Source organism: Paenibacillus tengchongensis (genome assembly GCF_008973665.1).
GTDB classification, from domain to species: domain Bacteria; phylum Bacillota; class Bacilli; order Paenibacillales; family Paenibacillaceae; genus Paenibacillus_AQ; species Paenibacillus_AQ tengchongensis.
On record NZ_WACP01000001.1, the window covers coordinates 460,319 to 517,989 of the forward strand.

Sequence of the window (57,671 nt, forward strand, 5' to 3'; positions counted from 1 at the left end):
AAGTGCACCTCTACCCCGGCCTGTCTTAAAGCGCGCACAAAAGAACGTTCCAGCTTCAGGCTCCCCAGCCCGTCGCACAGCAGCCGCACTTTGATCCCCTGGCGCGCCTTACGGATCATCACATCCTGAAACTGTTCTCCGGCCTCATCGCCGCGAAAGATATAAAACTGGATATGAATATGCTCCCGGGCGCATTCCATCGCCTCCAGCATCGCGTTATACGCCTCCTCGCCATCCCCCAGCACACGGCAAGTATTACCGCCGGTAAGCGGATACTCCGACAATCCGGTCAGCAGCCGCAGCAAATGCTCATGGCCCTCCAGCTGCGGGTTTCCGCACTCTGAGACGCCGGCGACGGCATGGATCTTCGCCCGCAGTTCGGGGCGGAGGCCGCGGCAACCGCCCGGGGAGCCGCGGCGGATTCTACGGCCGCGCCAGTAGTCTGCGCCCAGGAAATAATAGGCCGCCAGCCCGGCGGGCGGAAAGCACAGGCTCAGGGTGATCCAGGCGAGCGCCCGCTGGGGACGGCGGAATTCCAAGCATAAGATAAGAGCTACCTGCAGGATATACAGGCACAATAAAATTACGGCTACCTTCAAAACGAATCACCTCCTGAATGCCCCTTGCTTCTCTAACGAATCCGTTCTAATCAAGCGGCTTTGGCCTATCGCCAATACAGCTTTTGCCCGAACCCCCTCAGTTTATTCATACAACTGCAGTCATGTTCGCAGGCAGCCCGGAATACATAGAGTAATAGGACCATTCGGATGAGCCCGCTCCGGCGCAGGATAACCCTTTCATTCCGGCAGCCGCTGCCCCGGGCAACGTTCGTTTATTTACAGCGAGCGGCTTATGCACAGGGCCGCAGGAAGGAGAAGCTAATGAAGAATCAGCCAGATCGTAACCGGATTACGCTGCTTGTCGTCCGCGAAGCCGGACGGCCGGTCAGACAGCTGCAGCTGTCCAAACCGCTTGCCCTGGCTTTGCCTGCCGCAGCAGCCCTGTCCCTTTCCAGTCTGGTCACCTCCATGCACTTTCATGCCTCCCGCTCCATCGCCGAGCTGGAAGCCGAAGCCGCTGCGCTGCAGCTGAGCAATGTGCAGATGGAGATTCAGGCCCAGGATAAGGATAAGACGCTGCAGCTGCTGCGCAGCCAGGTGACCGAGCTGTCCGAGGAAGCGGAAAGCATTAGAGACAAGCTGAAAAATGTCAGTGAATTGGAGCAGCAGCTCCAATCCTTGATTGAGCAGGAACAGGGAACCGCCGGGCAGACGGACGGGGACCGGCAGGCTTCCGCCGCCGGCACGGAAGGCAGCTTCCGGGCGGTTACTGATGCAGGACATCCGTTCCAGGTGGCTGCCTCCGCTGCATCCGCCGTCTCTGGCGCCCTGCAATTCCGCTTGTCGGCATGGAATACAGCGGCAAGCCGGACGGTAGCGCCGCAGGTCGGCGGCGAGTATGTTGCCGTCTATGAGGAGGACTCGCTCAAGCTGGCACAGGAAGCGCGGGATGATTATGAAGAGATCCACAGCCTGCTGGATGAAATGCTGACCAGCATTAACAGCACGATCACAGCCGCCGAAGAAGCCAATCAGGCCGAAGCACAATTGGCGGCCAGACGGGCGCAGGCCGAACAGAAGCGGCTGGCCGCGCCTGTCCTCTGGCCCACCAGTTCCAAGGTCATTACCTCCAGCTTCGGCTACCGCTCCGATCCGTTCGAGGGCACCTCCGCTTATCACTCCGGTATCGATATTGCCGGCAGCATCGGCGATCCCATTTACGCCGCGATGGACGGGACGGTCACGGCTTCCGATCAGATGGGGGCAAGGGGCAAATATATTATCCTCAAGCACAGCAACGGGCTGGAGACCTGGTACATGCACTTGAACGGAATGTCTGTCTCCGCCGGCGACAAGGTGGTCAAAGGCCAGAAAATTGCCACCCTCGGCAACACGGGCCGCAGCACCGGCCCCCATCTGCATTTCCAGGTTGTCAAACAGAACAAGCCGGTCAACCCGTTAAACTATGTCAAACCTTAATGTCAAATGTTAGGAGGAACCGATATGTTGAAGAAGAATGTACCCGTCAAAGCCACGGATTCACTGATCGGTCAAGGGGGGGCGCTGGAAGGCAAAATCTTATGCGATACGAATCTGCGTATCGAGGGGAGTTTCAGCGGAGAGATTGACTGCCGGGGGACCGTCACCGTCGGTGAACAGGGTACCGTGCATTCCAGCATCAAGGCTACGGAGGTAATTATCGCCGGCAAAGTCTTCGGCGATGTCACAGCGGACCGCAGGCTGACGATGACGGAGAGCGGCCAGCTGCACGGCAACATCGTTGCCGCCGCGCTGAGCATCTCCGCAGGCAGTGTCCTTAACGGTTCTGTGGCCATGGCGAAGCAGCCCGCCCCGGAACCGGCGGGCGGGCTGCTGGACAGCGGCAAAACGGACAAGAAAGGCAAGTCTTCCCATGCGCAAGGCACACTGGAAGCGGGTTAAGCGGGCCTACGCCCGCTTTTTTCAATATTTACAGTACACTCCCTGCACCGCTTATGCGGCCACATCCCGCTTGCCGAAGACAACCCAGGCCACGGCCAGGAACAGCGCGTAATAAACGGCCAGCACCGCAATGGAGAATCCCAAGGTAATGCCGGCAGGCCCGGTGTCCGACAGAATGTAGCGTCCGAGATCCATATGCGTGAAGATCAGATACTTGGCCCACGCATACCGCTCCGGATTGAAGATCATGGCAAACATATTCTGCGTAAACATTATAAAGAGCGACAAGCCGATAGCCAGGCCGCTGGCCCGGAACACGCTGGAGACCATGAAGGCCAGTGCCGCAGTGATAAACATTTCGAAGTAGCTGCAAAGCACGTCTAGCATCGCATACTCAAATGCCGTGAAGCTTCCTACGGTAGCCGAAGCATTTCCCGAAGAGAAGATGAGCGATGCGCCATAGGCAAAGAGCATCATAACCGCTGTGCTGAGCAAGCTGAACAATACCAGAGAGATGTATTTCGAGAGCAGGATTTTGGACCGGCTCCACGGGCGGATCAGCAGCAGCTTAATGGTTCCCCAGGAGAATTCACCAGCCACGGAATCAGAAGCGATGACGACAGTAAAGATAGTATTGAGGAAAAAAGCGATCGTCAGTGTAATTTGAAAATTCTCCCATACTCCCATCAAGGACGCTGAGCCGCCGCTGCTGGTGAAATGGAACAGTGCCGGAAACAGCACGCTTATAAATGCCAGAATGAATAGCATCACCCAGGTGCGGACACGGCTGTAGATCTTGATATTCTCATTATGTATGAGCGATGTGAACTCAGACAATGCCTTCACCTCCCGTAATCTCCAGGAATTGATCCTCCAGCGACCGTGAAAGCGTACGGATGCCGTAGACCTTAATGCCGGCGGCTACCAGCCTGGCATTCAGTCCGGCCACTTCTTCGCGTCCCGCCTCCAAGACGATGCCGCCTTGCTGCAGCTGCCCGCGCCCGATCAGCTCCAGCGCCGCTTGCGGATTGTCGACCTCAAACAGCGTCTCCACACTGCTTACCGCAGCCGCGTCGCCTACCGTTTTCAGCTGTTTGATATCCACCAGCTTGCCGTTCTGGATGATCGCCACACTGTCGCACATCAGCTCCATTTCCGACAGGAGATGGCTGGAGACAAATACCGTCGTTCCTTCCTCGGTGCACAGCCGGCGCAAATAATCACGCAGCTCACGGATACCTTGCGGGTCCAGACCGTTGGTCGGCTCATCGAGAATGAGCAGCTTAGGCCGGTGCAGCAGCGCCTGGGCCACTCCGAGACGCTGGCGCATGCCAAGCGAATAGGATTTGACTTTGTCATGTATCCGCTGTTCCAGGCCCACGAGCTTGATAACCTCGTCGATCCGCTCCTTGCCGACACCGGGTACCATACGGGCATATTGCCGCAGATTCTGGTAACCGGTCAGGAACTTGTACATTTCCGGATTCTCTACGATGGCTCCGACATTCGCTATGGCCTCTTCAAAATGGTCCTTGATGCTGCGCCCGCAGATCAGGATATCCCCCTTGCTGATCGAGATCAGCCCCACCATCATCCGGATGGTTGTCGTTTTGCCGGCGCCGTTCGGGCCAAGAAACCCGAAGACCTGTCCCGGCGGGATATCGAGCGTCAGATCGCTGACCAGCGTCTTGGAGCCGATGGTTTTGGTCACATTCATTAGACTGGCCACCGGCTTTACCACTTCCGCCATATTCGGCATCACTTCACTTCCTTTCGTCATTTTAAAGATACGGAAATAGTGGCTGTAAGCCTGCAATCCCTTGTAGTTTACCACGGTTTGCCTTTTTTCTGAAAAACAAGAAAACAACTGGCGAAGTTCCGTGGCATTACATAAATAAAACTATAATTGTTAGACGCCGCTGAGCCCGGTAACCCTGCAAGAAATATAAAAAGAGGGAATCGCGCCTGCTAACCCGCCGCAGTTGCCTGAAACAAAGGCGACCCGGCAAAATTAGGAGGAGTGATTCCCTCTAACTTATTATCTTAATGCTATAAGATGATTACATTTAAAAGTAAGGTGCTCCCTGATCCTTAAGGCAGCCTCTGCTATTGCAGACATCGGGGCAGCTTAGCCCCCGACGCGGGCCAGCTCGCGCATGTTCGCTTCGAAAGCGGCCAGCAGGGCGGCTTCGCCGGTAAGTCCGGTCTCCTCGACCTTGCGGATCTGTTCCAGCATCCGCTTGTAATCCTTAGGAATGATGCGCACGAACTTCGGCAGAGCCTCACTCCAGTTCTCCAGTACTCTTCTGCCCGCCTGGCTGTCTGTGTACTCGGTATGCCGCGAGATCATGTGTTGCAGCTGCTCGGCTTCCTCCGCATCCTCCACCCGCTCCAGCAGCACCATTTCCAGGTTGCAGCGTTTCACGAAGGTGTTCTCAGGATCGTATACATAAGCGATACCGCCCGACATCCCGGCTGCAAAGTTGCGTCCGGTCGTACCCAGTACCACTACGCGGCCGCCTGTCATATATTCGCAGCCGTGGTCGCCCACGCCTTCCACGACAACATTGGCACCGGAGTTGCGGACGGCGAACCGTTCGCCGGCAATGCCGCTGATGTAAGCTTCACCGCTGGTGGCTCCGTAGAATGCCGTATTGCCGATAATGATATTGTCTTCCGCGGCGAAGGTGGCCTTCGGCGACGGCTTGATCACCAGCTTGCCTCCGGACAGTCCCTTGCCGACATAGTCATTGGAGTCGCCTTCCACCGTAAGGGTGATACCCTTCGGTACGAATGCGCCCAAGCTTTGTCCGGCAGAGCCGGAGAAATGCAGGCGGATCGTGTCTTCCGGCAGACCGGCGGCGCCGTATTTGCGCGTCAGCTCGCTGCCGAGAATCGTACCGACCGCACGATTGACGTTCGTGATCGGAAGCGAAGCTTCTACCGGACGGCCGGATTCCAAAGCCTCCGCAGCCAGATCAAGCAGCTTCGACATATCCAGCGTCTCTTCCAGCCCATGGTTCTGGCGTTTGCTGCGGAAGCGGGTGCTGCCTTCCGCCACAGCCGGCGTATGCAGCAGGCTGCTCAGATCAACGCCCTTCTTCTTCCAGTGCGTCGAAGCCTGGGTCGCATCCAGGCAATCGGTCCGTCCCACCATCTCTTCGATTGTGCGGAACCCGAGACTGGCCATAATCTCCCGCAGATCCTGGGCAACGAACGTCATGAAGTTCACGACATGCTGCGGATCACCGGTAAAGTTCCTGCGCAGGTCCGGATTCTGCGTGGCTACGCCGACTGGACAGGTATCCATCTGACAGACACGCATCATAATACAGCCTACAGCTACGAGAGGAGCCGTCGAGAAGCCGTATTCTTCGGCACCGAGCAGCACGGCTACCGCAAGGTCGCGTCCGCTCAGCATCTTGCCGTCGGTTTCCAGCACGACGCGGTCGCGCAGGTTATTCAGCATCAGTGTCTGGTGAGTCTCCGCCAGGCCGAGCTCCCACGGCAGTCCGGCATGACGGATGGAGTTCATCGGCGATGCGCCGGTGCCGCCGTCATAGCCGCTGATCAGGATAATATCGGCACGTCCCTTGGCTACGCCGGCAGCAATGGTGCCGACGCCAACCTCGGAAACGAGCTTCACGTTGATATTGGCACGCGGATTGGCGTTCTTCAGATCATAAATCAGTTCCGCCAAATCCTCGATGGAGTAAATGTCATGATGCGGCGGCGGCGAGATCAGGCCTACGCCCGGCGTGGAGCCGCGCACTTCGGCAACCCAAGGATACACCTTGCGGCCCGGAAGCTGTCCGCCTTCACCCGGCTTGGCGCCCTGCGCCATCTTGATCTGAATCTCGTCGGCGTTCACCAAGTAGTTCGAGGTTACCCCGAAACGTCCCGATGCCACCTGCTTGATCGCACTGCGGCGGGAATCGCCGTTAGCATCAGGAATGAAGCGCGCCGGGTCCTCGCCGCCTTCACCGGTGTTGCTCTTGCCGCCGATGCGGTTCATGGCAATGGCCAGCGTCTCATGCGCTTCCTTGCTGATCGAGCCGAAGGACATGGCGCCGGTCTTGAAGCGTCTCATGATCGATTCCGCCGGTTCCACCTCTTCCAGCGGTACAGGCTCGCCCGCCGGCTTCAGCTGCAGCATGGAGCGCAGCGTCAGATGGTTCTTCGTCTCGCCCTGCACCAATGCCGCATATTTCTTATACAATTGGTAGTCACCGCTCCGCACGGCGTGCTGGAGCAGGTGGATCGTCTGCGGGTTGAACAGATGGTCTTCGCCGTCGGCCCGCCATTGGTATTCACCGCCGGAATCGAGCACCTTATCGTTGCCGTCCTTCTCGGTGAAGGCGCGGTTGTGATGAATCAGCGCTTCCGCCGCTACTTCCTCCAGGCCGATGCCGCCGATGCGGGAAGGCGTCCAGGTAAAGTAGCTGTCCACGAAATCCTGTCTAAGGCCGACCGCTTCGAAGATCTGTGCGCCGCGGTACGATTGAATCGTGGAGATCCCCATCTTGGAGAGAATCTTAACAACGCTCTTCGTGGCAGCCTTGATGTAGTTCTTCACAGCCTTCTCATGCGAGATGCCGCGCAGCAGACCCTGGCCGATCATATCGTCAAGGCTCTCGAAGGCCAGGTACGGGTTAACCGCACTTACGCCATAGCCGAGCAGCAGCGCATAGTGATGTACTTCGCGCGGCTCGCCGGATTCCAGCAGGATGCTGACCTTCGTCCGCGTTCCTGAGCGGATCAGGTGGTGATGCAGGCTGGAGACGGCGAGCAGCGCCGGGATGGCGGCATTCTCGCGGTCCACGCCGCGGTCAGACAGGATCAGAATGTTGTGACCCTTGCCCATCACGCGGTCAGCAGCTTCATTCATCCGCTCCAGTGCGATGCGCATGCCCTCCGCGCCCAGCTCCGCCGGGAACAGAATCGGAATGGTCATTGACTTAAAGCCGGCGCGGCGCACGTGGCGCAGCTTCGCGAAATCTTCATTGGAGAGGATCGGCGAGTCCAGGGAAATCTGGCGGCAGCTTTCCGGCTCCGGCTTGAGCAGATTCCGCTCCGGTCCGATCGTCGTAGCCGTCGATGTGACCAGCTCTTCGCGGATCGCGTCGATCGGCGGATTCGTGACCTGTGCGAACATTTGCTTGAAGTAATTGTACAGACGCTGCGGCCGGTCGGAGAGCACGGCCAGCGGAGCGTCATAGCCCATTGAGCCGACCGCTTCGGCCCCGGTGGAGGCCATCGGCTCCAGCACCTTACGCAGATCCTCGAAGGTATAGCCGAAGGATTGCTGCAGCTGCTGGACATTGTCATGCTTCGGATTCGGCAGCTCAGGCGCGTCCGGAAGCTCTTCAAGACTGATCAGATGTTCATCCAGCCACTGGCGGTAATTCTCCTGGGCAGCGATTTCCGCCTTCACTTCCTCGTCGGAGATAATCCGTCCCTGCTTCGTGTCCACCAGCAGCATGCGTCCCGGTCTCAGCCGGTCTTTATAAAGTACATTCTCCGGCGGGATATCAAGTACGCCCGCTTCGGAGGAGAGAATGATCAGATCATCTTTGGTTACATAATAACGGGAAGGGCGCAGGCCGTTACGGTCAAGAATCGCGCCGATCTGCACGCCGTCGGTAAAGCCCATCGCCGCAGGTCCATCCCATGGCTCCATCAGCGTGCTGTGATATTCATAGAAGGCCTTCTTCTTGTCGTCCATGCTGTCATGGTTGCTCCAAGGCTCGGGAACCATCATCATGGCGACATGCGGCAGGGAGCGTCCGCTCAGATAGAGGAATTCGAAGGTGTTATCGAACATCGCCGTATCGGAGCCGTCCGGGTTCACCACCGGCTTGATCTTGCCCAGATCTTCACCGAATACTTCGCTCTTGAACAGCGACTCGCGGGCATGCATCCAGTTCACATTACCGCGCAGCGTGTTGATCTCGCCGTTGTGAATCATGAAACGGTACGGATGCGCGCGTTCCCAGCTCGGGAACGTGTTCGTGCTGAAGCGGGAGTGGACCAGCGCAATCGCCGATTCCAGTTCTTCATTCTGCAAATCCAGATAGAACTGGCCTACCTGTTCGGTGGTGAGCATGCCCTTGTAGACAATCTTGCGGCATGACATGCTTGGCACATAGAAGGATTCCCCTTCTTCTACCCCGCCGTAGCGGATGGCCAGCTCCGCGCGTTTGCGGATGACATAGAGCTTGCGTTCGAATGCCATCTCGTCCTTAATGCCCTCGGCAGCGCCGATAAACACCTGGCGGACGTACGGTTTGGCCGCTTTGGCCGTCTTGCCGAGCATTTCGTCATAGGTTGGCACATCGCGGAAGCCGAGCACCTGCTGGCCTTCTTCGGCAATGATCTCGCTCAGAAGCTTCTCATGACGGCTGCGGATTTCCTCGTTATGAGACAGAAAGATCATGCCCACGCCGTAACGGCCCTGTGCCGGCAGCTCAAAGCCGAGCTTCCGGGCTTCGCCCGCAAAGAAACGGTGCGGCAGCTGCAGCATAATCCCCGCTCCGTCGCCGGAGTTCGGTTCGCTGCCTTGTCCTCCCCGGTGCTCCATGTTAAACAGCATCGTCAGGGCGTTACTAACAATATCATGGGAGGGTTTGCCCTTAATGTGGGCGACAAACCCCATGCCGCATGCATCTTTTTCGAACTGGGGATCATATAGGCCCTGTTTGCCGGGCAGTTCTGTGTGTCTCATCTTACGCAACCTTTCTATTATAAAGTGAACGGATTTCAGGAAAAAGTTTCACAGAGAAATCTTAATAATTATTCAAGGCAGATTGGTTATATTATTTTATCATCGACCTGACATGAGCGCAATTTAAACTTTTTTATGAGTTTGATTAACATTTATTTTTGCGTTGCAGCTTTAGAGAATAAAAGCGTAAAAAAACTATACTATGCATATTTATTCATAAATAGTGAATAAGGCCTTATGCAATGAAAACGCTTCAACTGTTTTCTTTCCATAAGATGTAAGTATAATGTCGCATTTTCGCTTTACTACAGCAAAGGACGTCTCCGAAGAGACGTCCTTTACAATGATTTTACCAAATCTTCAATCAGAATTTATACAGTCAAAACTTGTTCACTTTTCACTGCGGCTTCACTGCCCCGGTCACGGGTCATAAAGTAGGTGAAGGTCAGGGCCAGGAACACGAGGCCATAGATGGCCAGCATGCCGGCGTCGCTCCACATGGCGCTGTAATCGCCGCTGGAGATGACCGCCTTGAAGCCCTTGACGCTGTAAGTCATCGGCAGCAGCGGGTTCAGCACCTTCATCCAGCCCGGAATCAGTTCGAGCGGGAATGTGCCGGCGCTGGTCGTCAGCTGCAGAATCAGAATCACGATGACCACGAACCGTCCCGGCTGGTCAAGCCAGGTTACAATCGCCTGAATCATCCACATAAAGGCGAGGCTGGTGATAAACGCGAAAGCGTAGAAGAGCGGCACGCTTTGCACTTCAAGCCCCAGTCCGTACAAGACGATCATCGCTGCCAGCAGCGCCTGGACGACGCTCATCATCGAGAATGTCAGCGTACGGCTGATGAAACGGTTGAACCGGCTGGCTCCGGCCACCTCGGATTCGCGCATCGGCACCACCAGGGTGCAGATCAGCGCGCCTACAAAGAGGCCGAGCGACAGGAAGTATGGAGCGAACCCGGTGCCGTAGTTCGGCACTTCATTGACTTTCTGCTCATCGATCACTACCGGCTGGGCGAACATCGACACCAGCTCATCGGATTTGTTCACTTCGGCGGTCTGCTTGGCCGCATCGCCCAGCTTGGTGGCCAGCTCGGTCGAGCCGGATTTCAGCTCATCGAGTCCGTCCTTGAGCTGACCTGCGCCGTCCGTCAGCTGCTGCGAGCCGTCGGCCACAGAGGCCAGGCCGCTGCTCAGCTGTCCAGCGCCTCCGGCCAGCTTCGCGGTGCCGGCTTCCAGCGCCTTGCCGCCCTCGGCGAGCTTCGCCCCGCCTGCGGCCGCTTCGGCGAGCTTCGCGCCGAACTGCTGCATGCCGGCGGTCAGTGTGCCGCCGCCCTGCTGCAGCTGCTGCGCACCGGCGAGCAGCTGCGTCTGCGCTTCATGCAGCTGAGTGCTGCCGGCATTCAGCTGCTGCGCCCCCTCGTGCAGCTGGGAGACGCCGTCCACCAGCTGCTGCGAGCCGCTGTGCAGCTGGCTGGCGCCCTGCTGCAGCTGCTGCTGGCCGCTGTGCAGCGCGGCCGCACCTTCCAGGAGCTGCTGCTGGCTGGCATCCAGCTGCGCGCTGCCGTCAGCGACCGCGGTTGCCGCCGCGATCAGCTTCTGCACATCCGCGCTGGCAGCCAGCTGCGGATTGCCCTTGGCCAGCTGCTGCAGGCCGTCGGCTACAGCTTTCGCCCCGGCGCTGACCTTCGCGCTGCCTTCCTTGGAAGCGGTCAGACCCGCTTCCAGCTTCGCGGCGCCTTCCGTGGAGGCGGTCAAGCCCGTCTCCAGCTTGGCGCTGCCGCTCTCAACGCTTTGCGTGCCGGCCGCAAGCTTCTCGGTACCGTCCACAGCCGACTTCGTTCCGGCTTCAAGGGCAGCCGCTCCGGCTTCGGCCTGCTTCAGGCCGGCGCTGAGCTTGGCGCTGCCGCCTGCGCTTTGCTGCACGCCCGACTGCAACTGCTTATGGGCGGCAGACAACTGCTGCAGTCCGCCGGCCAATGTGCTGCTGCCTTCTTCCAGCGCTGCAGCGCCGCTGTTCAAATCATTTACGCCCTGGGTCAGCGGCGCTACGCCGTCGACCAGCTTGCCTGCGCCCTCGGTTAGGACAACCAGGTTCTCCTGCAGCTTCAGCGCACCGTCATCCAGTTTGCCTGCACCGTCAGCGATTTGGGTAGCCCCGTCGCCGGCTTCGCCCAGACCGCTGGATACCGTGGTGATTTTGTCAAATACAGAGTTGGTATAAGCTTCGGTGATCTTGGCGGACACTTTCGTTTTGATATCCTTAACGGCAGTGCCGCCGATTTGACCCGCCAGGAAGTTATAGCCTTCATTCGGCTCATAGATAATTTTGGCCGGTTCCGGATGGTCCTCCAGCAGTGTCGTTGCTTTGGCCGAGAAATCCTCCGGCACAATAATGGCCATATAATAGGTATCGTCTTGGAGCCCGGCTTCCGCCTGCTCGCGGGACACAAACTGCCATTTGAATCCGTCGGTCTTCTTCAGCTCCTCCACCAGTTCGTCGCCGGCGGCCAGCTTCGTCCCCTCATATTCGGCCCCTTGATCTTCATTGACGACAGCGACCGGCAGTTCATCCATTTTGCCGTACGGGTCCCAAAAGGCTTTCAGGAACAGCCCGCTGTACATTACCGGAATGAAGAGGACGACCAGCATCGGGATCAGCACCTTCGGATTCTTGAATGCCGCACCGAGGTCCTTGAGAAACACGGACAAAGATTTCATTCTGGTTCTCTCCTTTTATTCTCTTTACTTTTTACTAGATTTCATGAAAGATTACAGTAACACCAGATGACCATTTTCCCCATTCGGTCAATCCGGAGCAAAAAAATAGGCCCTTCCGGCTTTCTCCCAGCCTGCCGTTCCCGACAAGGGGTTCTAAGGGAAAGCGGACAACGGACGCCATCCCCCACTGGTTCTTCTTAGGCCCGCTGTGCCAGACCATCGCCGATAAATAACTGAAAATACTGCTGGATCTGCTCTTTATCGAGCGGCTCATGCACTTTGTTCAGTTCGGCGGTCAGCACAATGTACAGCCTGAACATCACCAGCGATACAATCTTGGGGTCACAAGGCTTGATCTCCCCGTCCTGAATCGCGTGTTCCACCTCCCGTTCCAGATATTCGAGCACCACGCTCTCCAGCTTGTCGAGACCCTCACCGGCCTGCGGCGTTCCGAAATCGCGGCTTTCCTGGGACAGCTTGATGAATAGCTCGTGTTCGCTGCGAAATTCCAGCAGGGCATCCAGAACCCGGTGCAAATTGTCAAAAAAGGCTTTGTCCCGCCTGATTTCCCGTTCGGCGACCTTCTTCATCTCGACAATGACTCCACGCAGGATCTCGTCAAACAGCTGCTCTTTGTTCATGAAAAAAGTATAAATGGTCCCTTTGCCCACATTGGCAATCCGGGCCACCTGGTCCATGGTGGTCGCTTTATACCCGAACAAGGTGAAGCATTTTGCCGCCGCCTGAAGCACCTGCTGCCTTCGATCAACCACAGCCATTCCAGCACATCCTTTCCCTGTGAGCACTTATCGCCCGCATACAATGACCAATTTACTAAAACGGTCATTTGGTCATTGACTACTTTATCATGTTGACGGCCCAGTTGCAATACCCGGAAAAGCTTTATTTTAAATTTTGCAGTGTTTTAACTTTTTATTTACGTCTTATTTGTATAATGTAAGGAGCAGAGAAGGTCCGGAAATTACCGGCGTTAAAAAAAATTTGGGACGGCCGTCATATATTTGGAGAAAACAAGCTAATTCCAGCGTATACCTGTATAATAGAAGAGATGCTTGGACGAGAGCTTCCCGTGTATGCCGGCGTGCTCCCGCAATTCATTCCATTGATTGGAAAGTAGCAGGTGAACTTATGCGAAAGAAAAGAGTTCTGCTGTTTTCGGAAGGCTTCGGCACAGGCCATACTGGAGCAGCCTATGCTCTGGCCGAAGGAATTAAGCTGCTGAGCCCTGATGTACAATGCCGGGTGATGGAGCTTGGGACATTCCTGAACCCCACTGTCGCCCCCTGGGTTCTTTCCGCTTACCGCAAAACAGTCAGCCGCCAGCCCAAGCTGGTGGGGATGATGTATAAGACGCAATACAACAAACCGCTGAGCCGGTTAACCAAAATGGCCTTGCACCGGGTTTTTTATTCGCATGCCATGCAGGTAATCGAGCAGCTTAAGCCTGATCTGATTATTTGTACACATCCGCTGCCCGCAGCCGTCATTTCCCGGCTCAAGCGGATGGGGCTGAATGTCCCGCTGTATACGGTCATCACAGACTATGACGCGCATGCCAGCTGGGTTAACAGTGAAGTGGACCGCTATCTGGTGTCCACCACACGGGTGAAATCGATATTAACCGGCCGGGGAATCGCTGCGGAATTGATAACAGTTACAGGTATTCCCGTGCATCCGAAATTCTGGGAACGCTATAATAAGAGCCAGCTCCGCAAGGAAATGGGGCTCGCCGATATTCCCACCGTGCTTGTTATGGGCGGCGGCTGGGGTCTCATGTTCGGCAAGGAGGTCATGCGCTCGCTGACGGCCAGAATGAATGAGGTTCAGCTCATCTTCTGCATGGGAAGCAACGACAAAGCCGTCGCCAAAATGCATGCCGACCCGCTGCTGAACCACCCCAATGTACGAATTCTCGGGTACAGCAGCGAAATCAACAAACTGATGGATGCTTCGGATCTGCTGATCACGAAGCCCGGGGGCATGACCTGCACGGAAGGCCAGGCCAAAGGCATTCCTATGCTCTTCTACAGCGCCATCCCCGGACAGGAAGAGAAGAACTGCCAATATTTCGTCGAGGTGGGCCTGGCAGAGAAGCTGGACTCCGAAGTGGTTAATAAATGGCTCACCCTTCTGCTGCGTGAATACGCGGGCCAGGCTGAGCCGCGTACCCGGCGGATTTCACCGGAACGCCATCAGCCGCACCATTGCGCGGCCACGGTGCTGGGGCTGATGGGCAAGCCGGCAGGCGGACCGCTTGAGCCTTGGACGGCGCGGCAGCAGGCCCGCAGCGATGAAGCCGTTTATGTTACGCCTTGATGTCGTAACACAAACCAAAGAACCTCCATTTCGTCACGAGACGGAATGGAGGTTTTTTCAAAAATTATTCAACACCCGCATCAATTTGCGCCATTCTACCCGCTGCATAAGCCGGTCACCCCGGCGCTCCCCTTGTATCTGCTTCTAAATCACGACGCTTTCGCCGGCTTTCAGCGCATAGCCCTGAATCCCTTCCTGCCCCAGCCGGTTGCAGAATTCCGCGCCGTCCTGGGCGATGTCCGGGAAGGTATTATAATGAAGTGGAACCACCTTCTCCGCCCGCAGCCAGCGCGCCGCCAGCAGGGCGTCGTCCGGACCCATCGTCAGCACATCTCCGATCGGCAGGGCCGCAGCGTCAATCCGGTTACGCTCCCCGATCAGCCGCATATCGCCGAACAAGGCGGTGTCTCCGGCATGATAGAGTGTTTTCCCGCCGCAGGTCAGCAGAATTCCGGCAGGCTGTCCGGCATAAATCCAGGTATCTCCTTCGGTAACCGATGAGGAGTGGAAGGCTTGGGTGTACTTCACTGTGAACCCGCCGTAGGTCCGGCTCCCGCCCGTATTCATATGCTGCACCTTCGCGCCCTTCAGCCGGCAGTATTCCGCCAGTTCATAGACGGCAAAGATCGGGCAGTCGTTGTTCCTCGCAATCTCCAGGCTATCGCCGAAATGGTCGGAATGGCCATGGGTCAGCAGCACGGCATCCACTTTAATATCTGCCGCAGAGATCCCCGAGTTCGGATTCCCGCTCAGGAAAGGGTCGATAATCACCTTTGCCTGCTCCGTTTCCACAAGCAATGCCGAGTGTCCGTAATATGTTAATTTCATCGCTACTGCGCCTCCTCAAAGTTCAGATAAATTTATTTTACCCGATATCTATCCTTGAGCCTTGCAGAAGTTCAATATTATTTATAAAACGTATGATTGCCGATCGTCTTGGCGTAAGTCCGCGAATGGTGTACCGTCAAATCTTGAGCCAGCTTCAGGGACAGGAAAAAATAGGTGTCATCCGACACTTCTTTGACCCCGGATAGCGCCGCATTGACCGCCTTAATGCTCTCTTCATTCGGTTTAACCCGGTCGATCCGCCCGTTGCCTACCGGACTAAATTGGCTTTTCTGATATATCACATCATAAACTGTGTCGGGAAAATTGGCTGACCGCAGCCGGTTCAGAACAACGTTGGCAACTGCCACTTTGCCCTTGTACGGTTCGCCTTCCGCTTCTGCCATCACGATCTTTTGCAGCAGTAGCAGGTCTTCTTCGGTTACCTTGTAGCTCCAGGTCGCTTCCGCTTGCTGATCCTGGCTTAACAGCTTGGTCCGAGAGAAGAACAATGTGGTGGGGGGGTATTGAGAAGAGGCCGTTTGTGCCTGATTAACAGTCTGACTCCCCTTGGCATCCGCCTGTTTGACCGCTTGTTTTGCGGCCGGCGGCTTCTTCATCACAGTCGCGGTTACTTTGGCGGCCTCAGTCTTGGCCGGCTTTGCCGGTGCCAGCTTGGTTGGACTGATCCATTCCGCAGTAGCTTTGCCTGCCCAGTGATCCTTCAGGCTTGCGGCTGTGGTGTAGAGTATGGGTTTAAGCTTGGTTATTGTCCTTGCTGATGAGACTGACAGAGCGGAATCCGGCGCTGAAGCTGCGGAAGCATGTCCTGTTACGACGAGCGCCTCCACTTTCCCTTTATTTGTCCCGTCGTTCAGGCCGTCCGGGTTCATTAATACTATCGCAGAGAAACACACTAAAATAACGCTCACAAGCAGCGCAATGCAGCGGTTTTGTTTAAAGATTGCCATTATTGACCTCCTAGTTTACGGCACACTCCTACTGTATGTAACCGAAAAGGGAAGCTTTGAAAACTTTCGCAGCGATTTTTTTCTTACAAAAAAGCCATTTTTTCGATCGGTACATACATAGGAATGGCATGCATTTTAGTAGCATACAACATAAAACCATCCACCGTCCAGTCCTTTTCCGAACGAATGTTCTCCATTTTATTACCCGCAGAGCCCGATTCTGCCAAAATATTCAGATTAAAGGGGCGCCCGTCCCGGTATTTCCGGGCCAACGTAATATGCGGATTATACGCTCTCGCCTCTTCCGCAAAGCCCAAGGTCTTCGTCGCGGCAACGACGCTTTGCTGGAGCGTCCGCAACTGGTCAAGCTCACCGGAAACCCCGGCCCATAGCACTCTCGGCCGGTTCTCCGCACCGAATATTCCCCAGCGGTCCAGCTTCAGCGTGAACGGACGCTGTCCAGACGCCGCCTGCCGCAAAGCTTCCCGCAGTGCCGGTATCCGCTCTGCCGGAGTATCGCCCAGAAATTGGAGGGTAATATGATAATCCTGAAAATGTGTCCATTTTGCAAACTTAGCCTTGGAAGATGCTTCCGCACCCGCTTTTTCCAGCTGCTCACTAAGGGGTTCCGGAAGCTTAACCGCTATAAACAGGCGCTCCGTCCGCTGAACGTTACCTTTATACTCCATCATGGTTTCACCTTTTCGCTCAGATTTGTTATCCTTATTCTGCATGATTTCATTCTACACAATTCGCCACCGATTCAGAAATTGTATCACGGGAGGGAACCGTCATGACGAAATCCATTGTTTGTTTGCAGCCGCTGTCATCCCGCCAGCAGGAGCTTATCCGTGCAGCCGCCCCGGGTTATACGCTGACCCTGGACGATGCCAAGCATCCTGATTCCGAGTTACTTAAACAGGCTGAAATTGTAATCGGCTGGAGCAAAAAAGGCGCCGACGCGCTGCTCGCTCCTGATTCTTCGCTCCGCTGGGTGCAGACCTGGTCGGCCGGAGTAGAGAAGCTGCCGCTTGAGCGTCTCGAAGAGCGCGGGATCGCGCTGACTAACGCGAGCGGTGTCCATGCCGAGCCGATCACCGCGGTCATCTTCAGCTTTATGCTGCTGTTCACCCGCAGCATGCACACCGCGCTGCGCAACCAGCAGCAGCGGATCTGGCAGCCGGACCTGAAGCTGACCGAGCTGACCGGCAAGACGGCCGTGATTTGCGGTACCGGCTCTATCGGGACGGAAACGGCCCGGATCGCCAAGGCGTTCCGGATGAAGACGCTGGGCATCAGCCGATCCGGCAAGCCGGTGGACGGCTTTGACCGGGTCTGCAAGACTGGAGAGCTGGAGCAGGTCGCAGGTGAAGCCGATTTTGTCATCAACACACTGCCGCTGACCGATGAGACCCGGGGCTTGTTCGGGGAAGCCGTCTTCTCCGCCTGCAAAGAAGGAGCCTATTACATTAATATCGGCCGCGGAGCGACCACCGATACGGAAGCGCTGATCGCCGCACTCAACAGCGGCAGGCTGGCCGGAGCGGGACTCGATGTCTTTGAGACCGAGCCGTTGCCGGAGGACCACCCCCTCTGGTCTATGGAGCAGGTAATCATCACCCCCCACTGTGCGGGCTCTACGGACCGGTACGGCGACCGGATTATCGAAATTTTTAATGAGAATATGAAATCTTATCTGGAGGAAGGCGCCCCTTCGCGCAACGTAGTGGATTATGCGCGCCAATATTGATTCACAGCTCCATTTATAACCGCTTAAGACAAACAACCGGGGTCCCGCCCACATGCGGTTCCCCGGTTGTTCCTTTCTTACCTGTCCCCTGTTAAGCTCAGAGCTCCGGGGCTGCGGTAAGCGTCACCTCCTGCAAATACAGCATGGCGTTCCCTTCCCCGCCGGCAATATCTTCGATCAGGAGGCCTATGCTGAGCACACTGGCAAGGTCCACCCCTTCCGCTGCAGCCGCCGCAGGCAGCACAATCGACAATGTCGTGTAGCCGCTGGAGTCAATCTCGACCGGCTGGCCGCTGTCGCTCCATTTCCACCCGGCCGTCTTGATGAACAGGCGGGCCTTGGCTGATCCGCCGGACAGCTTGACCTTGGCGCTCAAGGTCTCCAGCCCGCTGAGATTCAGCCCGGAAGGGTACACGCCCAGCTCAAACGAACCGCTGGCCTTCAGCTCGAACGGCACGGCTGCCGCCTGTTCCCCGGCGGCGAATTCCACCGTTCCGGCATTGGCGCTGCTGCCGTTCTCCGCCTTCCAGCCGAGTATATCTTCTTCATTCTTGAACTGGTACAGAACGCCCGGCTCATGCGGCTGAGGCCCTTCGTTCCCTCCGGATACTTCCGGCAGCGCAGGATCATATACCGCCTTTATATCATCGAAATATAGCGTTCCCTCATGCGGCTGCCCATCCATGGCATTGACATACAGCTTAAAGCTCTGGACCTTCGCCAGCTTCTCCTGCGTCAGCGGGCCGCTGGCCCCCCAGCCCATTTCCTTCAAGTCCTTCAGGGCGAGCACGATCCGACCCTCGCTATCGGGGGCAACCTCCGGGTAAGCCTCCAGATAAATTCCGTCAATGACGAGCTGCACTACCAGCTTAAGCGGCGCTCCCGTTTCCGCATAGCTTCCGCTGCCTTCGGAGGCAATCCACATGCTGACGGCGTTGTAATCCGACCAGTCGAGGGAACCGAGATTCTTGCCGATTCCCGCATAGCCGGCCGCAGCCAGGCTGTAATCCAGCTTCAGGCCATACTTGCCGCCGGACTTGCGCTCAGAACTCAGGCTCACCGTAATATCGTCGCCGCCGGCCTTCGGATATTTAGCCTGCAGCGCGTCGGCGCTTGCCCCGTAGCTCTCGAAATCATCGACCAGCGCCTGGTCCGCCGCCGGCGTGGTGTACACATTATACAATTCAAGATTGTCTACATAGACAGGCAACTCGCCTGCTGAAGTCAGGCCGCTGCCTACAATCGAGACTGCCAGCCCCTTCGCGGCTGCCGTCAAGGCGGGATCGCTGAGCTCAATATCTGCTGTGTACCGGTAATACTCGGTGCCTGAAACGTCAAGCATCTCTAGCTCGGACAGCTTCTTGTAGCTGGATTCCATGCCGTATTTGGTATTCCAGTCATCCGGCAGCTGCACAACAGTCCGCAGAGCGGCGCTGCCTTCCGCATTAGAAGCCTGTACGGGAATCAGCACATCCAGCTTCACCCGCCCCGCCTTGGCCAGATCGATGCCCTGCAGCGCTTCCGGTGTAAGCTGCAGCTTCAGCTCCTGCCAGGTATCTGCGGCATCCAGACCGGCGGTAACATGAATATCCAGCTTGCCGTCCCCGCCGACTTCGGCATGTTTCAGCTCAGTCTTAATGGTATCGCCGTCGCCGGCGAGGCCGGACCAGGTCCCGTTATTTTGGACCAGCCGCAGCGTTTCCGCACTATCAAACCCCAGTTTCAGCAGCGGCACTTCGCTGATCCTTACAAATACAGTGACCTTGCTGTTCAGCACGTTCTCTCCTGTGATGTAGGCCTTTACGGTGATTTCTGCCGAGGAGCCGTTCATTTCGGCTTCGGGTTTCCAGACCGCCGAATAATACCCGTCGGCACCGAGTGTCATCCCGGTCTCCGCCTCAGAGCCATTGATGCTGAACACAACCTTGTCCGGGGCTGCCCCGCTGACCTTGGCGCGGATAACCGTCTCCGCCGAAGTCACAGTACCGATATCCGTTGGCGTCACGATGTGCAGCAATGGTTCCTTGGCAGCTGCACTAACCTTACGGTCGTATTTGTTATCTTCCTTCACCTCAGCGGCGAAGGCAGTATATGAATCTTTATAGAAATTTATAAAGTCCGGCACCAGCTCATGGTCCGCTTTATCCGGCACATTCTTATAAGGCACATACAAATTGTTGCCTTCCCCGAAGTTCGCCCAGGTCAGCATATAGGAGATTCGCGCCGCATCGGGGTCGGCTTTGATGGCGTTCAGTACTTTGGTGAACCATTCAAGCTCGTTGTTGCCGGAGGTCTTCATACCGGCTGCGCTGTAGCCGTATTCCGACAGCGTGACAATCTTCCCTTTGGCCACGGCAAGCTTGGAGATCATCTTCAGGTCCTTTACCAGCCCGTCGAGGAAGGCTTGCGTTCCGGCATTGTCTTTGCTGTCATATTGGTCCATGCCGAGAATGTCCACGAAGGCGTCGCCCGGATAGGTGGTCAAATAGTCACTTTCATTGCCGCCAAACGACCCGTTTGGAGAAAAAACATACAGGAAATTGTGCACGCCTTTGGTATCGCGCAGATATTCTACCGTATAGCGGTAGAGCTCGGCGTATTCGCTTTTGGTGGTAGTTCCCGCTCCCCACCAGAACCAGCTGCCGTTCTGTTCATGGAACGGGCGGAACAATACGGGAATCAGCTGGCCGCTGTCATCCTGCAGATGATTTGCGAAATCGGCAATCCGGTCCAGGTAGGCATTGAACTCGGCGTTCTTATCACCGCCCGGCAGAATCCGCGTTACGACCGAGGCCGTCGCCCCCTTAGTATTGCTGGTATCGTTGAAGCTGCCGCCAGTCGCAAAATTATAAGGATGGGTGCTCAGCGTCACAATGCCGCCAAGCTCATACGCTTCCTTCATCGCTGCGCTCAGTCCCTTGCGGCTGGCTTCATAGTCCCCCGATACCCCGGGAGGCGTTTCATAACCGTCCAGACTGAGGGTATCCCAGCCGAATACGGCCGGATAATCCCCGGTTACGCTGTAGACATCGGAAATCACCTTACCGTCCTTGTCCTTGCCGGAGATCGATACCGTCGTATCATGCTGATGCCCGAACATAATCTGCTTGCCGCTCTGTTCTTTCAAATAGACCAGCAGTGACCGGGTAGCTGCGGTCGCCTCCGGATCCGTAATATTTACGGTGACATTGTCCGTTGGCCCGCCGTTTCCGCCTCCGCCGTTCCCGCCCCCGTTATTGCCGGTGGCGGCTGGTGTTCCGGTCGAAGAGCCGGCAACGGCTCCATTCTTCACCGCATACACGCCGGCCATCAGCGCCTGGCCGTTCAGCGTGACCGGCGCTGTCTTGACCTCCAGCCGGGTGATCTGGCCTTTCCCGGTAATCACTGTACCGGCCGCCTCTGCGGCAACAGTCAAATCACCGATGGCGGACCCCTCACTGAGTTCAAGACTAGAAGCGCTTACAAGATGAAGCCGGGCAATGCTCGTCGTGCCCTCCAGGACCAGCCGGACCTGACCTTCCGGGCGGTTCACCTGCACCTGTGCCAGCTTGGAGTCCTGCAAATGCACGGAATTGCCGCCTCCGCCCTGCACGTAGACGGTACCCGTCACACCTACGCGGGCCAGTGAGGCATCGCCGTCCCCAATGCCCGGAGCCAGATACAAATTGCCGGATACCGAGCCGTCCTGCAGTGTTGCTCCACTGCGGACTATCAATACATTGCCGGCAATCTCTCCGGCAGTATAGGTTCCGGGCTGGTTATAGTAGCGGCTGGTCAGTCTGTCCAGCAGGCTTACCAATTCTGCACGGACAATGTGCTTCTGCGGACGGAAGCTGCCGTCCGGATACCCTTTCAGCATTCCCGACAATGCCTGGACCGCCTCCTCTGCATAAACACTGATCGCCGGGCTGTCCGTGTAACCAGCCTTGCCTGCTCCGGCTTCCGTCTGCAGCGAGTAGACTGCAGCCAGAAGTACAGCGGCATCTTCCCGGGTTACCGGTGTATCCGCTTTCGCAAGATTGCCGGGGTAGCCCTTGTAGTAGCCGGCTTGCTTGGCTGCAGCCAGGTCCTTCGCATACCAGGCATCCTGAGGCACATCGGCGAAAGGTTCTCCGGCAGGAAGACTGAAGCCGAACAGCCTGTTGATGACAGCAGTCAGTTCCGCACGGGTAACTGCGCGGTCCGGCTTAAAGGAACCGTCCGGATAGCCGCGGACAACTCCGTATCCCTGCCACCTCGCTGCGGCCTCCTGGGCCCAGTGGCCTTTAAGATCACTGCGGTACGGAACGGCAGCCCAGGCAGGGGACGCCATAGAAACTATGATGACACCGATCAGCAGCAGCATCAAGCTTGATTTAAATCGTTTCAATATACTTGCCTCCTTTAAGTTGTAAGGGTTTTCATTATGTTGCGAGCAATATGGCTGTTACCGACCTCCCATCACCAGTATCCAGCTAATAATTTCAGGATTATATTAGCATTAAGTTATAACAAATTCAATAACATAAATAAATTAAAAACCTAAATATTCATTTATAAAAATTCAACTCATTGCAGAAATCCAGCTAAACTCTTGAATTATCAGACTTTTCATTCGTTGTTTACAATAAAACTTCATCTGATTAACCCTTTAATTAAAATAACAAAATAATAACAAATTCCAAATTCAAGACCAGAATTCTAATTTGAAGCCTGTTTTTCCAAACCAGGAACCAGAAAAAAAACAGACCGAACCCTCATGAGGGTCCGGTCTGCTTGCTGAAAGCTTTAATCCAGATCGTATATAGAGCCCACTTTCAGGCCATACAGCTCATTGTAGATTTTCTCGGCAAAGGCGTCAGTCATACCGGCGATATAGTCAATCACCATATGCTCCCAGGTCCAGATCGGCTTCGGCTTCCGCTGGTCTTTCTCATAGCGCTGCAGCCAGTCGCTCGGGATAATCGCCTTGGACGTTTCGGGATCCAGGAATGCCGCCCACAGCCGCCGCAAAATCCATTCGCTCCGCTTCTGCAGCCGCTGAACGCGCAGGTCGCGGATCATTGTCACCCAGGCGAAGCTTTTGAGCACACTGACGGTCCGCAGCATGTCTTCATCCTCCTGCCCGTCCTTGACGAAGGTGACCTTCTTCCAGTCCCCGTCCTCGATGACGCCGAGACTGGCGACAAAGGTGCTGACCCAATAGGCCTTCACCTCCCGGCGGGTGCGGGAATAATCATGCTCGCAGGTCGGCATTTTCTCCTTCCATACCTTCAGGAACGAGCTCAGCACTTCGCGGACCTTAGGCCTGATCGCCTCCGGCATCCAGCCCTTCCAGAAGAAGTCCTCCAGCGTGGTGATCTTCTCCACGATCAGCCGCTCGGTATGGGCATCATGCATGAAATGCTCATGCACCTCAATTTTGCCGGCCTTGATGCCGTCCTCCAGATCGTGGGCTGAGTAGGCGATATCGTCGCACAAGTCCATCAGCTGGGCCTCCAGCGTCTTTTTGCCGTCCGGTATCCCCCAGTCCTTGCGGATCTCGGAAATATACTCCCATTCATGGAGATACATGCCTTTCTTAAGCACCGTTCCCGGGAACGGATATTTGTTAATCCCCAGCAGCACCGCATCGGAAAGATTAAGCCCGTCGATATTCTCCCGCTTCTCCAGAAACATGATCAGACGGAAATTGTGGGCGTTGCCTTCAAAATGCTCATACTGCCGCTTCAGGCTCTCCTGAATCGTCAGCTTCTGGACCGGACCCGCGCCCGACTTCAGCGCTTCCTCTTCCGCCCTCTTCGCAATCAGCTGCTCCAGGATATTGTCCAGCACCTCTTCGCCTTTATGGCCAAACGGAGGATGGCCGAAATCATGGGCAATCGCCGCACATTCCACCACCTCCGGATCAATGACCAGCCCGGGATTATCCGCCTGTCCCGTCTCCACTTCCGGGTAAGCACGCAGCAGGCTCTTGGCCGCCTCGCGGGCGATTTGCGCCACCTCCAGCGAGTGGGTGAGCCTTGTCCGGTAATAGTCGCCGGTGCCTGCGCCGAACACCTGGGATTTGCCCTGCAGCCGGCGGAAGGTCGGCGAATGGATCAGGCGCGAATAGTCGCGCTCGTAGACGGCTCTTGAGGTTTCCTGGCGGGTAATCTCCGGATATTGCCGGTGTTCTCTTTTATCGCTTAGCGTCATTTCCGCCACCCCTGTCTTCAGTCGCTTTTGTATTTAGTATCTCATTATAAGCCATTTTCAGGCTGACCGAAACGGTTGAATATTTGCAGCCGATCCTGGCGCATCCTAATGCGAAGCGGCTCAAATCCACTACATCAGGAAACGTCTGGAGTGAACTTATCGCATGAATGCAGGCTGGAGAGTTGCAACGCTAATGCTGGCAGTATACTGCGGGCTGGCTGGCGGCGGATGGGCAGGCCGTGTACAGGCTGACCCGGCGGTGAAGAACCGCACTTATTTTGAGCAGCGGGGAGAGATGATCTGGGAGGTTGCCACCGATCAGAAGGTAATTGCACTGACCTTCGACGACGGGCCTGATCCGGCGGAAACCGGGCAGATTCTGGACGTGCTGCGTAAGTTCAACGCCAAATGCACGTTTTTTGCCATCGGTAAACGGCTCGCGGAATATCCGGATATCGCCCGGCGCGTGGCCCAAGAGGGGCATGAGCTGGCGAACCATACGTATAACCATGTGTACTTTAAGCCCCCGATCTCCAAAAAGCAGGTGGCCGAGGAGCTGGTGCTGACCGAGAATGAAATTGTCAAAATCACCGGCAGGCACAGCCGCCTGTTCCGGCCTCCAGGCGGAATGTACGACGAGACGCTGGTAGAGATCTCGAATACGCTGGGGCTGAAGCCGGTGCTCTGGTCCTGGCATCAGGATACGCGCGACTGGAACCGCCCGGGCGTATGGAATATCTCCCAGAAGGTAATCCGCAACGCCCGCAGCGGCGACATCGTCCTGTTCCACGACCATGTCTACGGGGAGTCGCAGACGCGGGAAGCCTTGACCATTATTCTGCCGGAGCTGGCCAAGCAAGGCTACCGCTTCGTCACCGTCTCGGAGCTGATCGGTCTTTCCGAGACCCAGCAGGCCAAGAACCGCCGAAACCTCGCGTTCTGACCGTTATTACACATGCCTCCCCTGCCCTGCCGATTGCGCGGGATTCCAAAATAGGGTAGTCTTGAGCTATGCTCGGGGTTCGACAGGAAGAACCGCCGCAGTTCACTCTTTAGGAGGCAATACCATGTCCGAGAACACTTCCTACACTACCGAGGAAATCGCCCGGCTGCTGAAGATTTCGAAGCTGAAGGTCTATGATCTGATTAAAAAAGGCGAGCTGCCCTCTTACCGCGTCGGCAAGCAAATGCGTGTCGACGCCTCCGATCTGGAGCTATATAAACAAAATTCACGGAGCGGCAGCTCCGGCGCTTTGCCGCCGGCAGCCCCGGGGGCGGTGAACGCCGCTCCGCCGGCTGGTGTTCCGTTTGTACCGCCGGCGGCATTTGTCATCCCGCCCCATCTGGCCCAGGCAGCGCCGCTCAAACCCGCCGGCGTCAATGTCGTGATCACCGGCCAGGATATGTCGCTGGATATCCTGGCGACTTATCTGGAACGGAGCCAGCCTGCCATCCGGCCGCTGCGCTCCTATGCCGGCAGTCTCGACAGTCTGATTGCCATGTATAACGGCGAATCAGATATTGTGAGCACCCATCTGCTGGATGGTGACACCGGTGAATACAATCTGCCTTATATCCGCAAGATACTGGTCGGCTTCGATTATATCGTAGTGCACCTGCTGGCGCGCAGTGCCGGGCTGTATGTACAAGCCGGCAATCCCAAGGGCATTGCCGGCTGGTCCGACCTGCAGAAGCCGGGAATCACGCTGATAAACCGGGAGCGGGGCGCCGGCGCGCGCGTGCTGCTGGACGAGCAGCTTCGCCTGCTCGGCATCCGCCCGGCAGCCATCCAGGGCTATGCCCGCGAAGAGAACAGCCACCTGGCCGTGGCCGGCGTGGTGGCGCGCGGCGAAGCCGATGTGGGCGTGGGCACAGAGAAGGCGGCCCGGATTGTCGGCGGCGTACAATTCCTTCCGCTCATCCAGGAGCGCTACGACCTGGTTATGGTCAAGAAGCCGGAGCATGGGCAGTGGATCGGCGCAGTACTTGACATTCTGCGCTCACCGGCTTTCAAGAATGAGCTGAGCTCCATCCATGGGTATGATCTGACCGATACCGGCCGGATTATTTATGAGACCTGAACGGCTGCTTCGGCTGCCTTGAACAGCAAACAACCTCCGGGCATCCGCCGCCCGGAGGTTGTTGTCATTTCAGTCATCCGCTACCATCTGCGGTTTACGAACATCAGCATGACGGCGGATATGGCGATAATCGCTACGACCCACAGCCAAGCCAGTGTCATATCCCCGCCGTCCACAGCGACATAGATTGCCGTCGGCACCGTCTGCGTCCGGCCGGGAATATTGCCGGCAACCATAATCGTCGCCCCGAACTCGCCCAGCCCGCGGGCGAAGCCCAGCACATAGCCCGCCGCCAGCGAGCGGGCGGCCAGCGGAAGCGTCACGTAACGCAGCACCTGCCATTCGTTCGCTCCCTGGGCCCGCGCCGAATCCTCGAGCTCCTTCTCTACACCCTCAAAGCCTGCCTTGACCGTCCGGTAGACCAGCGGAAAAGCCACAACCACCGCGGCAATGACGGCCGCGCCCCAGGTGAACAGAATCGGCTGCTCGGTGAACTGCTCGTATAATTTGCCGATCCAGCTTCTCCGTCCCAAAACGACCAGCAGCACAAAGCCCACCACGGTCGGCGGCAGCACGAGCGGCAGCAGCAGGACCGTCTCTACGAGGCTATGCCCCGGGAACTTCCGTCCGGCCATCGCTTTGGCAGCCAGTGTTGCCAGAATAAACACAATGATGCTGGTGATCACGGTAATCTTGAGCGATAGCCAGACCGGGGCGAAAAAGTCTTGCCAGTTAATCTCCATTGCTTTCCCCGCCAATCTTTTATTCTAGGAGTGCATTAATTGGCAAGCTTGAACCCGTAGCCCGTAAACACATCGCCGGACGCTTTGGTCTGCACATAGTTATAGAATGCCTTGGCTTCCTTCTGATGATCGGATTCTTTAATGATGCCCACCGGATAATTAATCGCTTTATGGGCATGCGCTCCTACAGTAAGCACAATCTTCACCTTGCCGGAAGTCAAGGCATCCGTCTTGTAGACAAAACCGGCGTCGGCATTGCCCGTTTCCACATAAGACAGCACCTGGCGGACATCCTTGGCGAATACAAGCTTGCTCTGCAGTGTATCCCATACCTTCTTGTAGGTCAGGGCTTGCTGCGCATACTGCCCTGCCGGAACGGATTCCGGTTGGCCTACAGCTACTTTCTTAAAGGCTTTATCCGTCAGCTCTGTAATCGCCGTAATGGTTGTTTTGGAATTCGCAGGCGCCACAAGCACTAACTGGTTCTTGAGCAGTTCCGTATGATCCCCGATCAGACCGGCATCCACCAGCGCGTTCATCTGCTTGTCGCCCGCAGAGAAGAACAGATCAGCCGGCGCACCTTGTTCGATTTGCTTCTGCAGCGTTCCCGAAGCTCCGTAGTTAAACACCAGATCGATGTCCGGATGCTGCTTCTCATACTGCACGGCAATCTTGTCGAGGCTGTCTTGCAGGCTCGCCGCCGCCGACACGATGATCTCCGTCTTCTTGGCCGCTTCCGCCGGCTTCTGTTCAGGCAGCAACGTTAATCCCCCGATGAGCACTGCGAACGCTACAGCAACAGCCGCCAATTTCTTGAACATATCCATTCCTCCAATTATGTATCTTTATTTGGAGCTATTCTAGCATATTCAGTAATACAATTCTATATCTTTAGTTATGTTTGTTTATAATTAGTTATTATTAGTATATTATATTGTCACATTCACGATAGCCGGGTCACATGTTTACCCCAAATCAAAAGCCCTCCGGCCGGATGGACCCGAAGGGCAAGCACAGTGCATTCAATTTTTCATCCGCGGATCCAGCACATCCCTCAGGCCGTCTCCCATCAGATTAAAGCCAAGCACGGTAAGCATGATGGACAAACCCGGAAAGATGACCGTCCAGGGAGCCTTCTGGATAAACTGGCGCGAGTCCGAGAGCATCTTACCCCATTCCGGATCGGGCGGCTGGGCGCCCAACCCGAGAAACCCGAGTGCGGCCGCTTCAATAATTGCCGTGGCAATCCCCAGTGTGCCTTGCACAATGATTGGAGTCAGGCTGTTCGGCAGAATATGGGTAAAGAGAATCCGCGAATTCTTCATCCCGATAGCCCGCGCAGCCGTGATATATTCCTCCGATTTCAGGGACAGCACTTTGGCCCGCACCAGGCGGCCGTAAGTCGGAATATTGACAATGGCGATTGCCAGCAAGGCATTGCGGAGCGAGGGACCCAGGATAGCCACAACGGCAATAGCCAGCAGGATGCTGGGAAAAGCAAGTAAAATATCAAAGCAGCGCGAAACCAGCATATCGATCCACCGGCCGTAAAATCCGGCGAGCACCCCCAGCAAAGTGCCGATGATAATCGAGCCGATGACGGAAAAGAACCCGACCCACAGCGAAATGCGCGCCCCGTATAAGATCCGCGTAAACATGTCTCTGCCGAGGTCGTCGGTGCCGAACCAATGGGCTGCGGACGGAGGCTTCAGCCGGTTGACCAGCTCCTGCTCTTTGTAGCCGTAGGGTGCAATAACCGGAGCGAGCAGCGCCACCAGCACAAAAAATACAATAATAAACAGGCCCAGCATAGCCGTCTTGTTCTTGCGGAACGCTCTCCAGGCTTCGCCCCAGGGTCCGGATACCTTCTCTGCGGGTACATTCGGGGGCGTAAGGTTTACGGTTGCTTGTCCCATAGATTCACCCCTTATTGTAATTGATGCGCGGATCAACCGCCGCATAGAGCAGGTCCACCAGCAGGTTAATGAGGACGAAGATGAAGGCGATAATGAGAATACCGCTTTGAATGACCGGATAATCCCGCGAACTGATTGCTTCATATATATACCGCCCTACGCCGGGCCACGCAAAGATCGTTTCGGTCAGCACTGCGCCTCCGAGAAGCGAGCCTGTCTGTAGCCCTACAACGGTCAAGACCGGAATCAGCGAGTTCTTGAGCGCATGCTTGTATACGACCAGGAACTGGGACATTCCCTTCGCTTTGGCGGTACGGATGTAGTCAGAGCTCATCACCTCCAGCATGCTGGAGCGGGTCATGCGGGCGATAATCGCCATCGGAATGGTGCCGAGGGCAATACTGGGCAGAATCAGATGCTTAATCACCGTCCACAGCTGGTCCCAGCGCCCGGCAAGCATCGTGTCGATGACATACAGATTCGTGATGCTCTCCACCGGATCGCGCTGATCCATTCTGCCGATGGACGGCAGCCAGTGCAGTTTGAGCGCGAAGAGCAGCTGTTCCATCAGCCCCAGCCAGAAGATCGGCATCGAGACACCGATCAGCGCGATAATCATCGCCATGTAATCAAACCACGAATTCTGCTTCCAGGCACTTATAATCCCCGCGTTCACACCAACAAAGGTGGCGAACAGCATACTGGCCGCGGTCAGCTCCAGCGTAGCCGCCAGATACGGCACAATCTCCTCGGCAATCGGCGTCTTGGTACGGATAGACGTTCCGAGATCGCCTTGCAGCAAATCCCCCATGTAGTTAAAATATTGCTGCAGCCAAGGCTGGTCCAGGCCGAGCTGCTGCCGCAGCGCCTCCTTGGACTGTTCCGTAGCCTTCTGGCCCAGGATTGTTTCCGCCGGATCTCCGGGAATGGCGTGGATAATGGAAAAGACGATCAGCGTCATTCCGATCAGGACGGGAATGAGTACCGTGATCCGTTTAAACAGGTAGGAATTCAAGTCGGCTCACCTTCCAGCGGCCAAGGCAGGCCGCCCGCCCCGCCCCGGCGGCTGCGGACGGCCTGCAAAGCCGTACTATTCGAAGTATATTTCGCTGTAATACTCCGTACCCGTCGGCCCCGGGACGTAGCCTTTCAGATTGGCTTTGGCAGCCAGCAGCGGCGTCGTATGCACCAGCGGAATCCACGGGGCATCGGCTTTGATGATCTCCTGGGCTTGCTTGTAGAGGTCGGAGCGCTTGGCCTGGTCCGTCTCCTTCTGCGCATTGATCAGAACGGTATGCAGCTCTTCATTGACATAGAAGCTGCGGTTATTTCCCGGGATGGCATCCTTGTCCAGCAGTGTATAGAGGAAGTTGTCCGGGTCGCCGTTGTCCCCGGTCCAGCCGAGCATATAAATATCGTCCTTCTCGCCGGCTTTGGTATCATCGAGATAAGTCGCCCACTCCGGCGATTCAATCGCCGTCTTTACCCCGATTTTTTCCCAGTCGGCTTGGATAGCCTCGGCAACCTTTTTGCCGTCAGGCATATAAGGCCGGGATACCGGCATCGCGTAGAGCGTGACTGTCTCCGGCAGACCGTCCGGATATCCGGCTTCGGCCAGCAGCGCTTTCGCCTTTTCCAGATCGTATTCATAATCCTGGACGGCGTCGTTGTATCCCCACAGCGAAGGCGGCATCGGATTCACGGCGGGAGTCGCCTGGCCGGAGAAGAAAGCTTCGATAATGGCTTGTTTGTTCACGGCATGATTCAGCGCCTGTCTAACTTTCACGTCATCAAACGGCTTCTTGTTGAAGTTAAAGCCAAGGTAGGCCACATTAAACGGCGGCCGTTCAATCTTCTGCAGTTCACTGTTGCCCTCGAGCGTGGACAGATCATCCGGGCTCAAATCCTCCATCAGATCAATCTCCCCGTTCTGCAGTGCGTTGAAGCGGGCCGAGTTGTCCGGGATGGAGCGGACGATTACTTTATTCAGCTTCGGCAAGCCTTCTTTCCAATATCCCGTGTTCTTCTCCAGCGTAATGGAATCGTTGTGCTTCCATTCCTTAAAGACGAACGGTCCCGTGCCAACAGGCTCATTCTTGAAATTCTCCTTCTTCTCCTTGATGGCGGCAGGGCTGGCGATGCCGAATGAAGTCATCGCGACGTTCTGCAGGAACGGTGCCTGCGGCTGGTTCAGCACAAATTGCACCGTGGTCTCGTCAACCGCCTTCACTTCCTTGATGACACGGCTGCCGTCCGGCCCGAACATGGAATCGTAGTAATCGAAGGAATCGCCCTCGAATTTGTACTCGCTGGCCGGATCACTCCAGCGCGTGTAATTGAAGACTACAGCCTCTGCGTTGAGATCGGTGCCGTCATGGAATTTCACTCCCGGATGCAGCTTGAAGGTGTAAGTCAGGCCGTCTGCGGATACTTCCCAGCTGTCGGCAAGAGATGCCTGTACTTCCGAGGTGCCCGGCTTGTACTCCAGGAGAGAGTCAAATACCTGATGCGCAATTTTCAGCGATTCCCCGTCAGTGACGATGGCCGGATCAAGCGAAGCGGAGTCGCCGCCGCGACCTACAATTAATGTATCCTGCGCATCGTTCGCCGCTTCCGGCGAGCCTTCGGGAGCCGCAGTTGCCCCGGTGTTCGTTCCGGCTGTCGCTTCCGTATTCGCATTGTTGCCGTTGTTTCCGCAGCCGCTTAAAGCCATTGCTGCTCCCAGTGTCAACACCAGTGCCAGATTACCCCATTTTCTCATCACCATAGGAAACTCCCTTCTCCCATTAAAAGTGGTAAAGCGTCTATATGGAGCTGTGCCAAAGCACAGCCATATACCTCTCCTTCGCATATGCAGTTCCGCAGGTGTCTTAGTTCCGGGTTTGGCTTACAGGGGTTAAAGCGGTATACAAATGACATGCGGTAAAATGACCGCCATCCGTCTCCAGGAGCGGAGGTCTGACATTGCGGCAGACCTCCATCACCCGGGGACACCGCGTATGAAAAGCGCAGCCGACCGGCGCATTCGCCGGACTCGGCACCTCCCCCCGCAGAATGATCCGCTCCTTGCGGATGTTCGGGTCGGGTTCGGGAACAGCCGACAGCAGCGCCTGTGTATACGGATGCTGCGGCGTTACGTATAGCTGCCGCTTGCTTGTGACCTCGACGATCCGTCCCAGATACATGACGGCCACCCGGTCACAGATATGCTTCACCACACTGAGATCATGGGCGATAAATATGTAGGTCAGTCCGAATTCCGACTGCAGATCCTGCAGCAGGTTGATTACCTGCGACTGGATCGATACATCCAGCGCCGAGACCGGTTCATCGGCGACAATCAGCTTCGGCTGCAGCGCCAGTGCCCTGGCAATCCCAATCCGCTGCCGCTGGCCGCCGGAGAACTGGTGCGGATAGCGCTGGAGATGCGACTTCGCCAGCCCGACTACATCCGCCAGCCGCTCCACGGCCGCCCGGCGCTGCCTGGCATCGCCGGTACCGTGCACCCGCATGGGCTCTTCCAGAATCCGCCCGATGGTGTTGCGCGGATCAAGCGAGGAGAACGGGTCCTGAAAGACGATCTGCATCTCCCGGCGGCGCTTGCGCATCTCCTCCAGGGAGAGCCTGGTGATATCTTCTCCTTCGAAGCGGATCTCTCCGGCCGTCGGCTCAATCAGGCGCAGGAGCGAGCGGCCGGTCGTCGATTTACCGCAGCCGCTTTCTCCGACGAGGCCGAAGGTTTCTCCCCGGGCGACGGAGAAGGAAATATCGTCGACTGCTTTGACATAACCGCGAACCTTGTTCATGATTCCTTTGCGGATCGGATAATACTTTTTAAGACCGTGGACCTCCAGCAGCATATCGCTCATACGGCATCCTCCTGCGGACGTTCGTGCAGCCAGCAGCGGCAGCTGTGAAGCTCCTCCTGCAGCGTAAGCTCCGGCATTGAACGCAGACATACCTCCATAACATGCGGACAGCGCGGCGCAAACCGGCAGCCCTGCATCTCCTTGCTCAGCACAGGGACATGGCCGGGAATGGAATACAGCCGCTCGCGCTCTTCATTCATCCGCGGCACGGACCGGATCAGCCCCTGCGTATACGGATGCAGCGGATGATTGAATATATCCTGTACGCCGCCTTCCTCTACCACCTTGCCGGCATACATGACGGCGACCCGGTCGCACATCTCTGCGACGACACCCAGATCGTGGGTAATCAGCATCACCGCCGTCCCCTGCTCTTCGTTCAGTCTGCGGAGCAGATCAAGAATCTGCGCCTGGATGGTGACATCCAGCGCCGTTGTCGGCTCGTCAGCAATAAGCAGCTCCGGATTAAGGGAGATTGACATCGCAATCATTACCCGCTGGCGCATTCCGCCCGACAACTGGTGAGGGTACTCATCGACAATGTCCTCGGCCCGGGGAATCCCGACCTTCTGCAGCATATCAACCGCATGTGCCCGCGCTGCCTTCCGGGACATCCCCCGGTGCAACCGGACGGTCTCGACGATCTGCTGCCCCACTGTGAACAGCGGATTGAGCGAAGTCATCGGTTCCTGAAAAATCATCGAAACCGAGTTGCCTCTAATGCCGCGCATTTCCTTCTCCTTCAGCGGAACAAGGTCTTTGCCCTTCAGCAGAATCCGTCCGCCGACGATCCGGCCCGGGGGACTCGGCACCAGCTTCAGCACAGACAAGGAAGTGACGCTTTTGCCGCAGCCGGATTCACCGACCACTCCCAGCACTTCTCCGGAATGCACCACCAAATCGACGCCGTCCACGGCCGGTACCTCGCCACGGTCAGTAAAAAAATGGGTATGCAAATCTTCAATTCTCAGAATAGGCTGTCTCATGCCAAAGCCTCTTTTCCGCTTAAATTGAACAAAGGTCAAATGCAAGAATCAAAAAACTCCCGTGAGGCAGAATGCATAACTTAAAACTGACATTGCACAGGAGGTTTCAGGGTTATTTCAACATGATTGTTATTTAATGTATAACATTACTATATATCTCCCTATCAGACAAGCAAAATTTGCCATAAAATCTAACCCGATTGGTATTAAGGGAATAGAGTTCAACAGGCCAGGTTCTACACCGGTTATTTATACAGCTGCAGCCACTTATCCAACTGATTCTTCAGCCAATCCCGATAATGGGCCGGTTCCAGAATTTCCGCCTCTTCGGCAAACTCCATCACCCAGCGGACCACGCTGATGTCTTCTCCCGGGCCTACTCTGAAATAAAGGCAAGACTGTTCCAGGTCCAGCCGGTTTGGCTGCACGGGAGAGCCTCCCTGCATCACCCAATCCATTGCCCGCTCTGAAAAGCGCACCTTGAAGTCAATCTGTACACTGTCCTGCTCAAGGCGCCATTTGTGCTCCATAAAAGCCTGCAGGTCAAAGGGCTTGCGGACAAACCGTCGGGGAAGTACGGCCACACTGGAGAAGCCGCTGATGTGAAAAGCCCGGAGCGTCTTAAATCGGTGGCAATAGCCGATTAAATGATAACGGTTCTCCAAGGGAATGAGACAATAAGGATCGATTAAAATGCCGGTTTCCTCGGCTGCGTTCTCACAGTAATCCGCCCGGACGCTTCTCTGTTTCATGACGGAAGATATGATCTCGGTTAGACCGGGCAACGGCTCCGCCTGCAAGCTCCCCCACTCCTTCCGCGACAGACCGGTTTCTTTTTTTACACTTTCCATGTTCTCTTCCCTCTCCGTTTTATGCTTATATTCAGCCGCCAGTATTTTTTCATAGGCGCTCTCAAAGTCTGGAGGCAATAGCGGCTTAATTTCCTTCATAATCCCGCGGAGCTGTGAAAATGCCGAAGCTTCCTCTTCCGAAAAATCCAAAGGGTAAAGTGCAAAATTTCCGATAAAAGCATATCCCTTTCCATGCCCGAGATGGGTTATAGGGATATGCATCGCACTGAGCGCATCCATATCCCGGTAAATCGTTCGTTCGCTGCTGCCGCAGCGCTCCGCTAGTTCGCGGGCCAGAATACCCGGTTTGGCTTGCACCAGCGTTATTATACGCATTAGCCGGATTAATCGGTCTGTCATCTTCAGTTCCCCTTGATTTATGGTAAAATAGACCCATTATTTTAAATAAATTAGTTATATTTATCTATGATCAGTGATTACATAACCGAAATACCAAAATATAATAGAACTATTTTACTATATTACCACGATTATATATTACATTAGCTGTTAACAAAGTCCGATATGATATTGAAGCTTTCTGTTATGTATGAATCTGTGCTTACGTCCGGAGGACGAACGGGGAATTCGCTGATGTGCTGCCCGTCCACCTCCGCTCCTGCTCCGCGTCCAGCCGCCGGTACAGGCTTTCCGCTTCCTTGGCCAGCTGCAGATCCCCGGAGCGTGCAGCCAACAGCAGCAGCTTATCCGCTTGTCTGCGAAGTTTGTCCAGAACCCCCGGGCAGGCCCCCGCAAGCCCGGTTTGTTCCGTTTCCCGCAGCGCCTGCTCCGTCTTCAGCAGCTCGAGCGTCCGTTCCACATGGAAGCTGTCCGTTGTCCCCAGCACCTCTGTATGGCGGGTATATTCTATGCTCAGCTTGGACAGCGGCAGCTCTCTGACACGCTCCACCATGGGCTGTCTGTAGTGCCATTGCACCCAAAGCGCTTCATGAATACCTGCGGGCATGGGATCCATGGCCAGTTCCAGTGCCAGAGCCTTGCGCTGTCCGGCGTTTATTTTACCGAGCTTCAGCACCAGCGGTCCTCCCTTTTCCATTTCCGCGCCGGCTCCGTAACACCCACAGTAAGCAACATGGGCTTCCAGCCAGATGCGCAGCTCAATATCACGGGCAACCATCTTCCGGCTTTTTCTCCGGCTCTCCTCATGCTGGGCAATGCCTCTCCACTCCACAAGTAAAATCAAGTGATGCGCGCCGCCGGCATAAATCCGGTTTTGGCTCCAGATAAATTCAGGTTGTATACTTGCTTGCATATTTCCACCTCTTTCTTTTTTTGGTTCTTCTATTAATGTACCAATAATGGCGGACAACTCCTTGTCATGGAATATACGTTCGCCCCTATAATATCGACAAAAAAAGAGCTGCATTCCTATAAAACCGAATGCCTCTTTGCGAAAAAACGGCGTTTTGTCTAATCATGGCGAAAATAAAACTTCGTTTTTGAGCAATTACAATGCACAATGAAACCTTCCTCCAAGTCCGGCGGTATTATACCCAGATGCTTATGGCCGGCAGCCTACGGGTAAATGAGGTGTAACCGGCTCGAACGGTCTGACGGCGCGTTGCGAGGCCCGATGGAGGCTGTCGAAGCTTGTCCTGCTATGCTACAATGTGGAGGAAGATGGCCGAACGAACACCCTCGATCAGGTGGTGAGATGAGATGAAGTGGAATCAACCGATAAGAAAACGATTGGCCAGGCTGTCAGGCGGAGCCATGCTGCTGCTGGGTCTGTTTGCCTTCCTGCCTGCCCCGGCGGCTGAGGCCAATTATTTCAGCGATTTATATAACGGATTGCAGAAATTCTCGGAATTGCCCGGTGAAGTAAGCGAACTGCAGGAGAGCTACCGGCAGACTATCGACGAGCTCCAGCAGACCAAAGATGAGCTGGGAGAAACCAAAGATCAGCTCGGCCAGACCTTGACAGAGATGGAAACCTACCGTTCGCAGAATGAAGCGCTGCTGGAGCAGAACCGCCAGCTCAGTCTCGTCGTCGATGAACTGAAGAACGAACGCACGGCGCGTGAGCAATATTTCAACCGGATTAAGGTGACTGTCATAACCGGAGTCGGGCTGCTTGTAGGTTATTTCCTTCTGGTCCGGCTCCTGCGTCTCAGCATGCGCAGCCGTTCCCGCAAAAGTGACCGGCTGCGCTAAGCAATACCATTAGAAAGCCCAAAGCGCATGGAATGAATCAATTGAATGGATCAAGGAGGGAGAAGCATGATCGTAGAGGTACAGGATGAGGGGGACAGCGGCAGCGGACAAGCCGTCAGGATCACCGTCGACGCCCATGAGGAGGTTCATGTCCTGCATCCGCAGCAGATTATCGCCTATCAGGGGCCTTCCTCCGGCCGTTCTGACCGGTTCATGAATGTCCAGGGCATATATCGCAAGCGCAAGCTGATCCGGGCCGAAATGAGCGGGCCTTCAAGCTTTGTAGCTGCATTGCCGCCAGGCTACCGGATTAAGACGCTGAAGATCGGCGGCAGCAGCGATCTGCTGTACGATTTCAGGCATCTGTTCTTTTATACCAAAGGGGTTACAATGGAGACACGGATTCTCAGCATGAAGAATATGCTGGTCACCCGCGACGTCGTGAAAGTGAAGTTCTCGGGGGAAGGGAGCATCGGCATCCTGACGGAAGGAACGGTATGCGAAGCCGCCCTGCATCCTGTGGAGCCGCTTTATGTTGATGCCGGCAGTGTCATCGCTTATCCGGAGAATGCCAAGCTTGAGCTGACGGTCTACGGCAACCATCTGGCCAGCCAGCATATGAGCTATCACTGGAAAATGACGGGCCGCGGGTACGTTCTGTTCCAGGCCGGCAGCCAGAACCGGCGGTTTGAGCGGGAGAACCGCGAGGACGGGCTCATCAAACGTTTGCTGCGCGAGGTTATTCCGTTCGGCGGAGTGATTATAAAATAGCTGATAACGGCAAAGGGATGCCTGTGTGTTATTCCACAAGGCATCCCTTCTTTATGCCAACCTTGATTAAAAGGGTGAAACCCGCTTACGCCAGGTAAGCGTTCAACATCCATACAGTCTTCTCTACACTGCTTCTGATGCCAATGAACAGATCGGCTGTAGGATGGTCACCCAGATCCTCAGCAGCTTCAATTCCGGCCTTCAGTTCGCTGACAATTAAAGTAAAGTCCGCTACCAGCTGGGCTACCATTTCTTTGGCGCTTTCTCCGCCAGCGGCTTCTTTGAGGTCGGAAAGAGCAAGATATTGTGTCATGGTAGAAGCCGGTTTACCGCCGATCGCCAGCAGGCGTTCAGCAAGCTCATCCACAAACCCCGCAGCTTCATTGTAAAGCTCTTCGAACTTCTCATGCAGCGTGAAGAATTGCGGTCCATTTACATACCAGTGATAGTGATGCAGCTTCACTCCGAGCAGAGTCCAGTTTGCAGTTTGACGGTTGAGTGCGGCATACAATTCGGTTTGATTCTTGACTTCTGTACTCATTTCAATTACCTCCCAGAGATATATTTATTAATTATTGTATTTAGACTTGTTCTAAATCTATATACAATTTAACACAAAATTGTGCAGATTGCAATCTGTTTTCTCATATTGTTGCTGCAAATTTTAGCATACCTTGCGTCGTTCTCCTGTTACCTGTGTCACAACAGACAAAAGTCACAGATATTGCCACAAATCCCCTCTTGCGGAAGAAAAGATTACACAAGCTCCTATATCAGCCACAATAACAGTATTTCCATATAGAGATACAATACTCTTACATTCACTTCCTTATATGTCGTTAGGCTCAGAGGCAATGGTACGAACTAAAAAAGGCATTAAAAAAGCGCCTCTCACCAGCGAGACGGCACCTTTTCAGCAAACCTATACAAAGCTTATTATTCCCTGGAGTAGACCTGCAGTTCCTGGATGGACCAATAATTACCGCCGGCACCGGTCTGCTTAATCAGAACATACCGTGTACTTACCGGTTTAAAATCGATCCGGGTCTGGTTAAGACCTCCCTTACCTGATGCTATGCGCTTCCAATCGGTGGCATTATCAGATATATAAACCTCATAACCCCGCGGATAATCATACGAGGACAGGGAATAATCCAACTCGATTGCTTCTATTGTATGCGCCGCGCCCAGATCGATCTGGAAATACTCGCCGGATGCCTGGTGCTTGCCGGTATCCCAGCGGGTACGCTTGTCACCGTCAATGGCATTGGTTGGATACATATTCTCCCCGTTGAGATTCGCTGACACCTTCCAGGCGGAGCGGTCGAGCGGAACCAGGCCGGTGGCGGTAATCTGTGTTTCTTTGGACATTACCTGCGAACCGGTAGCGCGCACCGCATACGTATACAGTGTTCCTTCCTCCAGATTCCGGTCTGTATAGGTGGTTTGCTGAACGCCTTTGGCTATCACCTTCAGATCGCCGCCCGAGCCTTCGGCCCGGAGCACTTCATAGCTTGCTCCGGGGGCCTCCAGCCAGTTCAGCTTGACTGCCATTCCTTTGACTGCAGCCGCTTTGAAGCCCTGCGGCGCTGTATCCGCTACCTCCGAGGACGGCTGCAGAATATACTGCACCGCCTCTCCCGGAGCCAGCTTCTCCGTAAATTCAATGGTTGGGCTTGCCTTCCGTCCGGTTACATAGGTACGGGCCTCTTCGTAAGTATCGCCGTTGCCGAAGCGTTCGCCTTCATAAACTGCGGCTTCCGGCATCGTCACTTTCACTGTCACAGTTTGTTCAGTATCCTCAAAATTTACGAAATTCACCAGAACCTTGTTGGAGGTAGCTCCGCTGCCTGCCAACGGCTCAAGCGTGGAGGTATCGACCGCCCGCACGTACACCTGCTTATCCGCCAGGTCGTTCTTGTTGGCGACCTCATAGCTCAGCGGCGTTCCATGTGTGGCATAGGCCAGACTCAGCCTTCTCATAATGCTGACCCGGGAGTCCTCCCCTTCTTTGGTATAATAAATTTCCGTTGCCGCCGGATCATGATCCTCCAGATTGAAGCCGTACTTGAACAGGCTGAAATCCTTGAAGAAAGCGGCATGCTGCACGAAGATATCCGCGTAACCGATATGTGCGCGCATAATCCGGTCGAATACTGCGGCCGTCGGCTCGGAAGCGCCATACTGATAGGCATCGACATGGCTGTCCGAGGTGCCGAATTCGGTAGTCAGCATTTTCTTCGGCAGCCCGTTTGCGGCTCCGCCGAACGTTTTGAGATTCTCCGTAAAGCTGCCTCCGTTGCTGAAAATATAGGACTCGCCGTACGAGTGCCCATTGGTCAGATCCGTTACATCCTCCAGTTCGGCACGCTGCTGCGGGTCACGCTCCCAACCGTCGGGATCCCCGCACTGCTTCACTGCTCCCTTCTGGTTGCCGCACGAATCCGCACTGTAACTCGGCCAGTAGGCCCAGCCGGGGGCCACGGTCTGCATGTGGGGGGATATGCTCTTGCCCTTGGTATTCAGCCAGTCTGCAATCGCCAGATTGACAGCCTTGGAGCGGTTGAAGAGCCCGGGTTCGTTATCCACCTCGTAGTACTGGAAGTACTTGCCGTATTGCTCGAAGTAATCGGTCAGCTTCTGCTCCGCCTCTTCCGGCAGTGTGCCGTCCTCGTTCAGCTTGATATCCCCGGTATACAAATACAGCGCGACTGCCTGCATATTATAGTCTTTCAGGACCTTGTAGTAATCCTCCATATTCGAGCAGGCCCGCCCGACATCGCTGGCACAGCTGGCACGCATCACATTGCCGCTGTAAGCCAGGCCGAGCCACTTCATCACATAAGGCAAATGCGATACGGCCCCCTCGTCAAAATAAAACTGCTTATTGCTAACCATCGTTCCGGTCAGTGTGTAGCTGCCGTGAATCGGCTCTTGGATTTGGCTTTTCAGCGATTCCAAGCTTAAAGAATCCCATGTCCACCAATCGTACTTGTCTTCCAGGGAAGATGAATAGATTCCTCGTGCGACCTGCAGCTTCAGTTCATTATCGCCGGTAACCAGCTGCTCCTTGGGAATGTAGAGCTCATAAGTTTTGCGGAAGGTATACTTACTGTCTGTGCCCGACACGCCGGCGATCTGGATAATTCCCGACAGCTGCCGGTTTGAGAATACGCTCATCTGGGGCACGGACTTATACGCATCCAGGATGCTTACGCGAAATAAGACCCCGTATTCCGGGATCTTATCCAGTTTATACTTAATGCTAAGCTCAGGATTTGAATCTCCCTTGAGCCCGGACGGAACAGCCTTCACCTCGGAAGCCGATAAAGCGCCGGCAGCAGCCTCAATGACCTTGGCGCCTGCGGGGACGGATTCGGCAAATTCGGCGGAGGAACCGTCATCTTTGCCGATCCCCCACAGCAGTGTGCCGTCCGGCAGCTCGGGCCCCGTATCCTTCGCTGCGGATAACTCAGACATATCGACCTTCACCTCGGTCCTGGAGGTCCCGTCATTTCCAAATACAGATACGGACAACAGAAACAAGACGGCCAAAGCTGCGAATTTAAGTACAATATGAAGTGGTTTGCTTTTTCTTTTTCTTCTACTCGTCCTCGATCTCATTTCTTTGCCCTCGCTTTCTTCGGGAGCTTATGTCTAATAACCATTTAGTAGCTGAACGCAGTTTTGGAGATCACAGCCGGCTTCTGGCTCTTGCTCTTCCACATTAGGCGGATGCTGGCATCGCCGCGATTCTCAAAGTACTCTACTTTAATATCATAGGCGGTGCCAGCAGTCAGCCGGATGCTGCCCTTATGGCTTACGCCGCTCTGCTTCTTCCAGCTGTCGATGACCAGTTTCCCGCCGATATAGACGCGGACACCGTCGTCGGAGGAAGCTGTAAAAGTATATTCTTCGCTGTAGGAAGGTGTAATCTTGCCGCTCCAGCGTACCGAAAAGGAATCCTTGCCGATGCCGGCTGCGGGTGAATCTCCGCGCCAGTTGAAATCGATGGTGGCGTCGTTGCGGATCAGCACCGGCGTTCCCGACAGATCCGGGTTGCTGTAGTATTGCCCGGTTAAGCCCGTACGCGGCGCAGCCGCAGAGGTTACAGGTCGGGCGGCCAATTGCTTGATGTAGTCGTTACGAGAAACAATATAATGATTGTTCATGAAATTCTTGATCTGCTGCAGATCATTGTTCTCATGCAGCATCTTGCCCCATGTCATCGTATATACCCATTTATTCTGGGTTTGAGACAGCACCTTGGGATCGGGCAGCTCGCCGCTTTCGCCGATGCCGATCGGCTTGCCGTCAGCAAGCTTCAAAAGCTTTTCATAATAGGACTGCTTATAGTCATTGTTGTAGATATCGGCAGCCAAAATATCCACCTTGCCTGTTCCCGGAAAATAGGGCTCATACTCATCTGACCATTCATTGGGCGCATTCGGATTCCATACCCACAGCAGATTATTCAGCTTATGAACGCCCGTCAGCCGGTTGTACATGATATCCCACAGCTTAACGAAATTGCTCTTGCCTCCCCACCAGAACCAGTCGCCGTTCATTTCATGATACGGCCGCCAAAGCACAGGCACATCGGCATCGCGGAGCTGCTCCAGGTAACCGGCGATCTCATCGATGTCGGCAATCAGCCTCTTATATTGCGGAGTGCCGGGAGTAACGTAAGGATCGAACTCCTCCTGGCTCAGGCTCATTTGCACGTTGGCCCAGGACGGGGCCGTACCGGGCAGGCTCTGGTGATACGTCATCACAACAATCCCGCCGTTCTTATGCCATTTGATGGCACTGTTAACGACATTCTGGCGCTGCTTGGCAATCGTCTTCTGCGGTTGATTATTGATCGGCCCCAGCTCATAGCCATGCAGTGCGGCGTATTCTCCGCTATCCTGCTTTAGCTTGTTGTTAAATTCATCGGGGCTCTCCAGATAATCATGCTGGCCGGAAACCATGCCTAGTCCGCCAAGGTCGGATAAATAGCTCAGCAAATCAGCCGCTTCCCGCGAAGCAGCGGGGTTAATCGGGGTAATCTCAGCGGACGGGGTCACCACCGTCCTGGGCACGGAGAGACTGCGCGCTTCGCTCCAAGGCAACAAAGTGAGCAGCAGAATTATAGGCAATATTGTGGTAAATAACCGGAACTTGCGGTAAGTGTTCAAATCATAATCTCCTCTCTCCAGTCGCAGAGCGCCATTTCCGGTGCCTTTGGCTCGATCCAGAGCCCGGCTTAATGAGAAAACAGAGCAGGATAGCCTAGTGGCCCTGCTGTTTAAGCAGGGCCGAAAAGGGTTCGACTTTCAGGATTTTATTATGGAGTGTCTTACCGGCATCAGCGCTTTAGGCTGGAAATCAGCAGCAGCCGCTCACGGCTTAGGAAGCGGAAGGAAGAAACAGGGCGCTGGCGGGCACGGTTCCCTTGACTTGGCTCGGGCTTTCCCACATCAGACGCGCTCTGGCATCCCCTTGATTCTCGTAATACTCTACTTTAATATCGTACAGTTGCCCGGCATCCAGGCTGATGCTTCCTATGCGTTCCGTTACGCTCTGCTTCATCCAGCTGTCGATGACAAGCTTGCCGTCGATCCAGACACGGACGCCATCATCTGAAGTCGTATAAATCTGATACGTTTCACTGTAAAGCGGTTTGATCTTGCCGGTCCAGCGGACGGAAAAGAAATCGATGCCAAGTGTAGCATCCGGCGCGCCCTGGCGCCAGTTGAAATCAATCAGTGCATCATTGCGTACAATAGCCGGTGTACCGGAGAGCTGCATATTGTTGAAATATTCGCCCTTCAGCCCGTTTGCTGCAGGCGCCGGAGTTGCCGTTGGCGCAGGCGCCGGAGTTGCCGTTGGCGCAGGCGCCGGAGTTGCCGTTGGCGCAGGTGTCGGCGCTGCCGTTGCTGCAGGTGTCGGCGCTGCCGTTGCTGCAGGTGTCGGCGCTGCCGTTGCTGCAGGTGTCGGCGCTGCCGTTGCTGCAGGTGTCGGCGCTGCCGCTGGTGCAGGTGTCGGCGCTGCCGTTGGTGCAGGCGTTGCCGCCTGCACCAGCGCTGCTGCGGCAGCCTGATTCTCCGCTACCCCGCCGGTCATATATAAAGCGCTGGCGGGTACGGTTGCTTTGCTCTGGCTGGGGCTTTGCCACATCAGGCAAACCCGTGCATCGCCTGCGTTCTCATAATATTCGACTTTAATATCGTACAATTGTCCCGCTGCAAGCGTAATGCTGCCTGTGCGTTCAGTTCCGCTTTGCTTCGTCCAGCTGTCAATGACAGACACACCGTTAACCCAAACGCGGATTCCGTCATCCGAGGTCGTATAAATCTGGTAAGTCTCGCTGTAAGCAGGCTTGATCTTGCCGGTCCAGCGGACCGAGAAGCCGTCGATGCCTATAGAAGCGTCAGGCGAACCCTGCCGCCAGTTAAAGTTGATATTTGTATCCGTGCGTACCAGTGCAGGTGTGCCGGACAACGTCATGTTCTTGAAATATTCACCCTTTAAACCATTGATGGCAGGAGCCGTAAACCCTGCCTCCGGAGCTGCAGTCGGTACAGCAACCGGTGTTGCTGTCGGTATTACGGTCGGTGCTGGTGTTGCCGTCGGCGTCGGTGTCGGTGTTGCTGTTGGTGTAGCCGTAGGTTTCACTGTTGGTGTCGGTGTTGCCGTTGGTGTAGCCGTAGGTTTCACTGTTGGTGTTGCTGTCGGCGTTGCTGTCGGCGTTGCCGTTGGTGTTGCCGCAGGCTGTGCCACCCATGCCTTATACTCATCGCGTGTCAAAGTGTAGCTGTCGCCCATAAAGCTCTTAATAGTATCGTTGGAATTTTTCTCGTAAAGCATTTTGCCCCAGCTCATCATATACACGAAGTTCTTCTGGGAAAGCTGCAGCTTGGCCGTGCTTGGCATTTCGCCATTCTCGCCAATGGCTACCGGCTTGCCGGCCGCCAGGCTGTTGATTCCATCATAATATTTGTTCATATAATCATTGTCATAGATATCAACCGCAAGAACGTCCACTTTATCGGCACCCGGATAGGTCAGATTGTACGGATCGGACCATTGATTAGGGGCATTAGGGTTCCACACCCACAGCAGGTTGTTCAGCCCGTGAACATTGACGAAACGGTCATACATAATATTCCATAAAACGGCAAAGTTATTTTTCTTTCCCCACCAGAACCAGTTACCGTTCATTTCGTGATAAGGTCTCCAGAGTACCGGTACACCGGCATCCTTCAGACTCTTCAGCGAAACGGCTACCTTATCCAGATCGGCAATCAGATTATTGTATTGAGTCGTGCCTGGAGTTACATATTTATCGAATTCGCTCTGGCTGAGCGGTTTTTGCACATTGGACCACTGATAGGCGGTACCCGGCAGGTTCTGATGGAAGGTCATCACGACAATCCCGCCGTTCTTATGCCAATTGATGGCGCTGTTCACAACATTCTTCCGCTGCGCCGCTGCAGTGCTTTCCGACTGGCCGCTGATTGCACCAAGTTCATAACCATGAAGTGCGGCGAATTGGCCGCTGGTTCCTTTAAGCTTGTTGCTGAATTCGTCCGGACTTTCCAGATAGTCATGTTGTCCCGTAATGATGCCTTTACCGGAAATCGAGTACAGGGTATTCAGCAGCTTGACAGCCTCGGCAGATGCATTCGGATTAACCGGCGCATTAGTCTGGGAGGCCGCTTTTGCAGTATTAGCTACTGCCCATGGGCCCAAAGGTATAATGGCTAAAAATACGGCCAGCGACAACGTGAAGCACAACAGGCGAAGCTTACGGTTAGTTTTCAAAAAATCTCTTCCTTTCGGTAGCCAGGCTGCCACTCTCGCGAAGGCCCTATAGCTTTGCGTCCCTATCTTTCGAGTAGGTTTGCCTTTGTCGAATTTTGGAAGGTTTTATCCTTCTAACCGTAAGTATCGACGCTATTTAATTTTTGTTTATAGCAAAATTGGAAATTAAAATAAAAATGGTTCTAAATACCTGTTTTGGATTTGACACAATTGGTTAAATAGTTATTTTAGACCTATCAGATGCCTATGAAATAAACTGCTGCAGCGTGATATCCTCCCAGTCCAAGGTGATGCGGATATTATCCTCTTCCACCAGCTCCGAACCGGTCTGCACCTCGATCAGCTCCACATCGGTAAGCGCCAGAATGGCATGCTTGGTGCCTTCCGGAATGCGTACTACATCGCCCGCCTTCACGTTGTGCATCCGTTCGTTGAGCACAATGCTCGCCTCTCCGCTGACAATCGTCCAGATTTCGCTGCGTTTGTGGTGCAGCTGATAGCTGATATTTTTGCCTTCCTGGATAAAAATCCGCTTCGTCAGCACCTCATTGCCTTCGTTGTATTTCACATAATCGATGACTTTGTAGTGTCCCCAGCGGCGTTCTTCATACATCGGTCTTTGGTCGAAGGATTTCAGCACTTCCTTGATCCGCGGGCTTTCCGCCTTGTGCGTAACGAGAATGCCGTCCGGGCTGGCCGCGATAATCAGATCTTTTGCCCCGATGACCGTGATTGGGATATCCAGCTCATTGATCAGTGAGGTGCCTTCGGAATCCTCCGTAACAAACCCTTTGCCCACGTGGTTGCTGTTCATTTCCTCGGTCAGCGTGTTCCACGTGCCAAGGTCCTTCCAGAAGCCTGCATACGGCTGAACCACGATGTTCTCTTCCTTCTCCACGACCTCATAATCAAAGCTGATCGACGGCAGCAGCTTATACTGCTTCTGCAGCTCTTCATAGTTGAGCGGCAGACCCTTCCGCTGGAGAATGTCAAGCAGATAGCCGAGACGGAAGGCGAATACCCCGCAGTTCCACAGTGCGCCCTGGGCGATCAGTCCTTCGGCCTGCACCCGGTCCGGCTTCTCCTGGAAGTGGCTGACCCTCAGGAACCCGCTGCCCCCGGACTCGGCGCTTGTCGGAATGATGTAGCCGTATTTCTCCGAAGGATGCTCGGGCACAACGCCCATCAGCGCCAGATTCGCCCCGCTGCTCTCCATCGTGGCTTCCAGCTTGACAATGGTGTCAAAGAAGGAGCTCTCGACATAGGGATCAACCGGCAGAATGGCTACCGTCTCTTTCGGCGAAACGCCAGCGATCGAATACAAGTAAGCTGCTGTCAGTGCGATCGCCGGAAAGGTGTCGCGCCGCTCCGGTTCAACGATGATCGGCACTTCGCCGCCAAGCTGGCTCTGGATGCTCTCGACCTGGCTGCGGCCGGTGGCCAGATAGGATGAACCGGTCATCCCCGCTTCCTCCAGCTGTCTCCATACGCGCTGAACCATGGATTCCGGTTCACCCGCCGGACTCTCAAGTACCTTCAGGAATTGCTTGGAACGCGAATCGTTGGACAAAGGCCACAAGCGTTTGCCCGAACCTCCGGATAAAAGTACCAGTTTCATAAGTGAACCCTCCTCAAGAGTTAATAAATGTTTACATTCAGCTTTTGGAATGGACCGATAACCGCCGATGACAAATGCTTGCAGGATATATGAAGTGGATATTCACCACTTATTTTCCCTCATGCAGTCTGTATGGTTAAGTTAGTTGGATTTTCGCCCACTAATCCGGCCTTCCGGAGCGAAACCGGACGTTATCGCCCAAATTAGTTGGCCAAAATCGAACTATCCCCTTGATAACCAAGGTTATCTGCGGAATTAGGTGGCGAATTTCCAACTAATCTCCGCCTGCCCAGGGACGGGCGAGCCCTACGCCGCCGGGAGGGTGAAACGCTCACCGCCAAGCGGTAAAACGCTCACCGCCAAGCGGGTGGAACGCTCACCGCCAGGCGAGTGGATCGCACGCTGCCGGGCGAGGAACGCACACGCTGCCGGGTGCGTTCCTCCCGCCTTCTCAAGCGGCGGCCTCTTTACACCGCTCCGGCCACGCTCGGCGAGAAGCCGCTGAGTCCGCCCATCTGCGGACGGCCCACCGAGTGGTATTCCAGGCCCGTGCCCTCAATTTGCTCCTTGGAGTAAACATTGCGGCCGTCGATCAGCACCGGATGGCGCATGGACTCCGCCAGCTGATGCAGATTGATATCCTTGAACAGGCTCCAATCCGTCAGGAGGCACACCGCATCGCTGCCGCTGGCCGCCTCTTCCGGCAGCCCGCACCAGCGGACCTGCGGATGGTCGTACTGCTTGCGGAAATTGTCCGCAGCGATCGGATCGTAGAGCTTCACAATCGCCCCTTCGTTCACCAGCGTCTCGACGATTTCCCTTGCCGGCGCTTCGCGGACATCATCGGTGTTCGGCTTGAACGCCAGTCCCCAGACGCCGATAACCGCTCCGCGCAGGCTGCCCAGCGATTCATGCAGCTTCGAAATAATCATGAACCGCTGGTCCTTGTTCACCTCGACCACCGATTTCAGCAGCTTGAACTCGTAATCCACATTGCCCGCAATCTGGATCAGCGCATTGGTGTCCTTCGGGAAGCAGGAGCCGCCGTAGCCGATGCCGGCCTGCAGGAAGCTGGAACCGATCCGCCGGTCCATCCCCATCCCTTCCGCCACTTCGGTTACATCGGCACCCACTTTTTCGCAGATATTGGCGATCTCGTTGATGAAGGAGATTTTGGTGGCCAAGAAAGCGTTGGAGGCATACTTGATCATTTCCGCACTGCGGATGTCCGTAACGAACACATTCTCCGTGAAGCCCAGATGAAGCTGGCGCATCGTCGGTTCAAGCTGCGGATTGTCGAGCCCGATGATAATGCGGTCGGGATGAAGGGTATCGCGGATGGCCGAGCCTTCGCGCAGAAATTCGGGGGCGGAGACGATGTCGAAGGGATGGCTGGTATGCGAGGCGATGATGCTGCGGATTTTCTCGTTGGTGCCTACCGGTACGGTCGACTTGGTCATGATAATTTTGTAGCCTTCCATCGCTTGGGCAATCTCCGTCGCCGCGCCCTCAATATACCTGAGATCGGCCTCACCGCCCGGCAGCGAAGGCGTACCGACGGCAAGAATGATAATTTCGGAGCGGCGTACCGATTCCGCGAGATCCGAGGAGAAGGACAGCCTGCCTTCCCGCAGGTTCATTTCGATCAGCGCTTCGATCCCCGGCTCATAGATCGGCGATTCCATCCGGTTCAGCTTGTCGATCTTCTCCTGATCCTTATCCACGCAGATGACATGGTTTCCGTTAAGCGTAAAGCAAACCCCCGACACAAGACCCACATATCCGGTACCGATTACTGTCAGCTTCATCTCATTGTCCTCCTCTAAGAAAATTGACGTAGGCCTGTTCCACGTACTGCTTGAACTGAACCATAAACGCCTGTTCATCGAATTTGCGTGCATGGCCCATAATCTGGCCGATATCCCATGCATAAGATTCCACTTCGTGGATGGCCTTCAGTAAATCTTCGACCTCCTGGTGCTGGAAGAACACACCGTTGACGTAAGGAACGATGGTGTCGAGAGCTCCCCCCGCCTGATAAGCGATAACCGGTCTTCCTGCGGCGTTGGCCTCCAGCGGCGTAATTCCGAAATCCTCTTCGCCCGGAAAAATAAACGCCCGGCACTGGGCCATCAGCCCGGTTACCTCTGAGTCATCCAGCCGCCCGAGGAAGGAGACATTGTCCTTCGCCATGCCTTCCAGCCGTTTGCGGTCCGGGCCGTCTCCGACAATGTACAGCTTCAGTCCGTTGCGGTTGAACGCCTCGACCGCCAGGTCGATCCGCTTGTAAGAGACCAGCCGGGAGACGATGAGGTAATAGTCCCCGATCGAGCTGGAGCTGCTGAAGCGGGCTGTATTGATCGGCGGGAAGATGATATCGGCATCCCGGTGATAATAGTTCTGAATCCGCGATTTCACCACGGAAGAGTTCGCCACGAACTGGTTCACATTTTTGGAGGTCCGCTGATCCCAGGTCTTGAGCCGCTGCATGTAAATCTTCAGCAGTCTTTTGAACAAGCCGGAATTCGTCTGCCGCTCCATGTAAGTGTCATAATCCCAGGCAAAACGCATGGGCGTATGGCAATAACACAGATGAAATGTGGATTCGGGCACCTGAATGCTTTTCATAAAAGCACTGCTGGAACTCAGGACGATATCGTACCCGCGAAAATCCAGATCACGGATGGCCATGGGATAAAGCGGCAGCACCCCTTTAAAATTGGTCTTCACGCCCGGAATTTTCTGCAGCCATGAGGCCCGGATATCCGCATCCTTGAGGTTCTCGGTCAGCCGGCTCCCGTTAAATACCGTTGTGAAGATCGGAGCCTCCGGGTACATGTGGTGGAAGACCTCCACAACTCTTTCCGCTCCGCCCATTTGGATTAAATAATCGTGCGCTATCGCAATTTTCATGTGAATCATCCTCAAAGTTTTATGGAGCAGCATCATCAAGAGTGGACGGAAGACGGGAGAGGGGTCAGCCTCCTTAAGGTCCCGCCGCCTATCCGCTATGCGTCAGGTAGCCGCCAGCAGTCCTTTGTAATAATCGACAATATCCTTCACCGTATTCTCGATGACGAAGTGCTCTTTCACCCGCTTCATGCCGTTCTCGGCCATTTGTCTGCGCTCTGCGGGATGGTTCAGCATCCAGGTAATGGCGTCGGCCAGTACCGCCGGATCGCCGGGCTGAATGAGCAGCCCCGTCTCGCCCGGGACAACAATCTCCACCGGCCCGCCCTCGTTCGAGGCGATGACCGGAAGACCGGCTGCCATGCCTTCGACAATGACCTGGCCGAACGGCTCCGGCGTGATCGAAGTATGGATCAGCAAATCGGCATTGCTCATGAGACCCTGTATATCATCCACATGACCCAGCAAGCTGACGCTCGTGAGCTCATCCTGCTTGATCTTCTGCAGCAATTCTTGCTTGTATTCCTCTTCGCCGAACAGCGCGTCGCCGGCGAGCCAGAACTTGACCCGCGGGTCGTGCTTGAACGCCTTGGCCGCTTCCAGTACGATATGCTGGCCCTTCCAGTGGGCCAGTCGGCCGACGAGCAGCACGTTGAAATCCTGCTGCTGGCCCCGCTTCAGCGCACCTTCGCCGATTGCCTTGGCGAAGGCAGAGTAGACGACCAGCGTCTTCTTGGTGCGCGGCAGCTCCAGCGCGTTCAGCGTGGAGTGGGAGTTCGCGATGACGCCGTTGGGCAACAGCCGCGACAGCATCCGGATACCCTTGGCGACGACCGGCTTCAGGTAAGGCGTGCCGATGTGATCCCGGATATGCCAGATCAGCGGCACCCCCGCTCTCTTGGCGGCAATCGCGCCGTACAGCGCCGATTTCAGGGAGTTGGTGTGTACGCAGTCCACCTTCTCCTCCTTCAGCAGCGGTGCCAGCTTGCGGCCGTAAGCCAGCAGCTTGAGCGCTGCGGCCGGTGCGCCAAGGTTCACCGTGTTCCGCCCGCGGCTGCGGATGCTCTCATCCAGCGGGATGATGCGGACATCGATGCCCCGCTCGCGCAGGCGCTCGGCGAGCGCCCCTTCCTCCGCCAGGATGACCAGCGGCTGAATCTCCTTGTCAATGTTGGTCAGGATGTTGAACAGGGCAACCTCCCCGCCGCTCCACTTGGCGGTGTGATCGATATAAGCAACTTTTAGCATCCGGCCGCCACATCCTTTCCGAGCATTTGGTGGAATACGGCTTCCACCTGGTCGCCTACATGCTGCCAGGTATACTTCTCCAGCACATGGTTCCGGCATTCCTCACGGCTCGGAAGCAGCTTGCGGTTACTGAGCATGTGAATGATGCCCTCAGCCATATCCTCGCTGCCGGAGCCCTTGAAGAGCAGGTCCGGACGGAAGCCCTGCAGAATCTCCTTGTTCCCGCCTACCGGAGTCGCCATGACCGGCAACCCGCTGGACAGCGCTTCGACGGTAATCAGACCGAAGCCTTCAAGCGCCTGCGAGGGGACGACAAACATGTCGGCAGCCTGGTAATAGCTGGCCAGATCCTGGTCGGGAATGTAGCCGAGCAGCCTCACCTTATTCCCCAGGCCGTAATCGGCAATCTTCTCCTCCAGCTCGCCGCGCAGCGGACCTTTGCCGCCGATCAGCAGAATGGCGTTCGGGAAGCGCTCGGACACCTGCTTCCAGGCTTCCAGCAGCTGCAGCAGCCCCATCCGGTTCATCAGCCGCCGCACGGTAAGCACCGTAGTCGCACCCTCCGGCAGGTTCAGTGTCCGGCGGACTGCCAGCCGGTTGCTTGCCGGCACGAAGCGCTCCACATTGGCCGCGCCCGGAATCACGATAATCTTGTGCAGCGGTACCCCGTGCAGCCGGTGCAGCATATCGCGGAAGTACTCGCTCAGTACAATGAATTTATCCGCCAGCTTGTAAGCTTTATTCTCAATGGACTTGGCGATGGTCGTCTTGACCCTATGCTTGATGCCCTGCCCTTCAATCTTCATCTCTTCGTTCCATGGACCGTGGAAGGTCATGATAACGGGAATCCCCCGTTTCTTCGCCTCCAGCGCCGGCCCGACGCCGTAAGGGGCGAAGTGGGAATACAGGATATCGACCCGTCCGCTGCCGCTGCCCATCAGCTCCGCTGCTTTACGCTGGAAAGCGTCCTTGCGCTTCCAGATCGTCTCTTTGGGATCTCCGGCATTGTGAATGATCAGATCCTTCGGGGTAAGGGGCGTCTCCTGGCTGCAGATCAGCGCATCCACCCGGTTGCGCAAGGAGAGCTGCTCGCAGACATGCTTGAAGTACGTATTCAGCCCTCCCGGCTGCAGCGAAGGCCAGCTCAGGCCGGTCGTCATAATGTTGAGCCCGTCATTGTACGGCATAGCTCTGCTCCCCCTTCTTTCCCTTCTCGGCCTGGCCCAGCGCGTTATGCTGTGCCAGCTTGCCGGAGCTGGTCAATTCGTAATGCTTGAAGCCGACCATGAATTCGTACATCACCCAGAACACGGATACCGCGAAGCCCGCGATGCCTTTCTTGAATAAGCCGTGCAGGAAATATTTCTGCAGAAACCGCGCCGGCGGCCGCAGCAGCAGATTGCGCAGCTTGAACGGCTTGCCGCTGGCATAGGCGCTTTGCGCCTCCAGATCGGTGTATTTGTTGAAACGGTTGACGTGGTCATTGATGCTACGGAAGCCCTGATGCCAGAGCACGCCGTTCAGCTTCTCCGTGCGCTCCTCCGACACTTCCGGCATCTCATGCACCAGAGAGTTGCGGATACCGTATTCCTTGCGGTTATACAGCCGCACCAGGTATTCGCCCTTATCGAGCCACCGGCCGAGAAAGTCGCCGATGCGGTACAGCGAATAGGCGATCGTAGCATCGGTTAAGCCCGGTTTGCGCCGCAGGATATCCTGCGCAAGCTCTTCACTGACCACCTCGTCGGTGTCAATCAGGAAGACCCAGTCATGGACGGCGCGTTCCACCCCGAATTCTCTTTGCTTCGCGTAGCCGGGCCACGGGTTGACGAAGACCCGGCAGCCGAGTCTCTCGGACAGCTCTACCGTCCCGTCCTTACTGCCCCCGTCAATTACCACCACCTCATCGGCGAAGAGACGGCAGGACTCGATGGCTTTGGCAATCCGCACTTCGTCGTCCTGTGCAATGATGACGGCCGAGACCGGATAACTGCCCGGTCCGCCAAGCACGCTGGTCACTGAATCCATGAAGGTTTCCTCCTTTGGTTGTTTGGCTTATCCATCCGCCGGTTTCTTGCGGATATAAGAATTCATTGTCGTCTTCATCCACTGAATGTCGCTTCCGGTGATCAGCAGCCGGGGCAGCTTCACCTTCAGGCCGAATCTGATATTCAGGATAATGAACAGAAAGCGCAGGCTTCCCGACAGAAGCATGGCCAGACCGGCTCCGAACAGCCCGTATTCCGGCACAAGCACGAACAGGAGCGGCACGACCAGAGCGAGGCCCACGCCCTGGAGAATCGATACGAATTTCGGCTTGCCGAGCGCCATGAACATCTGGGCCAGAATCAGCGTTCCCCCGCTGATCGTTACTTCCAGCAGCAGCAGGCGGAACACGGTCAATGCAGTGTTAAACTCCTTGCCATACAGCAGCGGAATGATTAACGGAGCGATCAGCATGAGGAGCAGCGAGCCGAGCAGTGTAACGGTGGTGCTGATCCGGAAAGCCCTGAAGGTCAGGGCAATGCATTCCTCTTTGGACAGCTCGGAGGCTTTCGGGAAGAGCACCACCTTCACCGAGTTGGAGAAGAAATTGACCATCCGGGAAAGGCTTACCGCTACGGCGTACAAGCCGAGATCAGCCGGCCGCAGCAGGGCGGCAATGAGGATCTGGTCGATGTAGGTCGTGAACTGGCCGAGCAGGTCGTTGCCGTAGGAGCCGAACCCGTAGGTAATCAGCCGTTTGAAGTTCAGGTAAGTGTCCTTCATCTTCACCCGGTACGTGCGCAGCAGCGATACCGTATTCGCGATGAACAGCGGCATGGCCGGCAGCAGATACGCCAGCGCTGTGGTATACGGCGTGATCGCATCCAGCAGGATCAGGATGCCGATCGCCGCCAGTGTCAGCAGCGGCACCAGATACCGGATCAGGTTGAACTTGCTGTAATCGCCGCGGAACTGAAAGGCGGCATTGTTGATCTGCGAAATCACCACCAGCGGGCAGAGCACCATCGACCACTGGGCGAACAAGACTACCTGGGGGCTGAAGGAGTCCAGCCAGTAAGGCAGCACCACCACGCCGATTACCGTGGCCAGAATGCCGAAGCCGATGCCGAGCAGCAGCGCGAGGCGGTACAGTACCCCGGCATCGTCCGGATTTTTCTTGGCATTGTAGATCAGCGCCGATGGAATGCCGAAGCTGAGGCTGAACGCCAGAAACTGTGACCAGTTCACCATCGCGGTCTGTTCGCCGCGTCCCGTCGGGCCTAAGTACCTTGCGGTCAGAACCCCGGTCAGCATATTGACCAGCAGGATAAGGATGCTGACGATCATTGTTTTGACGGCGGCCGAGCTGTTGTTGCGGCTCTTCGTAAACCGCTTGACCGTTGACCAGACCGAGTTAGCCGGTGGTGATTTCGCGTTCAACTGCTGCATACGGTATTCCCTTCTTTCTGCTCTCTATCATCTCTTTGGCGCCGAGGCCGAGGCCGATCAGCATCCAAATCAGGTACCCCTTCAGTCCGGGAAAGCCGTTGTCTGACAGCAGGCTGACGATGGCGCCCATCCAGGCGGCCAGCGCCAGCCGGGCATAAGGCTGCAGATTGCCTCGACTGGTGACTTTGCCGAGAATTTGTTTGCCGACTGCACCCAGCGCACCGAAGAAGAACAGGCCGCCCAGTACGCCGAAGGTCAGCAGCAGCGCAATTACGCCGTTGTCCATAACGCCGTATTCGCCAAGCTCTCCCCCGTTACCGAGCTTGGTGCTCTGGCCAACGCTGCCGATGCCCTGGCCGACAGGATTCGCGGCCACCATCGGGAGCATGTTCTGCCACAAGACCAGGCGCTCGTTGTAGGAATGGTCCTCCGACACCGACGTCAGCGTCTCCATCCGCGCTACCAGTCCTTCAGCCCCTGGCAGCTTGGGAACCATCCAGAAGAGCGCAGCAGCGACAACGCCGAGCTGCAGCAGCATCTTCCATTTACCTTTGGATGGCGATGTGGCGATGTAGACCAGCAGCATGACCAGCATGACCAGCCAGGCGGAGCGGACCAGTGTGGTCAAGAGACAGATTACCACGAGCAGAACACCGGCCCAGCTGAGCGTGCCCCGCCATTTCTTCTCCAGAATCATCGGCACCAGTGCGAAGACCAGGAAGGCCGCAGCCGGTCCCGGAGAATTCAGGGTGGAGAATACCCGGACCTCCAGCGGATACGGCGTTCCGATCGACATCATATCGGCGTTGCGCATCCAGAAGGCGTCCCAAGGCGGAACCGTCAAATACTGGATGATGCCGTAGATGGACACCAGCACGGCGATATTGGCAAAGATATACAGCAGCCGGTCGATATCCCTCGCGCTGTACCGGATCACCGCAAAGAACGGAATCAGCAGCAGCGGAACGATATAGTTCGCCAGATCGTACACCGAGCCTACACCATTCTTGGCCAGCCCGATGAGCGCTCCGTAGGCAAGTGCAACTCCAAACAGCACGATGATCCGGACATACGATTTGCGGATGCGGTGAATCTCCTTCAGCACGGGTATGGCCAGTGTCGCCCCCGTCAATAGCGGGGCCAGACTGAGCAGCGATACCGAATGGTAGACTCCCTCGGACCAGTCGGCGATCCGCCGCAGCTCCGGGGCCACCGCCCAGATCAGGAGTGTGTACGGAATCAGCCCCTTCGGCTTCAGCAGCGCCAGCAGCAGGGCCGGAAACAGCAGCCCGGCGAGTATGATGCCCTGCAGGCTGTCAGAATCGCTGAGCTGGGCGCTCGCAAAGCCGATGATCAGCGGCAAAGCCAGCCCGGCAGCACATGTTGCGGTCATGATCCCGGCCGACTTCAGCGAAGATCGGTTCGGCAGCGTCAGGCTGCCCTCATTCTTGGCTTTCATCTTTATCCCTCCACTCCGACAGCACGGCCATCACCTGTTGCTAATCGTTATTCCAGACTGCCCTTCTTAAGCCGTTCTTTTTTCCGCAATTCTTTCAAGAGCAGGATCAGGAACTGGGCGTCGTCGACGAGATATCTCTTCCACAACCGGCCGGGCTCCTGGCTGAGCCGCCAGAACCACTCCAGACCGGTCCGCTGCATGAAGTCAGGAGCCCGCTTCACCGAACCGGAGAGAAAATCAAACGTCGCACCCACACCGATGGAGATCGGCGCCTGGTAAGAGTTGTAATGCCGGTAGATCCACTTTTCCTGCTTCGGCGCTCCTACACCCACGAACACGATGTCGGGCCTGCTTTCATTCAGCATCTCGATGATCCGCTTGTTCTCTTCTTCGTTGTGTTCGAAGCCGTAGGAGGGAGAATAGCAGCCGACAATGTTCATATCCGGGTAGGAGGCCTTGAGGTTCTTGGTTGCCTTCTCGGGCACACCTTCCGCTGAACCGAGAAAGAACAGCCGGTAGTTGCGCTCTTCGAAGGCGTCGCCGAGGCGGCTGAAGAGATCGGCGCCGGACACTTTCTGCTTCAGCGGTTTGCCGAGCATCTTCGAGGCCCAGATCAGCGGCATGCCGTCCGCCACTACCGCACCGGCCTGGGAATAGACCGTCTGGAACTCTTTGTCCTTGCGCAGCTTGATCACATGATCGACATTGCAGGTCAGGATATAGGATTGCGTCCTTTCCTTGATCGTTTTGTCGATGTAGTCAAGCAGATCCATGAAATCATAGTTATTAAAGTTGACATCGAACATGTTCACTTGGTTCATCGTATCACTTCTTTTTGAGGAGAATCGGCCCGCTGTGAAGATCGATACAAACAGTTCAGGTACCAGCAGAACGGAATAATGGATTGGACCGTCGACAGCGTGTTATCAGAAAACGAATAGATCAGGAACGCTGCTATAAACAGCAAATAATAGGGTTTGGCCGGCGGCGCCAACACTTTATAGACCAGAACAAACACGGCAATCAGGGATATAAACAGCAGCACGGCGCCGATATATCCACCGTCGAAGTAGAACCGGATGTATTCGTTGTGCGGAACTACAAAGCCCTTGTACAGGCTTCCGTCATTCGCAACGGTTACCGCTCCTAAGCCTCTGCCCGCCAGCGGCGAGCCTTCCGCTTTATTCAGGAAATACTCCCAGGCCTCCGAACGGCCCGACAGGTCTACTGCCGTGTCCGTAGTCCGCTCGAAGGAGCGTTTCATAAGATTATCCATTTGCAGGTACACAGCCGCTCCCAGCAGGATGGCCGATCCCAGCAGGGGGATCAGATACAGCGACTTTCCCTTCAGGTACTGGCGGGAAATATCGTAGAAATAGTACAGCACCATCAGAACCAGCGCCAGCATAGGGCCGCGCGTTCCTGTCGCGATCAGAATCAGGAAATTGACTGCCAGCATGGTGTAGAAAAAGCGGATATGCTGCGGGCTGCGCTTGATTTCGATAAACGAAATGGCTACGCCCATAAAGGCCAGCATCGCCAGATGTGCCGGAATGTTGGCGCCCTGCAGCCGCACCGCACCCGTAAACTCTACAGCCAGGAAGCTGTGCAGATGAGCCGCCTGCATCACCACTCCGGCCAGCACGCTGACGAGCGGCAACAGGGCAATAATGCGGATCTGCTTCTCGGCCACTTCCTTCTTCCAGTTGACCAGGAGAAAGAAGAACGGCAGCGACAGGCCGATGAAGGCTTTGACGGCAATCGATGCGCTCATCTCCGGCAGCCAGAT

At 55.6% G+C, this 57,671-nt stretch carries 42 protein-coding genes and 1 riboswitch (2 of these 43 running past the window's edge); of the genes, 8 read left to right on the forward strand and 34 right to left on the reverse strand.

Features of this window, described 5'->3' with window-relative positions:
* Nucleotides 1-599, reverse strand: partial view of a cardiolipin synthase gene (cls, locus tag F1381_RS01895; RefSeq protein ID WP_151733126.1) — the 5' end (the start) only. Its footprint begins 832 nt before the window's first position; 599 of the gene's 1,431 nt are visible here — the first part of the coding sequence; the start codon lies at nt 597-599; the stop codon falls past the left edge of the window.
* Between the two features lie 282 nt (nt 600-881).
* On the opposite strand from cls, the gene F1381_RS01900 reads away from it, so the two are divergent.
* Together F1381_RS01900 and F1381_RS01905 are read left to right on the forward strand one after the other, a co-directional pair.
* The gene (locus F1381_RS01900) at nt 882-2,039 is read left to right on the forward strand and encodes a M23 family metallopeptidase (RefSeq protein ID WP_151733127.1); all 1,158 of its coding nucleotides are present in this window, start codon (nt 882-884) and stop codon (nt 2,037-2,039) included.
* Nucleotides 2,040-2,063: 24 nt separating this feature from the next.
* Nucleotides 2,064-2,501 carry a bactofilin family protein gene (locus F1381_RS01905; RefSeq protein WP_151733128.1) on the forward strand — a complete coding sequence of 146 codons (438 nt, stop codon included), beginning with the start codon at nt 2,064-2,066 and terminating at the stop codon, nt 2,499-2,501.
* A 51-nt stretch (nt 2,502-2,552) separates the two neighbouring features.
* Here the strand turns inward: F1381_RS01905 and F1381_RS01910 are convergent, their stop codons facing one another.
* From F1381_RS01910 to F1381_RS01930, 5 genes are all read right to left on the reverse strand, one after another.
* Nucleotides 2,553-3,338, reverse strand: coding sequence for an ABC transporter permease (locus F1381_RS01910; RefSeq protein ID WP_151733129.1), 786 nt, complete (start codon nt 3,336-3,338; stop codon nt 2,553-2,555).
* Nucleotides 3,331-4,281, reverse strand: coding sequence for an ABC transporter ATP-binding protein (locus F1381_RS01915; protein ID WP_151733315.1), 951 nt, complete (start codon nt 4,279-4,281; stop codon nt 3,331-3,333). The genes F1381_RS01910 and F1381_RS01915 overlap by 8 nt, the downstream gene beginning before the upstream one ends.
* A gap of 348 nt (nt 4,282-4,629) precedes the next feature.
* Nucleotides 4,630-9,225 carry a glutamate synthase large subunit gene (gene gltB / locus F1381_RS01920; RefSeq protein ID WP_151733130.1) on the reverse strand — a complete coding sequence of 1,532 codons (4,596 nt, stop codon included), beginning with the start codon at nt 9,223-9,225 and terminating at the stop codon, nt 4,630-4,632.
* A 371-nt stretch (nt 9,226-9,596) separates the two neighbouring features.
* Nucleotides 9,597-11,951 (reverse strand): YhgE/Pip domain-containing protein, encoded by a 2,355-nt coding sequence (locus F1381_RS01925; protein ID WP_151733131.1) that lies wholly within the window; start codon nt 11,949-11,951, stop codon nt 9,597-9,599.
* Nucleotides 11,952-12,148: 197 nt separating this feature from the next.
* On the reverse strand, nt 12,149-12,730 hold the full coding sequence (locus F1381_RS01930) for a TetR/AcrR family transcriptional regulator (protein ID WP_151733132.1): 582 nt from the start codon (nt 12,728-12,730) through the stop codon (nt 12,149-12,151).
* A gap of 370 nt (nt 12,731-13,100) precedes the next feature.
* Between F1381_RS01930 and F1381_RS01935 the strand changes: the two genes are divergently transcribed.
* Complete coding sequence (locus F1381_RS01935; protein WP_151733133.1) at nt 13,101-14,288, forward strand: MGDG synthase family glycosyltransferase; 1,188 nt, start codon at nt 13,101-13,103, stop codon at nt 14,286-14,288.
* Nucleotides 14,289-14,432: 144 nt separating this feature from the next.
* Here F1381_RS01935 and F1381_RS01940 read toward each other — a convergent pair whose 3' ends face one another.
* From F1381_RS01940 to thpR, 3 genes are all read right to left on the reverse strand, one after another.
* On the reverse strand, nt 14,433-15,116 hold the full coding sequence (locus F1381_RS01940; protein WP_151733134.1) for a metal-dependent hydrolase: 684 nt from the start codon (nt 15,114-15,116) through the stop codon (nt 14,433-14,435).
* A gap of 77 nt (nt 15,117-15,193) precedes the next feature.
* The gene (locus F1381_RS01945; protein ID WP_151733135.1) at nt 15,194-16,084 is read right to left on the reverse strand and encodes a cell wall hydrolase; all 891 of its coding nucleotides are present in this window, start codon (nt 16,082-16,084) and stop codon (nt 15,194-15,196) included.
* Between the two features lie 83 nt (nt 16,085-16,167).
* The gene (gene thpR / locus F1381_RS01950) at nt 16,168-16,773 is read right to left on the reverse strand and encodes an RNA 2',3'-cyclic phosphodiesterase (protein ID WP_187355144.1); all 606 of its coding nucleotides are present in this window, start codon (nt 16,771-16,773) and stop codon (nt 16,168-16,170) included.
* Nucleotides 16,774-16,877: 104 nt separating this feature from the next.
* Here thpR and F1381_RS01955 point away from each other — a divergent pair, with 104 nt between their 5' ends.
* Nucleotides 16,878-17,834, forward strand: a complete 957-nt coding sequence (locus tag F1381_RS01955; RefSeq protein ID WP_151733137.1) for a D-2-hydroxyacid dehydrogenase — start codon at nt 16,878-16,880, stop codon at nt 17,832-17,834.
* 97 nt (nt 17,835-17,931) lie between these two features.
* Here F1381_RS01955 and F1381_RS01960 read toward each other — a convergent pair whose 3' ends face one another.
* Nucleotides 17,932-22,203, reverse strand: coding sequence for a glycosyl hydrolase (locus F1381_RS01960; RefSeq protein ID WP_151733138.1), 4,272 nt, complete (start codon nt 22,201-22,203; stop codon nt 17,932-17,934).
* Between the two features lie 398 nt (nt 22,204-22,601).
* Entirely contained in the window at nt 22,602-24,011 is a 1,410-nt protein-coding gene (locus tag F1381_RS01965; RefSeq protein ID WP_151733139.1) for a deoxyguanosinetriphosphate triphosphohydrolase family protein, read from the reverse strand.
* 193 nt (nt 24,012-24,204) lie between these two features.
* Between F1381_RS01965 and F1381_RS01970 the strand changes: the two genes are divergently transcribed.
* Together F1381_RS01970 and F1381_RS01975 are read left to right on the forward strand one after the other, a co-directional pair.
* Nucleotides 24,205-24,954 carry a polysaccharide deacetylase family protein gene (locus F1381_RS01970; protein WP_246187868.1) on the forward strand — a complete coding sequence of 250 codons (750 nt, stop codon included), beginning with the start codon at nt 24,205-24,207 and terminating at the stop codon, nt 24,952-24,954.
* 124 nt (nt 24,955-25,078) lie between these two features.
* A complete protein-coding gene (locus tag F1381_RS01975; RefSeq protein WP_151733141.1) occupies nt 25,079-26,092 on the forward strand; it encodes a substrate-binding domain-containing protein in 1,014 nt (337 codons plus the stop codon).
* Between the two features lie 80 nt (nt 26,093-26,172).
* On the opposite strand, the gene modB is transcribed toward F1381_RS01975, so the two are convergent.
* From modB to F1381_RS02020, 9 genes are all read right to left on the reverse strand, one after another.
* Nucleotides 26,173-26,835: a molybdate ABC transporter permease subunit gene (gene modB, locus F1381_RS01980; RefSeq protein ID WP_151733142.1), complete on the reverse strand. Its 663-nt coding sequence runs from the start codon at nt 26,833-26,835 to the stop codon at nt 26,173-26,175.
* Between the two features lie 35 nt (nt 26,836-26,870).
* Entirely contained in the window at nt 26,871-27,656 is a 786-nt protein-coding gene (modA, locus tag F1381_RS01985; protein WP_151733143.1) for a molybdate ABC transporter substrate-binding protein, read from the reverse strand.
* 201 nt (nt 27,657-27,857) lie between these two features.
* Complete coding sequence (nikC, locus tag F1381_RS01990; protein WP_151733144.1) at nt 27,858-28,751, reverse strand: nickel transporter permease; 894 nt, start codon at nt 28,749-28,751, stop codon at nt 27,858-27,860.
* Nucleotides 28,752-28,755: 4 nt separating this feature from the next.
* Complete coding sequence (locus F1381_RS01995; protein ID WP_151733145.1) at nt 28,756-29,766, reverse strand: ABC transporter permease; 1,011 nt, start codon at nt 29,764-29,766, stop codon at nt 28,756-28,758.
* 75 nt (nt 29,767-29,841) lie between these two features.
* The gene (locus F1381_RS02000; RefSeq protein WP_151733146.1) at nt 29,842-31,518 is read right to left on the reverse strand and encodes an ABC transporter substrate-binding protein; all 1,677 of its coding nucleotides are present in this window, start codon (nt 31,516-31,518) and stop codon (nt 29,842-29,844) included.
* A 103-nt stretch (nt 31,519-31,621) separates the two neighbouring features.
* Nucleotides 31,622-32,620, reverse strand: coding sequence for an ABC transporter ATP-binding protein (locus tag F1381_RS02005; protein ID WP_151733147.1), 999 nt, complete (start codon nt 32,618-32,620; stop codon nt 31,622-31,624).
* Nucleotides 32,617-33,606, reverse strand: a complete 990-nt coding sequence (locus F1381_RS02010) for an ABC transporter ATP-binding protein (protein WP_151733148.1) — start codon at nt 33,604-33,606, stop codon at nt 32,617-32,619. The genes F1381_RS02005 and F1381_RS02010 overlap by 4 nt, the downstream gene beginning before the upstream one ends.
* Nucleotides 33,607-33,851: 245 nt before the next feature.
* On the reverse strand, nt 33,852-34,817 hold the full coding sequence (locus F1381_RS02015) for a helix-turn-helix transcriptional regulator (RefSeq protein ID WP_151733149.1): 966 nt from the start codon (nt 34,815-34,817) through the stop codon (nt 33,852-33,854).
* 202 nt (nt 34,818-35,019) lie between these two features.
* A complete protein-coding gene (locus F1381_RS02020) occupies nt 35,020-35,730 on the reverse strand; it encodes a hypothetical protein (RefSeq protein ID WP_151733150.1) in 711 nt (236 codons plus the stop codon).
* A gap of 407 nt (nt 35,731-36,137) precedes the next feature.
* On the opposite strand from F1381_RS02020, the gene F1381_RS02025 reads away from it, so the two are divergent.
* Together F1381_RS02025 and F1381_RS02030 are read left to right on the forward strand one after the other, a co-directional pair.
* The gene (locus tag F1381_RS02025; RefSeq protein ID WP_151733151.1) at nt 36,138-36,632 is read left to right on the forward strand and encodes a hypothetical protein; all 495 of its coding nucleotides are present in this window, start codon (nt 36,138-36,140) and stop codon (nt 36,630-36,632) included.
* 66 nt (nt 36,633-36,698) lie between these two features.
* Nucleotides 36,699-37,403, forward strand: a complete 705-nt coding sequence (locus tag F1381_RS02030; RefSeq protein ID WP_151733152.1) for an AIM24 family protein — start codon at nt 36,699-36,701, stop codon at nt 37,401-37,403.
* An 85-nt stretch (nt 37,404-37,488) separates the two neighbouring features.
* Here F1381_RS02030 and F1381_RS02035 read toward each other — a convergent pair whose 3' ends face one another.
* The 14 genes from F1381_RS02035 to F1381_RS02100 form a co-directional block, all read right to left on the reverse strand.
* Nucleotides 37,489-37,944: a Dps family protein gene (locus tag F1381_RS02035; protein WP_151733153.1), complete on the reverse strand. Its 456-nt coding sequence runs from the start codon at nt 37,942-37,944 to the stop codon at nt 37,489-37,491.
* 395 nt (nt 37,945-38,339) lie between these two features.
* Entirely contained in the window at nt 38,340-40,883 is a 2,544-nt protein-coding gene (locus F1381_RS02040) for a discoidin domain-containing protein (protein WP_151733154.1), read from the reverse strand.
* A 188-nt stretch (nt 40,884-41,071) separates the two neighbouring features.
* On the reverse strand, nt 41,072-42,583 hold the full coding sequence (locus F1381_RS02045) for a glycosyl hydrolase (protein WP_151733155.1): 1,512 nt from the start codon (nt 42,581-42,583) through the stop codon (nt 41,072-41,074).
* Nucleotides 42,584-42,794: 211 nt separating this feature from the next.
* Nucleotides 42,795-45,212 carry a PA14 domain-containing protein gene (locus F1381_RS02050; RefSeq protein WP_246187869.1) on the reverse strand — a complete coding sequence of 806 codons (2,418 nt, stop codon included), beginning with the start codon at nt 45,210-45,212 and terminating at the stop codon, nt 42,795-42,797.
* 13 nt (nt 45,213-45,225) lie between these two features.
* A riboswitch (cyclic di-GMP riboswitch) is annotated at nt 45,226-45,306 on the reverse strand.
* 150 nt (nt 45,307-45,456) lie between these two features.
* Nucleotides 45,457-46,830, reverse strand: coding sequence for a sugar phosphate nucleotidyltransferase (locus tag F1381_RS02055; protein ID WP_151733156.1), 1,374 nt, complete (start codon nt 46,828-46,830; stop codon nt 45,457-45,459).
* 467 nt (nt 46,831-47,297) lie between these two features.
* Nucleotides 47,298-48,638 carry a UDP-glucose dehydrogenase family protein gene (locus tag F1381_RS02060; RefSeq protein WP_151733157.1) on the reverse strand — a complete coding sequence of 447 codons (1,341 nt, stop codon included), beginning with the start codon at nt 48,636-48,638 and terminating at the stop codon, nt 47,298-47,300.
* A 1-nt stretch (nt 48,639) separates the two neighbouring features.
* A complete protein-coding gene (locus tag F1381_RS02065; RefSeq protein WP_151733158.1) occupies nt 48,640-49,743 on the reverse strand; it encodes a glycosyltransferase in 1,104 nt (367 codons plus the stop codon).
* 102 nt (nt 49,744-49,845) lie between these two features.
* Nucleotides 49,846-50,988, reverse strand: a complete 1,143-nt coding sequence (locus F1381_RS02070; RefSeq protein ID WP_151733159.1) for a glycosyltransferase family 4 protein — start codon at nt 50,986-50,988, stop codon at nt 49,846-49,848.
* Nucleotides 50,982-52,175 (reverse strand): glycosyltransferase family 4 protein, encoded by a 1,194-nt coding sequence (locus F1381_RS02075; protein WP_151733160.1) that lies wholly within the window; start codon nt 52,173-52,175, stop codon nt 50,982-50,984. Before F1381_RS02075 ends, F1381_RS02070 begins: the two co-directional genes overlap by 7 nt.
* Nucleotides 52,162-53,016 carry a glycosyltransferase family 2 protein gene (locus F1381_RS02080; protein ID WP_151733161.1) on the reverse strand — a complete coding sequence of 285 codons (855 nt, stop codon included), beginning with the start codon at nt 53,014-53,016 and terminating at the stop codon, nt 52,162-52,164. The genes F1381_RS02075 and F1381_RS02080 overlap by 14 nt, the downstream gene beginning before the upstream one ends.
* 27 nt (nt 53,017-53,043) lie before the next feature.
* Nucleotides 53,044-54,423 (reverse strand): lipopolysaccharide biosynthesis protein, encoded by a 1,380-nt coding sequence (locus F1381_RS02085; RefSeq protein WP_151733162.1) that lies wholly within the window; start codon nt 54,421-54,423, stop codon nt 53,044-53,046.
* Nucleotides 54,389-55,882 carry an O-antigen ligase family protein gene (locus F1381_RS02090; protein WP_187355145.1) on the reverse strand — a complete coding sequence of 498 codons (1,494 nt, stop codon included), beginning with the start codon at nt 55,880-55,882 and terminating at the stop codon, nt 54,389-54,391. Before F1381_RS02090 ends, F1381_RS02085 begins: the two co-directional genes overlap by 35 nt.
* 47 nt (nt 55,883-55,929) lie before the next feature.
* A complete protein-coding gene (locus F1381_RS02095; protein WP_151733163.1) occupies nt 55,930-56,703 on the reverse strand; it encodes a WecB/TagA/CpsF family glycosyltransferase in 774 nt (257 codons plus the stop codon).
* On the reverse strand, nt 56,700-57,671 hold the 3' portion of the coding sequence (locus F1381_RS02100; RefSeq protein WP_151733164.1) for an O-antigen ligase family protein. 375 nt of this gene lie beyond the right edge of the window; only the last 972 of its 1,347 coding nucleotides appear in the window; the start codon falls outside the window, past its right edge; its stop codon occupies nt 56,700-56,702. The genes F1381_RS02095 and F1381_RS02100 overlap by 4 nt, the downstream gene beginning before the upstream one ends.

Excerpts from the sequence above, each read along its gene's own strand:
- F1381_RS02030 (WP_151733152.1), top strand. The coding sequence starts at position 36,699 with ATGATCGTAGAGGTACAGGATGAGGGGGACAGCGGCAGCGGACAAGCC.
- modA (WP_151733143.1), bottom strand. The coding sequence starts at position 27,656 with ATGTTCAAGAAATTGGCGGCTGTTGCTGTAGCGTTCGCAGTGCTCATC.
- F1381_RS02010 (WP_151733148.1), bottom strand. The coding sequence starts at position 33,606 with ATGAGACAGCCTATTCTGAGAATTGAAGATTTGCATACCCATTTTTTT.
- F1381_RS01905 (WP_151733128.1), top strand. The coding sequence starts at position 2,064 with ATGTTGAAGAAGAATGTACCCGTCAAAGCCACGGATTCACTGATCGGT.
- F1381_RS02075 (WP_151733160.1), bottom strand. The coding sequence starts at position 52,175 with ATGCCGTACAATGACGGGCTCAACATTATGACGACCGGCCTGAGCTGG.
- F1381_RS02040 (WP_151733154.1), bottom strand. The coding sequence starts at position 40,883 with ATGTCTGAGTTATCCGCAGCGAAGGATACGGGGCCCGAGCTGCCGGAC.
- F1381_RS01930 (WP_151733132.1), bottom strand. The coding sequence starts at position 12,730 with ATGGCTGTGGTTGATCGAAGGCAGCAGGTGCTTCAGGCGGCGGCAAAA.
- F1381_RS02065 (WP_151733158.1), bottom strand. The coding sequence starts at position 49,743 with ATGAAAATTGCGATAGCGCACGATTATTTAATCCAAATGGGCGGAGCG.
- F1381_RS02080 (WP_151733161.1), bottom strand. The coding sequence starts at position 53,016 with ATGGATTCAGTGACCAGCGTGCTTGGCGGACCGGGCAGTTATCCGGTC.
- F1381_RS01900 (WP_151733127.1), top strand. The coding sequence starts at position 882 with ATGAAGAATCAGCCAGATCGTAACCGGATTACGCTGCTTGTCGTCCGC.
- nikC (WP_151733144.1), bottom strand. The coding sequence starts at position 28,751 with ATGGGACAAGCAACCGTAAACCTTACGCCCCCGAATGTACCCGCAGAG.
- F1381_RS01945 (WP_151733135.1), bottom strand. The coding sequence starts at position 16,084 with ATGGCAATCTTTAAACAAAACCGCTGCATTGCGCTGCTTGTGAGCGTT.
- F1381_RS01925 (WP_151733131.1), bottom strand. The coding sequence starts at position 11,951 with ATGAAATCTTTGTCCGTGTTTCTCAAGGACCTCGGTGCGGCATTCAAG.
- F1381_RS01915 (WP_151733315.1), bottom strand. The coding sequence starts at position 4,281 with ATGACGAAAGGAAGTGAAGTGATGCCGAATATGGCGGAAGTGGTAAAG.
- F1381_RS01970 (WP_246187868.1), top strand. The coding sequence starts at position 24,205 with ATGCTGGCAGTATACTGCGGGCTGGCTGGCGGCGGATGGGCAGGCCGT.
- F1381_RS02015 (WP_151733149.1), bottom strand. The coding sequence starts at position 34,817 with ATGACAGACCGATTAATCCGGCTAATGCGTATAATAACGCTGGTGCAA.
- F1381_RS02000 (WP_151733146.1), bottom strand. The coding sequence starts at position 31,518 with ATGGTGATGAGAAAATGGGGTAATCTGGCACTGGTGTTGACACTGGGA.
- F1381_RS02090 (WP_187355145.1), bottom strand. The coding sequence starts at position 55,882 with ATGAAAGCCAAGAATGAGGGCAGCCTGACGCTGCCGAACCGATCTTCG.
- F1381_RS02060 (WP_151733157.1), bottom strand. The coding sequence starts at position 48,638 with ATGAAGCTGACAGTAATCGGTACCGGATATGTGGGTCTTGTGTCGGGG.
- F1381_RS02025 (WP_151733151.1), top strand. The coding sequence starts at position 36,138 with ATGAAGTGGAATCAACCGATAAGAAAACGATTGGCCAGGCTGTCAGGC.
- F1381_RS02070 (WP_151733159.1), bottom strand. The coding sequence starts at position 50,988 with ATGCTAAAAGTTGCTTATATCGATCACACCGCCAAGTGGAGCGGCGGG.
- F1381_RS02020 (WP_151733150.1), bottom strand. The coding sequence starts at position 35,730 with ATGCAAGCAAGTATACAACCTGAATTTATCTGGAGCCAAAACCGGATT.
- F1381_RS02005 (WP_151733147.1), bottom strand. The coding sequence starts at position 32,620 with ATGAGCGATATGCTGCTGGAGGTCCACGGTCTTAAAAAGTATTATCCG.
- F1381_RS01940 (WP_151733134.1), bottom strand. The coding sequence starts at position 15,116 with ATGAAATTAACATATTACGGACACTCGGCATTGCTTGTGGAAACGGAG.
- F1381_RS01975 (WP_151733141.1), top strand. The coding sequence starts at position 25,079 with ATGTCCGAGAACACTTCCTACACTACCGAGGAAATCGCCCGGCTGCTG.
- F1381_RS01935 (WP_151733133.1), top strand. The coding sequence starts at position 13,101 with ATGCGAAAGAAAAGAGTTCTGCTGTTTTCGGAAGGCTTCGGCACAGGC.
- F1381_RS02035 (WP_151733153.1), bottom strand. The coding sequence starts at position 37,944 with ATGAGTACAGAAGTCAAGAATCAAACCGAATTGTATGCCGCACTCAAC.
- thpR (WP_187355144.1), bottom strand. The coding sequence starts at position 16,773 with ATGGAGTATAAAGGTAACGTTCAGCGGACGGAGCGCCTGTTTATAGCG.
- F1381_RS01955 (WP_151733137.1), top strand. The coding sequence starts at position 16,878 with ATGACGAAATCCATTGTTTGTTTGCAGCCGCTGTCATCCCGCCAGCAG.
- F1381_RS01965 (WP_151733139.1), bottom strand. The coding sequence starts at position 24,011 with ATGACGCTAAGCGATAAAAGAGAACACCGGCAATATCCGGAGATTACC.
- gltB (WP_151733130.1), bottom strand. The coding sequence starts at position 9,225 with ATGAGACACACAGAACTGCCCGGCAAACAGGGCCTATATGATCCCCAG.
- F1381_RS02055 (WP_151733156.1), bottom strand. The coding sequence starts at position 46,830 with ATGAAACTGGTACTTTTATCCGGAGGTTCGGGCAAACGCTTGTGGCCT.
- F1381_RS02085 (WP_151733162.1), bottom strand. The coding sequence starts at position 54,423 with ATGCAGCAGTTGAACGCGAAATCACCACCGGCTAACTCGGTCTGGTCA.
- F1381_RS02095 (WP_151733163.1), bottom strand. The coding sequence starts at position 56,703 with ATGAACCAAGTGAACATGTTCGATGTCAACTTTAATAACTATGATTTC.
- modB (WP_151733142.1), bottom strand. The coding sequence starts at position 26,835 with ATGGAGATTAACTGGCAAGACTTTTTCGCCCCGGTCTGGCTATCGCTC.